Source organism: Thioalkalivibrio halophilus (genome assembly GCF_001995255.1).
GTDB lineage: Bacteria > Pseudomonadota > Gammaproteobacteria > Ectothiorhodospirales > Ectothiorhodospiraceae > Thioalkalivibrio > Thioalkalivibrio halophilus.
In genome coordinates this window covers 1-49,128 of the sequence record NZ_MUZR01000028.1, presented here as the reverse complement: position 1 = coordinate 49,128, position 49,128 = coordinate 1, and the positions used below count along the sequence as shown (strand labels likewise).

The following is a 49,128-nucleotide window of genomic DNA, read 5'->3' as shown; positions in this document are numbered from 1 at the left end:
CAGCGAGATAGCCCGCGCGGGGTGGTGCGCTGTCCGCCGCGCCCAGGCTGCCGTGCACGGCCATCGCCTGGGCGCCGTATTCCAGTGCCGCCAGGGCGTGCAGGCCGGGTTCGCCGCGCAGCGGGTTGTCCGGATCACGGTGCGAGCGGGCGCGACAGTGGATGCGGTCGGCATCGTGGGCCACGACCTCGTCGAGCAGGCTCATCGCGCCGGCATGCGGCAGGCGCTCACGGATGGCGGCGGCGTCCAGAATCATGGCGTGGCTTCCTCCACGTGCAGCCCGAGTACCCGCCCGGCGGGGGCTTCCAGGACCACTGCGTCGTGGTGGGCGCCGGCCAGACGTTCCAGCAGGGGCAGGGCCCGGGCCGCGGGATTGGTGGCGCGCAGGGCTTCCAGCGCCGGCGCCCGGCACGGGGTCTCGGGACCGTTCCCCCCGGGGTCCAGGCGCAGCTGCCACTGCGCGCCCGCGACCGGTCCCAGGCGCAGGCCAAAGGCAAAATTCTCGGTGACCGGGCGGACCTCGCGGAACAGCTCCATGGACGGGACGTCGTAGCAGACCAGCAGGACCTCGCCGCCTTCGGACAGCTGCAGGGTGACCGCCTCCAGCAGCCCGGCGGCCACCGTACCGGTAAAGCCGGACAGGGCGGTGGCCGGTGCCGGGTTGCGGGTGGCAATGGACCAGTTGCCGGCCGCGGCGTTGTGCACCGAGTTGTGAAACTGCATGGGCGAGACCGCCGGGTCCGGGTGGGTCAGCGCCTCGCAGATGCGGTCGATGATGTCCATGTCGCCGCTGGAGGAGGCGAACACGCTGCGCATCGACGTGCGGTCACCGCCCTCGCTGGCCTCCTCTGCCGCACGCAGGGCCAGACGGATGGTCTGTGTGGTGCGACGGCGTTCGTTGGCCGGAAGCAGGCTGGTGGGCGGGATCTGCACCGGTGCGTACAGGTGCTCCTCGCGCCCGGCGAGGATCTCCCGCGCCGACGGGAAATCCGCCAGCCCGGGCCCGATCAGCCCGACCGCGTGGATGCCGACGGGATTCAGCACGGGGCCTCCAGCAGCAGCGAGCAGTTGTTGCCCCCGAAACCGAAGGCGTTGAGCAGCACCCGGCGCACCGGGCGTTCTTCGCTGGCCGCGCGCGCATCCAGACCCAGTTCGGGGTCCGGGTCGGTCAGTCCGGCGGTGCCGGGCACGAAGCCGCCGGCCAGACTGGCCAGGGCCTGGGCCGCGCCCACCGCCCCGGCCGCGCCCAGGGTGTGGCCGGTGAGGCCCTTGGTGCCGGCGCAGCGTGCCCGCGGGCCCAGGACATCGGCCAGCGCACGCGCCTCCGAGCGGTCGTTGGCGGGGGTGGCGGTGGCATGCATCAGCACGTAGTCCAGTTCGTGTCCTTCGCGCCCGGCGCGCTGCAGGGCCTCGCGCATGGCCCGTGCGGCGCCCGCACCCTCGGGGTGGGGCGCGGACATGTGATGGGCGTCGCTGGACTCGCCGTGACCGGTCAGGCGCGGGGCGTCCGCCGGGGCGTCCTCGGCGCGTTCCAGCAGGAAGAAGCCGGCGGCCTCGCCGATGGAGATGCCGCGACGCTGACGATCCAGCGGGGTGCAGGGCTCCGGCGCCACCAGCTGCAGCGCATTGAAGCCGTACAGGGTCATGCCGCACAGGGAATCGACCCCGCCGACGATGGCCGCGTCGCAGATGCCCGCGTGAATATGGCGCCAGGCATCGGCAAACACCTTGGCGCTGGAGGAGCATGCGGTGGAGACCACCATGGCCGGCCCGCTCAGGCCCAGGCGCGTGGCCACGTAGTCCGCCAGCGAATACATGTTCTGGGTGTGACGGTAGTCGTAGTCGGGGGGCAGGGCGCCGGTCGCCGGATCGCGTCGCCGGTAGGCCTCCTCCGTGGCCGCGATCCCGGAGGTGCTGGTGCCCAGCAGCACCGCGATCCGGTCGGCGCCGTGGCGACGTATCGCGGCATCCACCGCGGCGAGGAAGCCGTCCTGCTGCAGGGCGAGTTCGGCCAGCCGGTTGTTGCGGCAGTCGAACGCCGCCAGCTCGCCTTCCAGCGGGTGATCTTCCAGGCCTTCGACGCGGCCGATGAAGGTCTCCAGATCCACGTCGGGCAGGTCGCAGCGCCGCAGGCCACTGCGGCCCGCGCGCAGCGCGGCCGCGCCCGCGGCGTTGCCGGTGCCGGCGGCGCTGGTCTGGGTGTGGGCGGTAATGGCCAGGGCATTCATGGAGTCGGGTTCTTCCTCGAGCGCAACAACCCCGGCCCGGGGCCGGGGGCCTCGGGCGTCGGGGACGGGTTCACGGGACGGGCCAGCAACAGGGCCGCCACGTAGGAAAATACCACGCCCAGGGCCACGGTGAGACCCAGGGCGCGCAGCACCGGCAGGCTGGACAGGGCCAGGAGAGCAAAAACCAGACCGGTGGACAGGGCGCACAGGGTCACCGAGCGGCGGGTGCGCCGGGCCTCGTCCGGTTCCATGGCGCCCGGGCGGCCGAGGAATACCGCGTAGTCCAGCCCCAGCCCGATCACCAGCATCAATGCGATCAGGTGGAACAGGGTCAGCTCGATCCCGAGCAGCAGCAGGCTGGCGGTAGTCAGCAGCAAGCCGGCCGCGACTGCAGTCACGATGCGCAGGCTGCGCCCGGGATCGCGCGTCAGCAGCCACAGCAGGGCGGTGACCGCCAGCGCGGCCAGGGCCAGGCGGGTCAGGGCCGCCGTGCGGAAATCCGCGACCATGGCCTCGGTGGTGGCGCGCAGGTCGACCAGCCCGATTTCCGCCCCGCCGGCCGGGGCGCGGGCGTCGAGGCGCTGGCTCACGGCGCCGGCGTCGCTCAGCCCGCGCAGCAGTACCTGTCCGATCCAGGCCTGTTCATGGCCCGCCGCCGAATGTTCGCCCGGGGCCAGCAACAGCGGTTCCAGCGCCTGGCGCAGCGGCCCGTCGGGCAGGCTGTCAGGGGTCACCGGGTCCATCTCGCGACTGCGTTCCACGTCATCGAGAAACGGCGTGAAGGCCTCGGCCTGAAAGCCGTGGTCCCGCACGGCCCGTTCCACGTGTTCGGCCAGGGTGTCGCGCTCGGGCAAGGCCGCCTGGCGTTCGCGCTGGGTCACGATATCCGGGAGGATCCGCGCGGGATGGTCGAAACCGGTGATTGCCCCCGCGTCGCGCAGCGCCTCCAGCGGTTCGTCCAGCGCGTGCGCGGCCTGCAGCACGGCGTCGGCGGATTCCCCCCGGATCAGCACCAGATGGCGCACGTCCGGCAGCCCCAGCGCGTCGCGCAGTTCGCGGTCCAGGGCGATGGCCTCCTCGGGGACCGGATTGAGCGCGGTGAGCTGGTCGTTCCACGGGAAGGGGTCGCGGCTCAGCAGCACGGCCAGCGCCGCGATCACCGCCACCAGCAGCAGCCCGAGGCCCGCTCGCTGTCCGCGCGGCCGCAGCGAGGGCAGGGGCAGCCGCGGTTCCGGCAGGCCCCGTTCGCGTGCGCCGCGTGGCAGCAGGGCCGGCAGGACCCAGCGGGTCACCGCGGCGGCGACCAGGATCCCGGTCAGCACGAAGAGACCCAGCTGGGCCATGCCGGGGAACGAGGTCGCGGCCATCAGCGCGTAGACCAGCGCGGTGGAGCCGGCGCCCAGCACCAGCGCCGGCCACAGTTCCCCGGCGACCCGTGCGGCAGCCCGGCGGCCGGCGTGTGCGAACAGATGCAGGGGGTAGTCCAGTGCGACCCCCAGCACGGTGATGCCGAAGGCCAGCGCGATCCCGTGCAGATGGCCGAAGACCAGCGTGACCACGGCCGCGCCGGCGAGGATCCCGCTGCCCAGCGGGATCGCCGCCAGCCACACCGGATGGGGGTGGCGGAAAACCACCAGCAGCAGCACCGCCAGCGCCAGCGAGGCGGCCAGGCTGAAGGCGGTGACCTCGGCGCGGATGCGCTCGCGCGATTCCACGGCGATGGCGGGTGGCCCGGCCTGCAGCAGATTCAGGTCATCGGCGGCCAGGGCCGTGAACTCGCGGTCGACGCGCTGCAGCAGTTCCGTCTGTTCCTCCAGGCCCGCGGCCTCGGGCGCGATGCGTACGACCAGCAGGGCCCGCTCGCCGGCCGGGTCGGTCCATACGCCGTGCTGCCCGCGGGTTGCGTCGCCGAACGGGTCGCGCAGGCGCTCGCCCAGTTCCAGCAGTTCGCCGGTGGGGTCGCGCGGGATCAGCTCGCGCGGCATCGCGGGTACTGCGCTGGAGAGGTCGGCGCGGCGCTCGGCGAACGCGGTGTCCAGGTGGTCCCGGGAGAAGCGCTCGGGCGTGACCGCCGGGCTCAGCAGATAGCGCAGGTCGAGGATCGCTTCCAGCGCCTCGGGGTCGAAAGCACCGCGTCCGTTGTGGATGCCGGCGACCGCCGGGTCCCCGCGCAGGGCCTCGGCGAGTCGGTCGGAGGCCGCGGCGCGCCGTGCGGCATCGCCGCCCTCGATGGCCAGCAACAGCTGGCGGGCCCCCGGTCCGCCGTCGACGTCCAGCGGCAGTCCGGCCTCGGCGCCGGGGTCGGGCATGAAGCGTCCGAGATCGGTGGCCATCTCGCCGCGCAGGGCCAGGACCAGGGCCGCGATCAGCAGACCGGCCAGCCACAGCGTGACCGCGGCACGCGAGGGGAGGGACGACATGCGTGGTCAGTCGCGTTCGCTGGACGGGTCGCCGGATGCCGGTGCTTCGAAATGCATGCGGCTGGTGCGGTTGCCGGATTCCCAGGTGTCCATGCGCCGGATCTCGCCTTCGCGGCCGCGAATGGTGATCTCGATGATCGCCCGGCGCAGCGCGCGGTCGCGCGGGCGCAGCTCCAGTTCCCAGGCTTCGAGATCGCCGTCCAGCTCGACCTCGAAGCCGGCTTCCAGTGCCTCGCGGTCGCCCTGCAGCAGGCTGCGGAACAGCCCGGCGAAGGCCTCCAGCCCGGGTTGTTCGTCCAGACGGATCTCGCGCACCGAATCGCCCCGGGTCAGGGTCAGCTCCCGGCCCTCGATGCGCACGTGCTCGCCGCGCCGGCCGTCGGTCTCGCGGATCAGGGTATCCGGGGGCTCGAAGGCGATGCGGCCGCTCTGGCGGTCCTCCGACTGCAGCATGGGGTCCTGGCGGACTTCGCGAAAGGCCATCTCCGCGGGGGCGTCGAGGCTCAGGGCCGCCAGGATCGCATCCAGGGTGTCCGCGGCGGCCGGCAGCGGCAGCCACAGCCAGGGCAGCAGGGCCAGCCATGCGAGCCGGGCGGGCCCGCGGGTGCGGAGGTGGTCAGTCGTCATGCCAGAAATCATAGAAGTTGAACCAGTTCCACGGGGCGTCCCGCACATGGGCCTCCAGGCGCCGGGCATAGTGGCAGGTCCAGTCCTGCAGCACCGCGTCGCGTTGTGCCCGCGGCGCCTCGATCGCGTCGGCAAAGTGTTCGAAGACGATATCGTAGCGGTTGCCGCCGCGATAGAGTCCGAAACACAGGATCACCGGCACCTTCAGCACCGTCGCCAGCAGCATCGGCCCCATGGGGAAGACCGCGCGGTCGCCGAGAAATTCGCATTCCACGGTGCGGTCGTTTTCCACCACCCGATCGCCCAGCATGCCCACCATCTCGCCGCGTTCCACCGCCTCGCGGGCGCGGATCAGGGTGTCGGTGCGTCCCAGCGGGATCACGCTGTGCGCGACCTCGGGGTTGAGCGAATCCAGCAGGCGGGTGATCACCTGGTTGTGGTCGGCATCCATCAGCACCCGGACGGGGAAGTCGTGATGGCCGACGGCCAGTGCCCGCAGGGCCTCGAAACTGCCCAGATGGGCCCCCAGCAGGATCGCGCCGTCCCCGGAATCCAGTGCCTGGTGGAAGATCTCGGCGCCGTGCACCCGGATATCCAGGGCCTGCTCGCGCCCGGCGAGCAGGAACACCCGGTCGAGGATCACCGCGGCGAAGCTGTGCAGGTGGCGGGCGACATCGCGTACGCGCGGCGGATGCCCCAGCACCCGCCGCAGATACTGCCGGCTGTGCCGCCGTGCGCGCGGTGCCAGCAGCAGGAAATAGGCGGTGATGGGGTACAGCAGCAGGCGCCCGGCCGGGCGCCCCAGGCGCAGCGCGACCCACAGGATGATGCGCAGGGCGAGGGGACTGCCGCGTTCCTCCTGAGCGCGCCAGTCCCCGCTCATGACGGGTCGGCCGGCGGTTCGGGGTCCAGCTGTCCCGCGCACAGCAGGGTGGCGGACCCGTCATCGAGGACGCAGCGGAAGGCCCGAGAGCCGCGGCGCCCGGGCTCGTCGATCTCCACGCGGAACGGTGCTTCGGGGTGCAGCGGCGCCACGAACTTCACCTGCGGGAACCGGCCGGGGGCGGCCAGCCCCAGTTCTCCGGCTGCGTCCAGCACCTGTTCCAGGATGATCACGCCGGGCACCACGGGGTTCCCGGGGAAATGACCCGGAAGTGCCGGGTGGTCCTGCGGGACCCGGCGGGGCTGACTGGTCAGGGTGGGCATCTCAGACGGGCTCCCCGTGGCTGGCAAGCAGCTCCAGCAGTGCCTGACGCGGCAGCTTGCCGGTGGTCGAGCGCGGCAGGTTGTCCACCCGTACCAGCGGGCGCGGAAGGAACGCCGGGTCGAGGCGTTCGGCGAGCTGCTCCAGGATGTCGGTCTCGCTCAGCTCCGGGGCCACCACCAGCGCCGCCAGCCGGGCGATCCCGGCGGCATCCGAACTGTCTGCGGGCGGAATGAACACCCCGTCCTCGACTCCGGGGAGGGTCTGCAAGTGGCGATTCAGTTCGACCAGCGAGGCCCTCTTGCCGGCGATATTGAGCATGTCGGCCAGGCGTCCGGTCATGCGGAAGCGGCCGTCCTCGGCGACCTCGATGCAGTCCGGCAGCGGAACCGGCTCGCGATGCTGCGGACCATGCGCGAGGGCCAGACCGGAGGCATCGCCGTCGGCGCGGACATGCACACCCGGGTACGGGGTCCAGTGGTGTTCCCGGACCGTGCGGCGGGAAGCGATGGCACCGGCCTCGGTGCAGCCGTAGATCTCGTTGACCGGGGCGCCAAAGTGCGCCTCGAGCTCCTTCGCGGTGCTGGCTTCCAGCGGTGCGGTGGCGGAGAGGATGCGGCGCGGCGCGGACGGGGCCGACTGGCCGGAACGCAGGCAGGTCCCCAGGTGGAAAGGCGTGGAGATCAGCACCGGACGGGTCTCGCGCTCCAGTGCCGCGTGCACGTCGGCAGGGTAGAACGGACGTTCGGCGAGCAGGGTATTGGGGCCCAGCAGGGCCGGGAGCACCGTGGACTCCAGCCCGTACATGTGCTGCGGCGGCACGGTGGCGACCAGGGTATGCCCGGGGGTGCGGTCCAGCTTCAGGCGCTGCAGCGCCTGCTTGGTGACCGCGACCAGATCCCCCCAGCGTCGTGGATGGGCGGTGGGCGTCCCGGTGGAGCCGGATGAAAAACCGAGGATCGCGGTGCGATCCCGGGGGATCATCGGGATGTCCGCGGGACGGTCTTCGTTCCCGCCCCCGGCGTCGCCACGCGCGCTGACCGCCAGGGTGTGCAGGGGGAAGTCCTCCTCGCAGGAGTCCACCAGTGCGACCGCTTCGGGATAGCCACGGGCGATCTCGCCCAGCACCGTGCGCCCGCGCGCCGGCGGCAGCAGGTTCATCTGTCCGCGCAGCAGGATGGCGCCGAACGCGACCGAGAACCGGTAACGGTCCTCGCACAGGTTGAAGGCCGCCGGCGCCTCGGGCAGGCGGGCGGCCAGTTCGCGGACGTCGGCCAGCCAGGCGGCGCGCGACACCGGGCGTCCGCCGACCCGGGCCAGAGGCGTGTCGGCGTCCGTCAGCAGCGGGCAGGCGAGGGCAGCGGCTTCGCTCATGGCTGCCTCAGGAGACGTCGATGATCGGCCCGCGCCAGTTCCATCAGATAGGCGAGAAACCCGTCACGGGGTTCATCCGGCAGGAAGCGGGCACGCAGCGGATATTCCAGCATGAACAGGACTCCCAGCAGAAGATAGTTCAGGCCGTTGGCCACGACCGCCCATACGGTCGTCGGCGCGAACAGCGACAGTCCGGCGGACACTAGCGCCAGCAGGGCGCAGGTACTCGCCCAGATGGCGGTGATGACCCGGGTATAGCGATGGACCGCGGGGCTGTCCGAGGCCCCCATTTCCAGGGCATACCGCGTGATCAGTGGCGTGGAGCCGGACCGCAGCGAGCGCGCGAACAGCGCCGCGATCAGGCCCGGGACCAGCACCGGCACCGCGTGGATCAGCCACTCGCCGGCCGGGGTCAGACCGAACAGGGCCAGCGCCGCCAGCAGCCCCGTGCCCAGCAGCATGCGTGCCCGCGGGCGCAGCGACGTGGCCACGGCGAGAAACACCAGCAGCGTCAGCAGGACCAGCGGCAGCGGCTGCAGCTCGACCCATTGCCCGGCGATCACTGACACCGGGTAGGCCAGCGCGACCGCAGCGGCCGGCCGTGCCGTCACGAGGACGTCCGGTTCGCCTCGATATGTTCGCTCAGCGCACGCAGGGATGCGAAGATCCGCAGGTTGTCCTCGTCGTCCGAACGGATCTGCACGCCATACGCGCGACCGATCGCCAGAGCCAGCTCGAGGGCATCGATAGAATCCAGCCCCAGACCCTCGCGGAACAGCGGGGCCTCCGGCTCGATGTCCTCCGGCGCCGTTTCCTCGAGGTTCAGGCTGTCCACGATCAATCGGGCGACTTCCTGCTCGAATGCCGTCTGCGCCCCCATAACTTCCCCCTGATGTCCCTAGTCGGGGGCGATGATACCGGTAAGACCCCGGGCTTGGTACCCTTCAAACGAAGGTGTTACTCCGGCGTCGGGTTGTGTCAGCCTTCGGCAAGGCTCGGATGCCGATCATTCTCATCCTGATCATGGAGGTCACATTGGCGCAGCATCGCCGGGTAACCCTGGAACGCGTGGGTACGGACGGGCTGGCGATGTTCGCGCTGTCGCAGGTCGTGATCCTGGCGACCCTGGGGATCAGCCTGCTGCTGGCGTGGCACGGCGTGCGCTGCACCGCGCATGCAGCCTGCCGGCCGCGGGAGGTGGGTACCGTGCTGGTGGCGGGGATGCAGCTGGAAGAGGGGCATCCGACCCCCGGATATCGCCTGCGGCTGCTGCGGGCGCTGCGGCTGCTGCGCCGGCATCCGCAAGCCCGGGTGCTGCTGCTGGGCGGTCAGACCGCGGCACAGGGGCCCAGCGAGGCGGCGGCCGGGGCGGCGTTCCTGCGTGAACGGGGCGTCGCGAACGCGCGCATCCGCATCGAGGACCGCTCCACGCATACCCTGGAGAACCTGCGCCATGCGCGCGATTTGATGCGCGAGGAGAGCGCCGGCTCGGACGATCCGCCGGCGGTGCTGGTGACCAGCCGCTATCACCTGGCCCGGGCGCTGGCGATCGCGCGCGGGCTGGGTCTGCACCTGCAGCCGTGCCCCGCCGAGCCCGGCCGTCATGCTGCCCGGGGACCGGTATTGTGGCGCGAGGCCTGGCTGCTGCACTGGTACCACACCGGGCGGGTATTCGCCCGGGTGTTCCGCCGGCGCGGCATGCTCCGGCGGATCACCTGACCACGGACGCGGGTCCGGGTCAGCCGCGGGCGGCGAGGGCCTCCTCGTTGTAGGCGGCATCGATGGTGGTGATGGTCTTCTCCACCAGGCGGAAACCCTCCACCGGGGCATCGTCGGCCATGTACTTCAGGCGCACCGGGCCGATCGACTTGACCGCCTCGGCACGCTCCAGCGTGGTGTCGGGGCCGTCGGCACCGGCCCCGTCCATCAGCGCGGTGAGGATTTCGGCCACGATCGGGTCCTTGTGTTCGCCGTTGCGGGCCTTTGCCAGGGTGCCGGCGGCATCGCCGTCCAGGAATTCCGTGTCCATGTGCCGGTCCAGGTAGTTCAGCAGTTCGCTCAGGGTCATCAAAGCCTCCTCGGGTCGTTTGTTCAGCCGGTGCTGCCGGTGGCATCCATGCGGGCATAGGCCGCACGCGCCGCCGCCATCGCCCGGCCGGGTTCCACCACACCACGATCCGCCAGTACCGCCTCCAGAGCGGACAGGCAGGTCAGCACGTTGCGTTCGTTCGCGCCATAGCCCATCAGGCCGATGCGCCACACCTTGCCGGCGTACGGCCCCAGGCCGGCACCGATCTCCAGGCCGTAGCGTTCCAGCAGCTCGCCGCGCACCGCCGCCTCGTCCACGCCCTCGGGGACATATACGGAATTGAGCTGCGGCAGACGGTGTTCCTCGGCCACCAGGAATTCGAGGCCCATGGCCTCGAGGCCGGCGCGCAGAGCGTCGTGGTGACGGCAGTGCCGCGCCCAGCTGTTTTCCAGGCCTTCTTCCTGCAGGATCACCAGTGACTCGTGCAGAGCGTACAGGGCGTTGATCGGGGCGGTGTGGTGATACGCGCGCTTGCTGCCGCCACCCCAGTAGCCCATGACCAGGTTCAGGTCGAGGAACCAGCTCTGCACCTTGTGGCTGCGCGCCTGGATGCGGTCCACCGCGCGCTGGCTGAAGCTGACCGGCGACAGGCCGGGGGTGCAGGACAGGCATTTCTGGGTGCCGGAATAGATCGCGTCCACGCCCCAGTCGTCGACGTACAGCGGGCTCCCGGCGAGGCCGGTCACCGAGTCTACGATGGTCAGGCAGTCGTGCTCACGGGCCAGCCGGCACAGGGTCTCGACGTCCGAGCGCGCGCCGGTGGAGGTTTCGGCGTGGACGAACGCGAGGATCTTTGCATCCGGATTGCCCTTGAGCGCGTCCGCGACCTTGTCCGGGGAGACCGGGTTGCCCCAGTCATCTTCCACCACCACGGCGGTGCCGCCACAGCGTTCGACGTTCTCCTTCATGCGTGTGCCGAACACGCCGTTGATGCAGACGATGACCTTGTCCCCCGGTTCGACGAGGTTCACGAAGCAGGTCTCCATGCCGGCCGAGCCGGGGGCGGAGACCGGCAGGGTCAGCGCGTTTTCGGTCTGGAAGGCATACTGCAGCAGGCCCTTCATCTCTTCCATCATGCCGACGAACACCGGGTCCAGGTGGCCGATGATCGGGCGACTCATCGCGCTCAGCACGCGCGGGTTCACGTCGGAGGGGCCGGGCCCCATCAGGGTGCGTTGCGGCGGAAGAAAGGAGGAGGTGGTCATGATTTAACCTTCTGCAGTACTCGGGAATCGGATGGCGCGAATGTAGGCCCCGCCCGGGGTGCGGGCAAGCGCCCCCACGGCGCGGCGGGAGTTCCCCGCGCCGGTTCATGGTCACCCTTCCCGGCGGTGGCGGTCCAGCAGGCTCAGCCAGTGTTCCACCCCGCGTTCGGTGCCCGACTGCAGGTGACTCAGGCAGCCGATGTTGGCCGACACGATGCGCGCCGGGGCCACGGCCTCCAGGTTTGCCAGCTTGCGGTCGCGCAGCTGCCGCGCCATGGCCGGCTGCGTGATGGAATAGGTCCCGGCCGAGCCGCAGCACAAATGCCCCTCGGCGACCGGCAGCACCTCGCAGCCGGCCGCCCGCAGCAGCGGTTCCACGCGTCCGGCCAGGCCCTGGCCGTGCTGCAGGGTGCAGGGGGCGTGCCAGGCGATCCGGCGGTCCTCGTCGGCGACCTCGATCCCCAGCGCGGTGACGGTATCGGCGTCGAACAGCTCGGCCGGGTCGCGCACCAGGGCGGTGAGTTCGCGCGCCCGCTCCTGGTATTCGTCGTCGCCCTCCAGCAGGTGGGCGTAGTCGCGTAGCATGGCCCCGCAGCCGCTGGCGGTGGAGACCACCGCGTCCACCCCGCGATCCAGTGCCGGTGCCCAGGCGTCGAGATTGGCGCGCAGCCGGGCATGGGTGCGCTCGGTGTCGCTCAGATGATGCTCCACCGCACCGCAGCAGCGCGCCGCGGAGACCTGCACGACCTCGATGCCGCGCGCGGCCATCAGGCGCTGGAAGGCCGCGTTGATGCGCGCGTCGATGGCGTCGTGCACGCAGCCGGCCAGCAGCAGTACGCGGCCGTGCTCGAAGGGTACGGCCCCGCCCTGCAGCACCGGCCCGCCGGCGGGTCGTCCGGGACGCGGCGGGGCCGGAAGGGCGGCCGGCACCTTGGCCCGCAGTTCGCCCCGCAGCAACGGGCGGGCCAGGCGCCCGGCGCCCAGGGCGAGGCGGAACGGCCACCCGGCGGGCAGGGCCCGCTTGAGGGCCGCGCGCAGCAGGCGTTCGCGCCAGCCGCGCGGGACATCGCGTTCCACAGCCTCGCGGCCGAATTCCACCAGATGCGCGTAGTTGACCCCGGAGGGACAGGTGGTCATGCAGTTGAGGCAGGTCAGGCAGCGATCCAGGTGGCGCCCGGTGGCCGCATCGGCCTCGCCCTGTTCCAGTACCTGCTTGATCAGGTAGATGCGCCCGCGCGGGCCGTCCAGCTCGTCGCCCAGTTCCTGGTAGGTGGGGCAGGTCGCGTTGCAGAAACCGCAGTGGACGCAGTTGCGCAGGGCCTGTGCGGCGATGCGGGCGGCCGGGTCGTCGGCGTAGCGTTCGTGGCTACGGGTGTCCATGGGAGTGCTCGCTTCAGGTACCGGTGGCGCGGGCCGGGGAGCCGGGCAGCAGCGGACTGTGGAACATGCCTTCGGGGTCCATGGACTGTCGCACCCGGGCCTCCAGCCCCTCCAGGGCGGTGCCGCGCGGATGCAGGCGCGGTGCACCGGCCGGGTCCCCGTGCCAGATGCGGGCATGTCCGCCGGCGGCCTCCACCGCCGTGCGCACCCGCGCCGGGTCGGCCTCGCTGCGCAGCCAGCGCTCCCCGCCGCCCCAGTTCAGCAGCCACTCGCCGGGCAGTTCCGGCGGGGGCGTGGCCGGGGGCACGACGATGCGCCACAGGCGCTCGCCGGGCGCGGGTTCGCGCGTGAAGGGTTCCGCGCGATGGTCGCGCAGACCGCTCCAGAAGCCTTCGCCATCCGCGGCCGGGGCATCCCCCAGGCGCTCGGCGGCTTCCGTGACCGCCTGTTCCCCGCCGCTCAGACGCAGGTACATGCGGCCGTCGTTCCACGCCAGCCCGGAAAGGGGCAGGGCCGTACGACCGAGCTCGCGACAGGCGTCGATGAAGCCGGCGGCGTCCAGGTTCCGCTGCAGGGTGAGCTCGTGAGCGGGGCGCGGCAGGAGCTTGAAGCTGACCTCCAGCAGGACCCCGAGGCCGCCCAGGCTGCCGGCCATCAGGCGCGAGACGTCGAAGCCGGCGACGTTCTTCATGACTTCGCCGCCGAAGCGCAGGATCTCGCCGGAGCCGTTGATCACGCGGGTGCCCAGTACGGCATCGCGCAGGCTGGCGGTCCACGGCCGGCGCGGACCCGACAGTCCGGTGGCCACCATGCCCCCCACGGTGGCGCCCGGCCCGGGATCCCCCGGCTCGAACGGCAGCATCATGCCCACCGCCGCCAGCTCGGTTTGCAGTTCGGCCAGCGGGGTGCCGGCCCGCACACTGACCACCAGCTCGCTGGGGGCGAGATGGGTGATGCCGCGGTGCGCGGTCACGTCGAGGGTCTCGACGTCCGCGGGCAGGGGGTCGGGGCGGGCGATCGCCGCCCGGGTCCCGCCCCCGGCGATCCACAGCCGGCGGCCGCCATCAGCGGCCTCGCGTACCGCGCGGGCGAGTTCCTGGCTGTGGTCGGCGGTCTCGGACATCGGTCTCCCGCGGGTTTCGGGTGGCGGCGCGCGGGTGCGTTCGGCATCCGGCCGGTCGGGGGCGGCCCCGCGCGGTTCAGGCCGGGAGCGTCGGCGCCGCCGTTGCCGGGCCGGGCCCCGCAGGCGGATCGCGCCGCCGCTGGTTCCACACCACCACCAGCCCCAGGGCCAGCGCCGGCAGATAGAACCAGTACGGGCTCGGCCGGTCGGTGGGCACCAGCACCGCGGTGATCTCCCAGCCACCTTCCAAGCCTACGCGGGCGGCGGGACTGCCGAAAGCAACCGTGCGGATGCGCGTTCTTTCCTCCGGATCCACGTCCAGACCGGCCTCCGACAGGCGCTCCAGCGGGTCGTCACGGCGCTCGCTCAGGGGGAACATCACCGTGCGGGTGACCTCGCGTCCCTCCAGATCCAGGCCGGTGGCCCGCAGGCGAAGGTTCGCCCCCTCCGGGGCTGCGTCCACTACCTCGGTCAGGGTCGCCGGGTCCTCGCTGACATGGGCCGGCGCGATGCGGTCCATCAGCACGGTGGGTGCGAGCAGGGTGAAGGCCACCACCAGCAGCAGGGCGGACTCCCAGTAGCGGCTGCGGGTCAGGAACCAGCCCTGGGTGGCCGCGGTGAACGCCAGGATCCCCGCCAGCGAGCCGAAGAACACCAGCGCCAGCTGGAACACGTTGTCCACCCCGATCAGCAGCAGCTGGCTGTTGAAGATGAAGAAGAACGGCAGGGCCACGGTACGCAGGCTGTAGGCGAAGGCCTGGAGGCCGGTGCGCACCGGGTCCGCCTTCGCGACGGCCGCGCCGGCGAACGAGGCGAGGCCGACCGGCGGGGTGACATCGGCCATGATGCCGAAGTAAAAGACGAACAGATGGGCGGCGATCAGCGGGATCAGGACGTCGTTCTGGGCCCCCAGCTCGACCACGATCGGGGCCATCAGCGTGGCCACCACGATGTAGTTGGCCGTGGTCGGCAGGCCCAGGCCCAGGATCAGGCTGATCACGGCCGTCAGCAGCAGGACCAGAAGCAGGTTGCCGCCTGACAGAGTGTCGACCACGTCGGTCAGCACCAGCCCGAGCCCGGTCATCGCCACCGTGCCGACGATGATTCCGGCCGCCGCCGTGGCCACCCCGATCCCGATCATGTTGCGCGCGCCGGTGGCGAACCCGTTGAACAGTTCCCAGATTCCGGCCCAGGTGGCCTGCAGCAGGCCGCCGCTGCGGCGGAACAGGGCCACCAGCGGCCGCTGGGTCAGTACGATGAAGATCATGAAGGCCACCGCCCAGAACGCGGCCAGGCCGGGGGACAGGCGCTCCACCACCAGAGCCCAGACCAGCACCACCAGCGGCAGGATGAAATGCATGCCCGCCAGCACTGTGGGGCCGATGCGTGGCAGCGGGCGGTCGGTGTCCAGCGGCTCGGGGTCCGGCTCGCGCGCGGCGATCCACAGCAGCACCAGATAGGCCGCGAACAGCAGTCCGGCGATGATCCAGGCGGCGCGCTCGTCCGCCACGTCCTTGATCCAGCCCAGACCCCAGTACACCGCGGCGGCGAGGATGATCAGGCTGCTCAGGGTCAGGCCGAAGGCGATCAGACGCCCGCGCAGGGTCCCGCCGACCGCGCGCTGCAGGCCTTCCATGCCACCCTTGCAGGCCTCCAGGTGCACGATGTAGAGCAGCGCGATGTAGGCGATCAGGGCCGGCAGGATGGCGTGCTTGAGGACCTCCACGTAGGTGATGCCCACGTACTCCACCATCAGGAACGCGGCTGCGCCCATCACCGGCGGCATCAGCTGGCCGTTGACCGAGCTGGCGACTTCGATGGCCCCCGCCTTGTGCGCGGGGAAGCCGACGCGTTTCATCAGCGGTATGGTGAAGGTGCCGGTGGTCACGGTATTGGCGATCGAGGAACCGGAGACCAGTCCGGTCATGCCCGAGGCGATCACCGCGGCCTTGGCCGGGCCACCGCGCATATGCCCCAGCAGGGCGAAGGCCACGCGGATGAAGTAGTCGCCGGCCCCGGCGCGTTCCAGCAGCGCGCCGAACAGCACGAACAGGAACACGAAGCTGGTGGAGACCCCCAGGGCGATCCCGAACACCCCCTCGTTGGACAGCCACTGCTGGGCCATGGCGCGCGGGTAGCTGGCGCCGCGATGGGCGATGATGTCCGGCATCAGCGGCCCGGCGAAGGTGTAGAACAGAAAGATTGCCGCGATGAGGGTCAGCGCCGGCCCCAGCACCCGCCGCGCGGCCTCCAGCAGCAGGATCAGGCCGACGCCGGCGAGGATCAGATCCACCTCCGTGGGGGCCCCGGCACGCTGGCCCAGGGCCTCGTGGAACAGGTACAGGTAAAGGGCGCTGAATGCCGCCACGCCGGCGTAGATCCAGTCGGTCAGCGGAACCCGGTCCAGCGGATCGCGCCCGCGCAGCAGCGGCCAGGCCACCGCCAGCAGGGCCACGCCCAGCGCGGCATACACCTCGCCCAGGCGCTCCAGCCCGGCGAACTGCCACGCGCCCAGTGCCAGCAGGGCGAGCCCGCCAAGGCCATAGGCGAAGCCGAAGGCGCGGGTCGGCAGGGCGCGCCGCGCGGTGGGCCGGAAGGCCGGGAACAGCAGAAAGGCGAGGAACACCGCGAACGCGAGATGCACCGCCCGGGCATCGGTGTCGGACACCGTGAACCAGTCCAGCGCATCCGGCAGCGGCGAGGCGATCCACAACTGGAACAGCGACCACGCGACCGCGACCACGAAGATCAGGCTGCGCGTCGCTGTTCCGGGATGGCGCGCACCGGTCTCGATCTCCTGCGGGGCGGCGGATTGCGGGGGTGTGCGTTCGGGCTCAGTCATGGATCCATCCTGCCTCGCGGAAATAGCGCCGCGCCCCCGGATGCAGCGGCGCGGACAGGCCTTCGTCGACCATCGCCTCGCGCTCCAGTCCCGCGAACGCCGGGTGCAGACCGCGGAAGGTGTCGAAGTTCTCGAACACCGCGCGGGTTAGGGCGTAGGCGGCCTCGTTGCTGGTGCGCTCCGAGGTGACCAGGGTCGCGCCCACGCCATAGGTACGGATGGTGTCTTCCTGTCCGGGATAGGTCCGGGCCGGGACCTCGGCGGCCATGTAATACGGGGTTTCGTTCACCAGCCGGTCGATGGCTGCGCCCTCCAGCGAGACCAGCCGGGCGTTGCAGGTGGCGATGGGTTCCTGGATCGCGGCCGACGGGTGCCCGACCGAGAACACGAAGGCATCCACGCGGTTGTCGCACAGCGCCTGGGCCTGTTCGCGCGAGGGCAGTTCGGCGACCCGGGCGAAGGTGTCGTGGTCCCAGCCGAGTTCGTCCAGCAGTTCTTCCATCATCGCGCGCTGACCCGAACCGGGGTTGCCGATATTCACCCGCTGGCCGCGCAGGTCATCCAGGCTTTCGATGCCGGAATCCGGGTGCACCACCAGGGTCAGCGGTTCGGGGTGCAGGCTGAACATCGCCCGCAGGTGACGCGCCGGGCCGAAGGCCTCGAAGCGTCCGCTGCCGTGGTAGGCGTGGTGCTGCAGGTCCGACTGGGCCACGCCGAAGTCCATGTCGCCCGAACGGATCATGTTCAGGTTGAACACCGAGCCGCCGGTGCTCTCGGCGGTGCAGCGCATGCCGTGTTCGTCGCGCGCCGCATTGAACAGCCGGCACAGGTGCTGGCCGGCGGGGTAGTAGACCCCGGTGACCCCGCCGGTGCCGATGTTCACGAAGGCCTGACCGGCCGCGGCCGGCAGGGCCAGCAGTACCCCCAGCAGGCCGAGCAGCAGGGCCGGGCCGTTGAATCCGCCGTACCGGTTCATTCGCATTTCCTCGTGGGGCCTGATCGACGGGAGTCCAGGTGTGATCTCTCAACAGGTTGTCCACGGGGCGACTCCGAAGGATGCTGAGTTGGCCGACCTGGCCATTCCAGGGAGGACGCCCCGTGAACCTTCATCAAAATGCCTTAATGAGACCCCGTGGTCGAGAGCGGATGGTTCGCCTGGTGGTGGATCATGGCCGGAGTCTTCGGGCCGCGGTCCGCACCCTGCGGCGAGCAGATCCTCGCGGGGCGGATTCGGGGGTGCACAGTGGTGCGAGCCAGGGAGGGGATGCGCGAAGGGGGCCGGTTTCAGTCGGATAGCGCCGGGTAGTCGGTGTAGCCGTGTTCGTCGCCGCCGTAGAAGGTGGCTTCGTTCCACTCGTTGAGCGGGGCGCCCTGGCGGAAGCGTTCGGGCAGGTCCGGGTTGGCGATGAACGGGCGGCCAAAGGTGACCAGGTCGCAGCGGCCGGCGTCGATGCGCTGGCGTGCCTCTTCGGCGGTGTAGGCGCCGTTGCCGATGTAGGTATGGCTGAAGCGCGCGCGGATCGCGTCGATGATGGATTCCGGGCGGCCGGATTCGTGGTTGCCCTGGAAGGAGTCCTCCACCACCTCGATGTAGGCGATGCCGGTGGCATCCAGGGCCTCGGCGAAGGCGCTGTAGGTCGCCAGCGGATCATCATCATGCATGCCGTTGAAACTGCCGGTCGGGCTCACGCGGATGCCCACGCGCTCCGGACCCCAGATCTCGATCACCGCGCGCACCACCTCCAGCGGCAGACGGATGCGGTTCTCCACCGAGCCCCCGTAGGCGTCGGTGCGGTGGTTGCTGCCACTGCGGATGAACTGGTCCAGCAGGTAGCCGTTGGCGGCGTGGATCTGCACGCCGTCGAAGCCGGCCGCCTTCGCGTTGCGCGCACCCTGGCGATACTGCTCTACGATGCCGGGCAACTCGTCGAGTTCCAGCGCGCGCGGCTCCAGTACTTCAACCATGCCGGACTCGGCACTGATGAAGGTATAGGCGCCCTCCGGCTGGATGGCGGAAGGGGCGACCGGCTTCTGACCGTCGGGTTGCAGCTCCGGGCGCGAGATGCGGCCGACGTGCCATAGCTGCGCCTGGATGCGTCCCCCGGCGCCATGCACGGCCTCGGTGACCTTGCGCCAGCCTTCCACCTGCTCCTGCGAGTGGATGCCCGGGGTGAACGCATACCCCTTGCCCTGCGGCGAGACCTGCGTCGCCTCGCTGATGATGAGGCCAGCATCGGCGCGCTGCGCGTAGTACTCGGCGTTCAGGTCAGTGGGTACGTCGCCTGGCTGCCCGGCGCGCGAGCGCGTCAGCGGGGACATCAGCACCCGGTTCGGCAACTCCAGCGGGCCGAGGACATAGGGGCGAAAAAGCGCGTCGTCGTGCTTGGTCATGGGGTCTTCCTTTGGGTTCGTATCGATCCGTGCTGCGAGTCGGACCCGGATCAACCGAACACGTTCCTTTCAGACGGGAGCATTCCGCTGATTCACGGTCGGATACCCGGCTCGGCCGCCTCGATCAGGGCACGGGTGCGCTCGGCGATGTAGTGTGCGGGGCGGGCCAGGGCCTGGTCCAGGGTGATGCTGCCGTCGCACAGGGCGCGGGCGCCGCTCAGGCCGAAGGCGCCGATCCCGGCCTCGTCGCAGGCGATGGAGCCGGCGATCGCCACCACCGGAACCCGCAGTTCTCGGGCGCGGCGCACGACTTCTGCTACCACCTTGCCGTGCGAGGTCTGGCCGTCCAGCTGGCCCTCGCCGGTGATGACCAGATCGGCCTCGCGGATCGCTGCGTCCAGCCCGATCAGTTCGGCCAGGTAGCCCGCGCCCATGCGCGCGCTACCGCCGAGGACGCAGTCCAGTGCGAACCCGAGCCCACCGGCGGCGCCGGCGCCCGGGGTGTCGGTGGGACGATGGAGGTGCCCGGCGGCATCAATGCAACGCGCCAGGTGCTCCATGTGCCCATCCATCGCCGGGATGTCGGCCGCCTTCAGGCCCTTTTGCGGGCCGAATACCGCCGCCGCGCCATGCGGCCCGGTCAGGGGGTTGTCCACATCGTTCAGCACGGTGATGTCGATGCGGCCCAGGCGCGGGTCCAGCGCGTCGAAAGCGACCCGTGCGAGACCGGCCAGGCCGGCGGGGTGGGGCGCAAGTGCGTGCCCCTCGGCATCCAGGAAGCGCACGCCCAGGGCCGCCAGCATGCCGGCGCCGCCATCCACCGTGCCGCTGCCGCCGAGGCCGATCATCAGGTGTTCGGCGCCGGCGTCCAGGGCCGCCCGCATCAGTTCGCCGACGCCGAAGCTGTGGAGCTGCCAGGGGTCGTGCCGGTCGTCGGGGATCCGGTCCAGCCCGCAGGCGGAGGCGACATCGATCACGGCCCGCTGTTCGCGGTGATCGCAGCCCCATCCGGCGCTCAAGTGGGCGCCGGTGGGGTCGGTCACATCCGACAGGTGCCAGGCCCAGCCAAGGGTGTGGCTGACCAGCCGCGCCGTGCCCTCGCCGCCATCCGCCATGGGCAGGGAGCGTACCCGGGCATCCGGTCGGGCGGCGTGCACTCCGCGGGCCATGGCGGCGGCCACGTCCTCGGCCTCCAGGCTGCCCTTGTAGCTGTCCGGGCAAACGACGACCCGGAGTCGTTCAGACAAAGATCAGGCCCTGGATGTAGATGGTGATCATGCCGGAGGCGGTGACCAGCGCCACGGTGGAGGATCCCCGGGCGGATTTCAGTGCGGCCACCGAGCCGAAATCAATTCGATAATCAGCATGTCGCGTCCTTTTGCCTTCTTATGAGTATCGATCCGGAGTCTAGGGAAACACTGATCAATGTACACGCTCGCGCTCGAGTCGCTTTTGCGTGCGAACAAGGCGCGGCGACCGCCGTGCAGTCATTCTGCACAAGGGAGCCGCAACGCCGTGCGCGCGCAAAAGCGGCCGAGCCCCTGCATTCAATCACTTGTGGGGGTTGGTACCCCGGGTTCCCCGATCCTGCGTTGCGGCCCTTGCCGGTAGAACCACTACCGGCTGCGCACCGCGCCTTGTCTCGGAAAACCCGGGGTGCCAACGCGAGCGTGTATATTGATCAGTGTTTCCCTAGGGAAACACTGATCGGTGTGCACGTTCGCGTTGACGCCCGTCACCCCGGGGGTTCCAATAAGCTTCCCGCGCGCTCGGCGCGAGGGCGATGCGAACCAGGTGACAGGGAGCAAGCGATGCCAGACGGAGGGCCCGCGGTACAGCGGCAACTGGTGGACGAATGGCAGTGGCGTCTCGAACGCTGCCCCGGGCCGGTGCGCGGCCGCGTGCGCGAGCTGGCGGAGCAGCACCGTGCCTCGCTTGCGGAACGGTTCTACGCCGAGATGCTGGCGGACCCGGATGCCTGCGTGTTCCTCGACCACGAGGACGTCAATTCGCGGCTGAACGCGTCGCTGCAGGAATGGATCCGCGGCATCTTCTCGGTGGAGAGCGGCAGCGGCGTGGAAGAACAGGCCGCGCGCCAGGCCCATGTGGGCGGCATCCACGCGCGCATCTCCATCCCCATCCATCTGGTCATGCGCGGCGCGCGCTGCGTGAAGGAGCAGTTCCTGACCCTGCTGGAGCTGGATTCCGCGATGGGGCACGAAATGCGGCTGCAGGCGGCGCGTCACGTCTCCGACAGCATCGACATGGCGATGGAGCTGATGAGCCACGCCTATTCACGCTCGCATGAGCGCAACGCCCGCGCCGAGGAGGCCTACCGTCTGTTCGCGGTGTCGGAGAACCTCGCCAGCGAGAAAGACCGCCAGCGGGCCTGCCTGCTGGACTGGGAGAACGGGCTGATGTTCGATCTGGCCATGGGGGCCTCGGGTGATCAGCTTCCGCGACTGTCGGCCTCCGAGTTCGGCCTGTGGTTCCGGCACAAGGGAGTGGACGCCTTTGGCGGGGCCGCGGAAACCGAGCGGGTGCTGGAGGCCGTCGCCCGCATCGACGAGGCCCTGCTGCCGTCGCTGGTCTGCGTCGAGGCCCGACAGCGGCAGGATTACCTGCGTGACGTGCGCGAGCAGGTCCGCAGCATCGACTACCATCTGGGTCAGCTGTTCGAGCGCAGCAACGAACTGGAGTCCGGGCGCGACGTCCTTACCCGGACCCTGAACCGCAAGTTCCTGCCCGTGGTGCTGGGGCGGCACATCGCCAGCGTACAGCAGACCCATGCCCCTTTCGCGGTACTGGCCCTGGATATCGACTATTTCAAGCGGGTCAATGACGAACATGGCCACGAGACCGGCGACCGCATCCTGCAGCAGTTCGCCACGCTGCTGGTCAGCAACTCGCGGGCCGGCGATTACCTCTTTCGCCTGGGCGGCGAGGAATTCCTGATGATGCTGGTGGACGTGGTCCCGCGCGATGCCGAACGCATCGCCGAGAAACTGCGCACCGCGGTCCGTGCCGAGCCGTTCCAGGGTGCCCATGGCCAGCAGCTCGGGCTGACCGTGAGCATCGGACTGGCCAGTCACGACGGCCACCCGGACTACCAGCGCCTGGTGCGCCGGGCCGACGACGCCCTCTACGCCGCCAAGAACAGCGGCCGCGATCAGGTGGCCGTCGCGGACTGAAACCGCTTCCCGACCGGCAGCGGCCGGCCGGCGGTCAGTACATCGCGGCCATCATCTTGCGGCGGTACTGGCTGACCAGCGGATTGTCGTTGCCGAGGGCGTTGAAGGCCGCCAGCAGCCCCTTCTTGCCGGCGTTGTCGCCCTCGTTGTCCTTGTAGTCCGGATGCTGTTTCATCAGTTCCAGGTACAGGCCCAGGGCCTCCTCGTAGCGGCCGTGCAGCATGGAATACGCGGCCAGGGTTTCCAGGGTCTCCGGCGCCGGATCGCCCTGCTGCATCTCCTGTGTCAGCGCCTGCGGGTCGGCGCCGGCGGCTCGGCGGGAGAACCGCAGGTGGGCGCGCAGGGTCTTCACCGCGTCGTCCTCCGCGCGGTTCAGCGGCAACTGGTTGAGCTGCGCCTCGGCGGTATCGGGGTCGCCCGCCTGGGACAGCGCGCGCGCCAGCTCGATGCGCAGATCCGGGTCCTCGGGGAAGGCCTCCAGCGCGGTTTCCAGGGTGGTGCGGGCGGCCGCGGTGTCACCGGCGCGGATCTGCGCGCGGGCCAGTTCGGAGCGCAGGTCCTTGTTGCCCGGATCGACCGCCACGGCCTCTTCCAGCGCGCGCACGGCACCTGCCGCATCCCCGGCCTGCAGGGCGGCCAGGGCCTGCTGGCGGTGGGCGTCGGAGGGGCGCTCGACGTGGCGATCGATCATCTCGCGGATGGTGGACTCCGGCTGTACCCCCATCTGCTGATCCACCACCTCGCCGTGACGAAAGCACATGATGGTGGGCAGGCTGCGCACCCCGTACTGCCCGGCCAGCTCCTGGTTCTCGTCGCTGTTGACCTTGGCCAGCCGGAACGCGCCGCCATAATCTTCGGCGATCTTCTGCAGCAGGGGCATCAGCTGTTTGCAGGGTCCGCACCAGGCGGCCCAGAAGTCGACCAGCACCGGACGCCGGTGCGATTCGTCCAGCACCGCCTGCTGGAAGCTGTCGCGGGTGACGTCGAGAATGGCATCGCCGGTGGCGTTTTCGGCTTCGGTCATCGGAAACCTCCTGGAAGATCGGAATACGGGATATGCGGTGCATTGTTGGGATCGTCCCGGCGATTGCAAGCAGCCCCGCCCCCGCGAGCTCTGGTACGCTGCGCACTGTGCGGCGCGCGGGGCCGCGGGTTTCGTCCGGGGAGTGCTGTTCAGCAGGCCGGGGCCGGCAAAGGGCACGATCAACAAAGGGGTTCCTGAGTGAGCTATTCCGCATCCGACATCGAAGTCCTCGAGGGGCTGGACCCGGTGCGCAAGCGCCCGGGGATGTACACCGACACCGCGCGTCCCAATCATCTCGCCCAGGAGGTCATCGACAACTCGGTGGACGAGGCGGTCAGCGGCTACGCCAGCCGTATCGACGTGGTCCTGCACAAGGACGACTCGGTGTCCGTCACCGATGACGGGCGCGGCATGCCGGTGGACCTGCACCCGCGCGAGAACCGCCCGGGGGTCGAGGTGATCCTGTCCACGCTGCATGCCGGCGGGAAGTTTTCCGACAAGAGCTATCAGTTCTCCGGCGGGCTGCACGGGGTCGGGGTATCGGTGGTCAACGCGCTGTCCGAACGCCTGGACGTGGACATCCGGCGCGACGGCCGGCGCTGGCAGATGGCCTTCGCCGGCGGTCACAAGCTGCAGGACCTCGAAGCGGTCGGCGAGGTCGGCAAGCGCAATACCGGCACCACGCTGCATTTCTGGCCCGATGCGCAGTACTTCGACTCGTCGAAGTTCTCGGTGCCGCGGCTCAAGCACATCCTGCGCGCCAAGGCGGTGCTGTGCCCGGGCCTGACCGTCACCTTCCGCGACGAGACCTCCGGCGAGGCCTGCGAGTGGTGCTACCAGGCCGGCCTGCGCGACTACCTGGTGGAGGCCCTGGAGGGGCTGGAACGCCTGCCGGAAGAACCGTTCATGGGTTCGGTCTCCGGCCACAGCGAGGCGGTGGACTGGGCGGTGACCTGGCTGCCGGACGGCGGCGAGGTGGTGTCCGAGAGCTACGTGAACCTGATCCCCACGACCCAGGGCGGCACCCACGTGAACGGCCTGCGCACCGGGCTGACCGATGCGGTGCGCGAGTTCTGCGAGTTCCGCAATCTCATCCCGCGCGGGATCAAGCTGGCGCCGGAGGACGTGTGGGAGCGGGTCTCCAGCGTGCTGTCGTTCAAGATGCAGGACCCGCAGTTCGCCGGGCAGACCAAGGAACGGCTGTCCTCGCGTCAGGCCGCGCCGTTCATCTCCGGGGTGGTCAAGGATGCCTTCAGCCTGTGGCTCAACCAGCACCCGCAGCAGGGCGAGCGCATCGCCGAACTGGCGATCCACAACGCGCAGAAGCGCAGCCGCGCGGGGCGCAAGGTGGTGCGCAAGAAGGTGACCCAGGGCCCGACCCTGCCGGGCAAGCTGGCCGACTGCGCCAGCCAGGAGCTGGCGCGCACCGAACTGTTCCTGGTCGAGGGCGACTCCGCCGGTGGCTCCGCCAAGCAGGCGCGCGACCGCGATTTTCAGGCGATCATGCCGCTGCGCGGCAAGATCCTGAACGCCTGGGAAGTGGAGCCCGATCAGGTGCTGGCCTCGCAGGAGATCCACGACATCGCCGTGGCGCTGGGCGTGGATCCGGGGACGCAGAGCCTGGAGGGGCTGCGCTACGGCAAGATCTGCATCCTCGCGGACGCCGATTCCGACGGCGCCCATATCGCCACGCTGCTGTGTGCGCTGTTCCTGAAGCATTTCCGCCCGCTGGTGGAGCAGGGCCACGTGTTCATGGCCATGCCACCGCTGTACCGCATCGATGTCGGCAAGCAGACCTTCTATGCCCTGGACGAGGACGAAAAGGCCGGAGTGCTGGAGCGCATCGAGGCGGAAAAGCTGAAGGGCAAGGTCGCGGTGACCCGCTTCAAGGGGCTGGGCGAGATGAACCCGATGCAGCTGCGCGAGACCACCATGAATCCCGACACCCGCCGGCTGGTGCAACTGACCCTGGATTCGGCCGAGGAGACCGGCAGCCTGATGGACATGCTGCTGGGCAAGAAGCGCGCCTCCGAACGCCGCGCCTGGCTGGAAGGCAAGGGGCACCTGGCCGACGTGGACGTGTGAACGGAGGTCCGCATGTCCCGGCTTTCCATCGACCTGCACGAATGTTTCCGTGATGGTCGGCGCATCGATCAGGCGCTCAACGGGGCAATCGACGAGGCCTGCGAGAAACGCATCAAGACCGTGGAGATTATCCACGGCAAGGGTAGCGGCCAGTTGAAGAAGCGCGTGTTGCGGTTTTTGCAGCAGCCGGAGGTTAAGGCGCGTTACCACCGGGTGGAGAAGGACTCGAAGAACCACGGGCGGCTGTTCGTGCATTTTCGCCACTGAATCCGCGCCTCCGTGTCGGGGCATGCGGCGTCGCGGTTCGTATGCGATAGGATGCGCGCCATGCCGACCGCCCTGCGCCTGTTCGACCGCCTGCCGCTGTGGCTGTTCGCCCTGATCGTGGCGACCGTGGGTCTGTGGCCCTGGCAGCCCGAGCCGGCGATCGCCGGACTGGTGCGTGACCTGCTGGCCGGTGAACTCGCCGGGGTGGCAGGCTGGGGCGGTCTGCTGCTGCACGGGCTGCCGTGGCTGCTGATGGCGCTGCGTCTGGCCCGCCAGAGCCGGAACGGTGCCTGATCGGGTACGCTGCGGACTGCTGCAACAACAACGGGCCCGTCGGGTCCGCCAACCGGCCGCAAGGCCGACACGCGATGACACAGGAGAATCGACCATGCGCTTTATCGTTGCCGTTACCGCCGGAACCGATGACCCCACCCGCGCCACGCTGGGCATGATCGCAGCCAAGGTGGCGAAGGATCAGGGCCACGACGTGACCGTATGGCTGCAGGGCGAGGCGGCGAACATCGCCAACCGCAACGTCTACGACAAGATCGTCGGCCACAACATGCCGGCGATGAAGGACATCGTCGAGGATCTGGTCGACGCCGGCGTGCCGCTGTGGGTCTGCGAGGCCTGCGGCCGTGGTCGTGACGTGACCCCGGACAACTTCCTGGCCACTGCCGAATACGCCGGCATGGGCCACTACGTGCAGGCGGTGGCCGAGTTTGATCGCTCGATGAGCTTCTGATGCCGGCGGGTTGAGCCTTTCGCCCGAACAGTCCGGCCGGCGCCTGCGCGCCGTCCCCGGCGGGGTCCGCGTCCTGCTGACCCTGCTGCTTCTGAACGGGTTGTTCCTGGCCCTGGACATCCCGCGCCACGCGGGTCCGGGTCCGGGGTGGCTGGCATGGGAGGCCGTGGTCCTGGCCGGACTGTTTGCCGTCCTTCCTCCGATCACGGCCCGCGTGCTGGAGCGGGTCGTGGCCGCTGCCCTGCTCGCGCTGGCGGTGCTGGCGCTGTTCGATGCGCTGGCCCGGGTCAGTCTCGCCCGTCCGCTGAATGTCTACGTGGACATCGGCCTGCTGGATGCCGTCTTCCGGCTGCTGACCGGCAACCTCCCCACTGTCGGCGTGATCCTGGCCGTCGCGGCGCTGCTGGCCGTGATCGGACTGGCGGTGTGGGCGCTGGCGCGCCCGGTCGTGCCCCGGGGCGCGGGTTTCGTGCTGCTGGGCGCGGGCCTCGCCGGGCTCGCGGGCCACGCGGTGGGTGTGGAGCCGCCGCGCACGGCGGCGCCGGCGGTGGCGCTGGTAACGGAGCAGGTCGACGGCATGCGCGAGGCGCGGCGCGAGGATCGCGCGCTGGCGCACCGGCTGGAAGAGGATCCGCGGCTGGCCGAACCCCGGCCGCTGGAGGGTCTGGCCGGTGTTGACGTGGTGGTGGGCCTGATCGAGTCCTACGGGGTCTCGGCGCTGGAGATCCCGCGCTATGCCGAGGTCATCGAGCCGACGCTGGAGGATCTGCAGCAGGATCTCGCTGCGCAGGATCTGCACGTGGTAACCGGGGTGATGAAGGCCCCCGTCGCCGGCGGTCAGTCGTGGCTGGCGCACGCCACCCTGCTGTCGGGCGTGGCCGTGCGGCACGCCGGCCAGTATCGCCGGCTGCAGGAGCGCGAGCGGGCGACCCTGGTGCAGGACTTCGCGGCCACCGGCCATCACACGGCCATGCTGGCCCCGGCCATCACCCTCGACTGGCCACAGGGGCGCTGGTTCGGCTGGGACCGTATCCTGGACCGCGACGGCATGGACTACCGCGGGCCCCCGTTCTTCTGGGTCACCATGCCCGACGAATTCAGCTGGTGGCGCTTCGAACAGGATGTGCGACCGGACCCGCAGGGCGGGGAGGCGCCGGTGTTCGCGATGCTCGCGCTGGTCAGCAGCCACGCCCCGTGGACCCCGGTGCTGGACGTGCTGGACGACCCGGATGCGATGGACGACGGGCGGGTGTTCCACGAACAGGCCGGCGCCGGGCCCGCCCCCGAGGTGCTGTGGCGGGACTTCGACCGCGTGCGCGACCATTACGCCGAGGCGGTGCGCTACTCGCTGGAGGTCAGCGGCCACTGGGCGCGCGATCACGTGGACGAGGACACCCTGTTCCTGATGCCGGGCGACCACCAGCCGGCGGCCCTGATCACCGGCCCGGACCCCTCGTGGGCGGTGCCGGTGCACGTGATCTCCGGGGACCCGGACCTGCTGGAGCCGTTCCGGGCCCGCGGCTTCCACGACGGCTTCGAGCTGCCACCGGCCACCGGGGACAAGGACATCCCCGGGTTCGAGGACCTGCGCGACTGGCTGCACGAGGATTACACCGAGCGCCCCTGATCAACCGGTGGCTGCGTAATCGTTTTGTCGCGCTTTCTCTTTTTTGTAACAAAAATGTTTCGCCTGAATCGATTTTGTTGCAATCTGGGGCCATTGAATATCCAGGATTCGGCGTATGAGCCCATTGGGTTATCGGTGGCTGATTCGTGCGTTCGGACTGCCGTCCGCGTCCCTGCCCGTGTCTTCGAGTCTGGGCACGCGCCTGCGTGAGACATGGCAGGAGGACGGGACGGTCCAGTATGAGTACCCGCCGCAGTACGCAGCCGGTGACGCGCTCGCGAACCAGCTTGAATTCGCGCTGAAGCACGAGGGCGTGAATCTGGCGGTTCTGGCGGACCTGTTCCGTGCCTGTGGCCCCGCACCGATCGAGGCGGCGGTAAGCGAAAAACCCACCGGGCGTTATCGGCGGCTGATGGGGTTCTTCTACGAACGCCTGACCGGGGAGCGCCTCGCGGTCTCGCGGACAGCGGGCGGCAACTACGTGGACGCACTGAACCCCGACCATTACCTGACCGCAGCGGAGCCGGAATTTGACCGGCGCTGGCGGGTCCGGGACAACCTTCTTGGCAATGGTGATTTCTGTCCGGTCATTCGTCGGACGCAGCGGCTGGAAGACGCCCTGGCCCAGCCGCTGACCGAGGAGCTGTCCGGATTGATCGGGGCATTTCCATCGGAACTGTTTGCCCGGGCCAACGACTATCTCTACCTCAAGGAAACGCGTTCGACCTACGGGATCGAACATGAGCCGGAACCGGTCTCCGGGCGTCTCGAGCGCTTCGTGGCATTGCTGCGTGAAGCAGGGCGGGTCCCGCTCGCGGAGCTGCTGGACGAGGCCGGCCTGACACGGCGCCAGAATCTGGTGGTGGATCCGCGCTATGCGGAAAGCGGTTTTCGTTCTGTCCAGAATTACGTGGGCGAGCAGCGGCCGGATTTCACGCAGCGTGTGCACTACGTATGTCCCCCGCCCGGATGGCTGGCCTCGATGATGGAAGGCTTGGCGACGGTGGCTACGCGGAGTCACGGACTTTCGCCGCTGGTTCGCGCCGCGGCCGTGGGGTTCGGCTTTGTCTTCATTCACCCGTTCGAAGATGGTAACGGGCGGCTCCATCGCTTCCTGATCCACGATCTGCTGCATCGCGACGGATTCGTGGAAGGCGATCTCATGCTTCCGGTATCAGCCACCATGCTGCGTCGGATTACCGAATACGACGCGGTGCTGGAGCGTTACTCGCGGCCGCTGATGGAGGAGCGGATCGACTACCGTCTGGATCCCGAAGGACGGCTGGAGCTGCGGAATCCGGAAGAAGTGGCCAGTTACTATCGCTACCCCGATCTGACGGCCCAGACCGAATACCTCGCGGAAACGGTGGCCCGCACCGTCCGGGAAGATCTGGTGGAAGAACTGCGTTTCCTTCGTGGTCATGACGCTGCACGCCGCGCGGTGCGCGAGATCGTGGATCTCCCGGATCGGCGCCTGGATCTGTTGCTGCGTTTGCTCCACCAGAACGAGGGCCGGCTGTCACGGAACAAGCGCGGTCAGTTCGGCGAGATCGAGGATCATGAACTCGAACGGATCGAGCAGGTCTGGCAGCAGGCATTCATGCTCACGGACGGCTGACGGGAGGTAGAGGCATGCGCATCGTGGTCGCTCTGGGAGGCAACGCCCTGCTGCAGCGGGGCGAGACGCCCTCGGCCGCGAATCAGCGGCACAACGCGCGGCGCGCGGCCGCGACCATCGCCGGCCTGGCGGCGGAGCACGAGGTGATCGTGACCCACGGCAACGGCCCGCAGGTGGGGTTGCTGGCGAACCAGGCGGAATGCGACCGCATCGCCTGGCCGCTGGACGTGGTGGGTGCGGAGAGCCACGGGATGATCGGCTATATCCTCGCGCAGGAGCTGCACAACGCACTGGGACATGATCGCGTGGCAAGCCTGCTGACGCAGACCGAGGTCGACCCGCGGGACCCGGCCTTCGACGAGCCGAGCAAGTTCATCGGACCGACCTACGCCGAGGAGGCCGCGCGGCGTCTGGCGCAGGAGCGTGGCTGGCGCATCGCCCGCGACGGCAAGGCCTGGCGGCGGGTGGTGGGCTCGCCCGAGCCGCGCGCGTTGCTGGGGGTGCCCGCGATCCGGACCCTGGCGGCCAGCGGGACGCTGGTGGTGTGTGCCGGCGGCGGCGGGGTGCCGGTGGCGCGCGATGCCGACGGCCGGCTCTCGGGTGTGGAGGCGGTGGTGGACAAGGATCTTGCTGCGGCCCTGCTGACCGCCGAGGTGGAGGCCGATGCCCTGCTGATGCTCACCGATGTCGATGCGGTCTATGCCGACTGGGGCACGGACCGGGCCCGGCGGCTGGACCGCCTGAAGGCCAGCGACATTGATCCGGCCGAATGGCCGCCGGGGTCCATGGGGCCCAAGCTGGATGCGGCGCGGCGGGTGGCCGCGGGCGGCCGCATGGCGGGCATCGGGGCGCTGGGGTCGGCCGCGGCCATCCTCGCCGGTACCGCCGGGACCCGGGTGACCCCGTAACGGACGTGCCCCCGGTTGCGACCCGAGTTCTTGGCGCCGCGCCCTTGCGCCGGCACGCTGATGGCGAAGCCTTCGGAGGAGATTGGAAAGACATGAACATCCGGAAGATAAGTCCGGCCCTGCTGCTGGCCGCCGGCCTGTGGCTGGCCGGTTGCGACGGCGAACCGCAGGCGGAGGACGGTCCGCCTCAGGCCCTCGGCGAGCGCCAGATGGAGCCGCAGCCAACGGATAACGAGGGCGTGCGGCGCCCGCAGCAGCGGGGCATGCCGGCCGCCGACGTCAAGCGCACCGACGACGACTGACGCGACGGAGTCTCACCACATCAGGTCGTCGGGCACCACGTAATCCGCATACGGGTCGTCGGCGGCCGGTTCGCTGTCCGCGGCCTCCTCGGCGGGGATGACCAGCGGCCACTGCGGGTCGCGCTCGCGGATGCGATCCGCGGTCTCGCGGGGCACCAGGCGAAAACCGGCCTCCGGTCGGTGGTCCAGGCCGGCGATCGCGGCGCGTCCGTCGGCCAGCTGGCGACGCAGGGCCGGCGTGACCGGCAGGCTGCGGATCCGCCCGCCCTGCTGGAAGTGATAATCCTCGGCGTCGTTGCCGCTGGGCACCGGGTACAGGTTGGAGTTGACCAGCTCGCGCAGTTGAGCCGTCAGGGCCTTGCGCGCGGCGCGCGCCTGGCGTTCCTCGTTCTTGCGTCGTGAACGCTCGGCCTGCTCCGCCTGACGCTGTTCGGCGGCCGTGGGCTCGGCCGCGGGTGGCGCCGCCTTCTTCGGCTTTTTGGTCTTTTTTTTGCCCTTGTGCTGTTCGCTGCGGGCCTTCTTGACCTGCTTTTCGTCGACCAGGCCGGTCTTGAGGAGCTGGTCGCGCATTGCGTCGGACATGTTCGGTTGCCGTCTGGCTGAGTGGAACCTGTCAGGATAGCCGGAACCGCGGGCCGCGTGCAGGGGGCGGCCCGGGCGTGGGGTGTTTTACCGGCGCGGCCGGTCAGTCCGGATCCGGGATCGCCGCGAGTTCGGCCGCCCCGCGGGTGCGTTCGTCCGGCGGGAGTCCGGGTTCGAGGCGGGCGAGGCGCTCCCCGATGGTGTCCGCGCGCGGGCGCCGGTTCGGGGCTGCGGCGGCGGCCGGAGGCGGGCATTCCTGCAGCAGGTGCAGCGCCCCCAGGTGCTCCGCGCGCAATTCCAGTTCCAGCAGGGCGCGGTACAGGGCATGTCGTTCGGGGGTGTGCAGGCGTCGGCGCAGGGCCCGGATCCGGAGGGTGGCGCGGGTACTCCAGTCGCGTGCCCGGGCGTGCAGCCGATCGAGATCGTCGGCGGCCAGTGGACCGGGGTGCCAGGCGGCGAACAGCACCCGAATCACGTCAGCCCCATGGTGATCCTGCCAGGCCATCAGCCGCTCGCGCAGCGCCGGATCGTTCCAGGCGGTCTCGGCGAACGACCAGAAATCCCCGGTCGCCCGGGTGTCAGGCACTGCTGGCGGCGGAGGTGCTGACGCCGGCCGTGGTGCGCAGGGCATCCAGGTCGGGGATGTAGAGGTCGCGGGTGTGCAGCTCGATCAGTCCCTGGCGCCGCATCTGCGTGAACAGCCGGCTGATGGTTTCCTGGGTCAGGCCCAGGTGGTTGGCGATGTCCGCGCGCGACATCGGCAGGATGAAGCGGTCGGCCGCAAGCCCGCGTGCGTGGTGGCGCTGGGACAGCGAGAGCAGAAAGGTGGCCAGGCGCTGTTCCGCGCTGCGCTGGCCGAGCAGGGCGTGCAGGTTTTCCTCGCTGGCCAGGCCGCGGCTCATTACCCCCATCAGGTGCTGCCGGAACGTGGGCAGGCGGCCGGAGAGGTCTTCCACCAGCGACCAGGGCACCGCGCATACGCTGGTGGACTCCAGGGCGATGGCGGTGACCGGATGGGAACCCTGATGAATGGCGTCCAGCCCCAGGAGCTCGCCGGCCAGTGCAAAGCCGGTGATCTGTTCGGTCCCGTCGTCTCCCATCAGTACCGTCTTCATCGTGCCGGTGCGCACGGCGTACAGATATTCAAACGGCGACCCCATGGAGAACAGCGTGCTGCCCTTCTCGATCGGCCGGCGCTGCTGCACGATCTCGTCGAGCTGCCATAGCTCGGTGTCGGGCAACCCCATGGGCAGGCACAACTGGCGCAGGGTGCACTGATCGCAGGCTTGAGTCGGGCGCAAGGTCATGGCCGGAGGGTAGCCCTTTTGCCGCAATGTGGGAAGACGCTGCGGGTTTTTACGCCGGCGCTCGCGGTGGCGGTGTTCCCCGGATGCACTACGCTTGATGCGTTGGTACAACGGATGGTGTGCGGACCGGCTCCACTGGACGGGCTCGGAGGTGAGAGTTAGACTCAGTATAAAAATAGCCGGACACGGAATCGTGCCGGATTTCAGGGAATCGAGGGCACTCAGTAATGATTGAACGGATGCTGGAACAGCATGTTCGCCACGGGACGCTGACCCTGCGTCGCCCGGATGGCACCGAGCAGCGTTTTGGCAGCGGCGAGCCGGAAGTGGTCATGCGGCTGCATGATGCCAGCGCCCTGAAGCGCATCGCGCGGGATCCCGGCTTCGAGCTGGGCGAGACCTACATGGACGGGCTGTGGTCGCCTGGGCCGGAGGGGCTGCGGGCCTTTCTTGATATGACCATGCGCAATTTTGCGCCGATGTTCCAGAAACGGGTCGGCTTTCTCACACGCACGCTGCGCGGCCTGATGGAGCAGGGCAATCGTGTGGCGCGCAGCTACAAGAATATCTCTCACCATTACGACGTGGACGAATGGTTGTTCCGGCGCTTCCTCGACGAGGGGATGTTCTACAGCTGCGCCTATTTCGCCGAGCCGGGGATGAGCCTGGAGGAGGCGCAGCAGGCCAAGTGCGAGGTCCTGCGCCGGAAACTGTGCCTGGAGCCGGGCATGCGCGTGCTGGACATCGGCTGCGGCTGGGGCGGGCTGGCGATGTATCTGGCCGAGCACGCGGATGTCCGGGTCGACGGCATCACCCTGTCGCGCGAGCAGCTGCGGGTAGCGCAGGACGAGGCGAAGCGCCGGGGTCTGGAGCATAAAGTGCGGTTTCTCTATCAGGATTACCGCGAGCACGAGGATCAGTACGACCGGATCGTCAGTGTCGGCATGTTCGAACACGTGGGGCAGCCGAACTACGGCACCTTTTTCCACCGGGTCAACGAGCTGCTCAAGCCAGAGGGGATCGCGGTGCTGCACACCATCGGTCGCCAGGAGCCGCCGGCCACGGCCAACCCCTGGCTGAAGAAATACATCTTCCCCGGCGGTTACACCCCCGCCCTGTCCGAGGTGATGGAAGCGCTGGAGCCCACGCCGCTGTACACCACCGACATCGAATTCTGGCGGCTGCACTATGCCGAAACCCTGGCCGAATGGTACCGGCGCTTTCAGGCAGTCCGTGAAGACGCGGCGGCCAGTTTCGACGAACGCTTCTGCCGCATGTGGGAGTTCTATCTGGCGAGCTGCGAGGGCACCTTCCGCTGGTGGAAGCAGGTGGTGTTCCATATCCAGATGGCGCGCCGGCAGGATGCCGTTCCGCTCACCCGCGACTATCTCTGCGGGCGGGAAGACCCCGGGATGCGTTCGGTGCCGCCGGCGGACGAGCTGATTTCTTCCGCGCGGTGAACCCCGGGCTCCGGCACGGGTCCAGTGTGGATTCCCGTCGTCGCTGACGGCGACGCGCGGGGCTTGCGCGCTTTACACTGACCGGGGTTTCCGGTGTTCGGGGAGTAGGGGTGTTCCGCCTTTTTCGTCAACGCAAATCCGAGGCCCCGGGCGCCCCGGAACCGCAGGAGTCGACTCAGGACCAGGTCCTGATCGAGGCTGCGGGACGCAGCCGCATCACCGAGGTGGCGACCAGTGCCCGCAAGGTCCCGTGGTCGCTGAACCTGCTGCAGCTTTTGTGGGCGGCCGGCCCCGTGACCTTCCTCGCGATGCAGGGCGGCTACTTCCTCGGGTTCGGCCATGCGGCTCCCACCCAGAATTTCGTCTTCTTCGCGGTCTATACCCTGCTGTTCGGGGTGATCGGCCTGATCGCCCGCTTCGTCGCCGATGCCACGCGGGGAAGGCGGCAGGAGCGCTCGCAGGTCCAGCTGCGCAACACGATCGATTTGCTGCCGGATCTGCTGTTCGCGACCCGCGACCTGGCCATGGGCGAGATGACGCCGGACATGCGGCGGCGGCAGTCGGCGGCGGTGCTGCTGCACGAGGTCGAGGTATCGCCGGAAGCGGTGGCGGTCGCGGTGCGCGAGATGACTGGCGACCCGACGCTGGCCTCCACCGCCGAGCAGATCGAGATCTACCGGCGCCTGGGGCTGCATGCGCGGGTAGCGGACCTGGTGGAGGCCACCGCCGATGCCCGCATGGCCGCGCTGGAGCGCCTGCATGCGGAGGATTCGGAGCTGGCGGAATTGCTGCGCGACCGGCTGCAGGGGGTTGCGCCCACCCGCGAGGAGGGAGTGCGTCGCATCGACCAGTTCCTCGAGCGCCTGTTCTCGGCGGCGGATGCCGACGATCTGTCCCGCTGCAGCCTGGACGACGTGCAGGCGATCTTTGTGCTGGCCTTCGAGTTGATGAACGGGCGTCAGATCAAGCGCCTGACCTTCGGATGGTCCGGGTCGTGGCAGTTGGGTCGGGCCCTGGATCGACTGGAATACCAGGGCAATCGCTTCCGCGTGGCTCAGGCCGGGGTCATCAGTCGTCTGCGTTCGCTGGCCATGTTGCTGGCACACAGCGAGACCAGCGGCATCACCCAGCAGCATCTGCGCGAACCGCTGCCGGTGCTGGGCCAGCAGGTGCTGGCAGGCCTGCATGCCATGCTGGCGGCCGAACCGGACGTCCGCACCGCGGACGGCCGTATCCTGGGGGTCGCGATGGCGCAGGTGGACGAGCTGCGCGAGGCGCGCAACCGGTTGATGCAGGCGCAGAGCCGCTATGGCGACGCGGCGGAGCGCTGGGGAGCCCTGCGCCGCCGCGAACGCGACCGCAAGGGGGGGCGGCGCTGGGAAATGCGTTCGGCGCGGCGCATCCGCGTGTCCGAGGAGCTGATCGAGCTGGATGACAACCAGAAGATCAAGCTGGCCGACGGGCTGTGCGAATACCTCGAGGAGCTGCAGATCCGGCGCGAGGGTGATTTCATCTATTTCGGCAAGAAACCGCTCGACAACGAGACCGCCAAGCGCATCGGGATCCAGCTGGCGCTGTTGCTGGACCCGCTGGTGGATCTGACCAACCCGAGTATCCAGCGTGCGATCTATTCCAGTCCGGCGGCCTATCTTGGCGGCCTGTATGTGGGCATGAGTGCCGACGCCAAGGCCGGGCTGGGATCGGCCATGGTGCGCATGGTGCGCCAGGACCTCGGCCGGACGGCCGAGTGGCTGGCCCTGCGCCTGACCCGGGTCTATCACCTCCCGCTGACCGAGGGCCTGCGCGAATTCCTCCAGCGTCAGTACGGGGCCAACCCGGAGCGACTGGCGATGCTGGCGCAGAACACCGGAGATGAATCCCACCATCCCGTGGCCCTGCGGGCCGAGCGCTCGCCCGAGTTCGACGCCATGCTCCAGGACAAGGAATGGGGCCGCCTTCTGCGTCGTGGCGCCCGCTATCGCCAGGCCGAGGAGGCGCGGCAGAACTGAACGCCGCGCGGTCGGCCGGAGAGCACGGGTGGAAAATCAGGGGGGGCTCATGTACCCTGCGCCCCGTTCCTCGGTGCCCTGGCGGTTTCGCCGCCGGGTTAAACGGGAAGTCCGGTGAGCGCTCACGCGCGAGTCCGGCGCTGCCCCCGCAACGGTGATCGAGCGCGGATCCATTCCGGAGTCCTTCGGCAGTGGATCCTCGAGGCTGGCGGCCGAATGCCACTGTGTCATGGACACGGGAAGGCGCCGCCCGCCGGGAATGTCCCGCTCGTCAGCCCGGAGACCGGCCGGGGAATGGTCGTGCGGCACGCGGAGGGCGTGCGAGACGGATGACCGTTCCCGCCACGGGTCCCCGTACCCGTTTCCCGCCGGGAATGCGTTCCTCGTCTTCATCCCTCGCGCCGGCGCGATCCCCGTGAACCAGCGGCGTGCGGGCGGCTCGCCGGGAGATCCGAAGACATGAAACGCAGCATCCTTTCCGCAGCCATCGTTGCAGCCGTGTCCCCGGCCGTGGCCGACGAAGCGCCGGGCACCGACTCCGATGCCGCGACCCTGGAACCCGTTCAGGTCACCGCGACCCGCCTCAGCCGGACCGTCGACGAGGCCCTGGCCTCGGTGACCGTGATCGACCGCGAAGAGATCGAACGCCTGCAGCCGCGCCAGTTCACCGATCTGGTGGAGGGACGCGCCGGGGTCTCGGTCTCCAGCGCCGGTCCGTTCGGCAAGCAGTCCAGCGTGCGCCTGCGTGGCACCGAATCCGATCACCACCTGATGCTGATCGACGGCGTGCGCATGGGGTCGGCCACCACCGGCGGTGCCAGCTGGCAGTTCCTGCCGCCCGAGGAGATCGAACGCGTGGAGATCGTGCGCGGGCCGCGCACCTCCATCTACGGCTCCGATGCCATCGGCGGGGTGACCCAGGTCTTCAGCCGCGCGGGCCGCGAAGGTCCGCCGCGGGTCAATGCCTTCCTCGGCGCCGGCAGCTTCAGTACCTGGGAGGCCGGGCTCGGCGTGGCCGGCGGCACCGGGCGCACCGATTACAGCCTGTCCGTGAGCATGTACGACACCGAAGGCATCAATGTCCAGGATGACATGGGTGATGACGATCCCGACGGCTATGACAACACCTCGCTGGCCGGCAAGGTTGCTCACCGCCTCGACAACGGGATCGAACTCTTCGGCAATGTCTTGTATTCCGAAGGTAACACTGAAGTCGACACTTTCAGTACGGATGAGACGGATTTTGTTCACGGGGCAGTGCAGGCCGGAGTCCGTTTCCCGGTCCTGGAGCAATGGGATACGGAGCTTGCCTATGCTCAAAGCCGTGACGAAAACGAAAATTTCGAAAACGGGGTTGCCGACTCCCGTTTCGACACCCGGCGGGATCAGCTGACCTGGCGTAACGATGTCCGCCTGGGTGAACGCACCGACCTGATCGCCGGGGTGGATGCCTACGAAGATCGGGTCGATAGTAACGAAGATTTTGATGAGGATTCGCGCTACAACGTAGGCGTCTATTCGGTCGTGCGCACCGAGCTCGGCAACCATGATCTGGAAGGCTCGCTGCGCTACGACGACAACGAGCAGTTCGGTGACAAGACCACCGGTCAGGTCGCCTGGGGCATGCAGGCTACCGACGCTCTGCGGCTGCGCGCCAGCTATGGCACCGCCTTCAAGGCGCCGACCTTCAATGACCTTTACTGGCCCGATCAGGGGTGGTTCCGAGGTAATCCGGACCTTGCCCCGGAAGAATCGCAAACATTTGAACTGGGCGGGAGGTATTCAGCCAGCCTTGCCTATGTGGATGTGGCGGTGTTCGAAACCAGGGTTGATGACCTTATTGTGAACCGCTGTGTGGCTAATTGTGATGACGGCAATCCTTTTAGTGATGTCTATGAGCCGCGCAATGTCGAAAACGCGCGGATTCGCGGACTGGAAATTGAGGGTGGGCACGATCTTGGTCCGTGGAATTCGCGGGTGTCGTTGACCCTGCTGGACGCCGAGGACCGTGACACGGGGAATGAGCTGGAGCGCCGGGCGCCAGTCTCGGCCCGCTTCGATCTGGATCGCCGGATCGGCGATTTGTCCGTGGGCGGTACGGTCCTTGCCCGGGGTCGCACTTACGACGACGCCAGTAACGACGAGCGGCTTTCGGGCTACGGCACCATGAACCTGCGCGCGGCGTATGCCCTCGACCCCGAATGGACGGTCGAAGGCTCCCTGACCAATCTTTTCGACCGGGATTACGAGACCCAGGGTGGTTTCAATAACCCCGGCCGCGCAGCGTTCGTGAAACTGCGTTATCAGCAGCAGAGGTAAGGCATGGGCAATCGACTGTCGAGGATCGTGACGCGCACCGGCGACGAGGGCCGCACCGGCCTCGGTGACGGCTCGCGCGTGGACAAGGACAGCCACCGGGTCGAGGCCTTCGGCGACGTAGACGAGCTGAACAGCGTGGTCGGCCGGGTGCTGGTCCACGACCTGCCCGAGGACGTGCGGCGTTCGCTGTCGCTGATCCAGCATGAGCTGTTTGATCTGGGCGCGGAGCTGGCGGTGCCGGGGCATCAGGCGCTGCCGGAGGCCTCCGTGGAGCGCCTCGACGTCGAGCTCGAGAGCTTCAACGCCGATCTGCCGCCGCTGGAGGAGTTCATCCTCCCGGGCGGCGGCCCGGCCACCGCGGATTGCCATATTGCCCGCACCGTCTGCCGCCGCGCCGAGCGGCGGCTGGTCGCGGTCAATCACCACGAGGCGCTGCGGCCGAGCTCGCTGGCCTACCTCAATCGCCTGTCGGATCTGCTGTTCGTGCTGTGCCGGTTGCTGGCGCGGCACGAGAACGGTTCCGAGGTCCTGTGGCAGCCCGCCGCGCGGCGCGAGGCCTCCGGCGGCTGAACCGGCCGGGCTTGCCTCAGCGGCGAGTCGCCTCCCCGATCCATGCCGGTGCCGCAGCGATGCTGCAAGACGCGGCCGGTATCCCCTTTCTCCCACACCCCGCCGGATGCCTCGAGGCTTCGGGCGGGGCGTGTCTGCACGTATTCAGGTGTTGAAGATGAGTACATGGAAAAAACGCTCCCCCCTGTTGCTGGCGCTGCTGCTGCCGGGGGTGCCGGCGGCGGACACGAACCCTTCGCCGCATATCCTCGGCATCGTCTCCGATCGCTCCGCCGCCGAGGTCACGGCCGGGGCGCATCGTTTCCTCGAGGCCTTCCCCGAATCCGACGTGCGCCTGCGTACGCCGGAGCAGCTGGCCGACAAGGATGACTCCGAAGTCATCGCGTTGTGGCAGGACGCGGATGCCGTGCTGGTGGCGGCGGTGCTGGGCGACGAGGTCGGCCGGCTGACGCGGCTGCTGCGCGAGCGCGGCCCGGATGCCGAAGTGCCGTTGCTGGCGATCAACAGCGACCGGGAGCTGACGTCCCTGTCGCGCCTGGACGGCGAGCAGCCGCTGGCCGGTCTGGAAGACGACGAACGGACCGAGCTCGCGGCCAATCCGGATGCCGACGAGGATCCGCACGAACACCTGCGGGAGCAGCGGCAGGCGTTCCCCGAACAGGCCGGCTGGCTCACCGGCCGGGCGTATTACCAGGGGCGTACGCCGGAGAGCATGGAGGGCCTGATGCGCTGGCTGGCCGCCGAGGCCGGCCACGACATCGACGTGCCGCGGCCGGATCCGCGCGAGACCATCCGTTTCTACCACGACGGCCGCGCGGTAAATGACGCCGCCGCAATGGAGCTGGATGAACGCCCGGCGGTCGCCCTGCTGGACCTGGACACCGGCGACCGGCCGGGGGACCGTGCGCTGCTGGACGCCGCCTGCGACGCGCTGGAATCGCGCGATCTGCAGTGCTTCGGCGTGCTGGCGCGCTGGGGCGGCGCCAGCCGTCAGGCGGTGGAGGACCTGGCGCAGTCGGCCGCACCCGCCGATCTCGCCGGTATCGTTTCCCTGCAGGACTTCGTGATCGGGGGCGGCGGTAACCGCGAGGCGGTTGCCGGGGCGCTGGGCGAGCTGGACGTGCCCGTGGTCAAGGGGCTGCGCCTGGCCTCGCGCAGCGAGGATGAATGGCGGGTCGCGCATGACGGCATCCCCCGGGACAGCGTCCACTATCAGGTGGCCATGCCCGAACTGCAGGGCGTGAGCCAGCCCACGGTGCTGGCCGCCGCCGGCGAACCCGAGATCGACGACCGCACCGGCGTGCGCCTGATGCTCTCCGAGCCGATCAGGGAACGGGTCGACGCGGTGGCCGAACGCATGGCCCGCTGGCAGCGCCTGCGCGAGCGCTCCAATGCCGACAAGCGCGTGGCCATCGTCTACTACAACCATCCGCCGGGGCGCCACAACATCGGCGCCGACAAGCTGGACGTCCCCGAATCGCTGCTGGAGACCCTGGATCTGCTGCGCGACGCGGGCTACGACACCGGGGATCACCCGGAAGATGCCGAGGCCCTGCTGGATGATATCCAGGACCGCGGCGTCAACCTGCCCGAGCATGCCGACGCGGCCGCCGACATCGCCGGCCGCGTGGCCAGCCTGGATGCGGAGACCTATCGGTCTTACTTCGAGACCCTGCCGGAGACCGTACAGGCCGAACTGGTGCACGGTCCGGTGGGCTATCTGCACGAGCGGCTGCTCAAGGCCCGCGAACTGGGCGCGACCGACGCCGCCGAGCGCGCGCTGGAGAACGGCATCGGCGACCTGCGCCACATGGTGCAGAACCACTCGCACGACGCACAGGAGCGTGCGCAGTCACTGATCGACCAGCTGGAGCGCGAGTGGGAGGCGCTGCTGGACGGCGGTGGCGATCTGGCCCGGGCGGAATCCCTGCGCGACGCCCTCACGCGCACCGGCATCCCGGGCCTGAGCGGCTGGGGCGAACCCCCGGGCGAGGCCATGATCCACGACGGGGCGATGCATTTCCCCGGGATCGCATACGGCAACGTGTTCATCGGCCCGCAGCCGCCGCGGGGCTGGGAGGTCAGCGAGCGTCTGCTGCACGCCAACACCACGTTCCCGCCCACCCATCAGTACGTGGGCTTCTACCACTGGCTGCGCGACCATTTCGAGGCGGATGCGCTGGTCTACATGGGGCGCCACTCCACCCGTGAATTCCTGCCGCGGCGCCGCGCCGGGCTGGCCCCGGACGACTATCCGGAACTCCTCGGCGGCCCGTTGCCGGTGCTGTATCCCTACATCGTCGATGGCGTGGGCGAGGGCATCCAGGCCAAGCGTCGCGCCCAGGGCGTGATCATCAGCCATCTGACGCCGGCGCTGGCGACCACCGAGCTCTACGACGACCTGCTGGAACTGCGCCAGCTGGTCGAAAGCTATGAGGCGAGCACCGACCCGAATTCGCCGACTCAGGCCCGGGCCGCGGAGACGCTGCTGGCCCGAATCGAGGAGCTTGGTCTGAGCGAGACCATCGAGGAGGCGATGGACGCCCATGACCACGACCACGGTCATGACGAGGAACATGCTCACGAGGGTGATGACCACCACAACCATGACCACTCGGGTGAAAGGGGCAAGGAACACGATCGGGAGCACGAGCACGAGCACGAGCACGATCGGCACGAGGATCATGCCGAGGGATATGACGGGAAACACGCGCACGAGCATGAGCACGCGCACGAACACGGGGCCGGGAATGGTCATGAAGAGGACCACGAGGCCGGTCTGGCCGATCTCGACGAAGAGCTTCTGGTCCACGACGTGGGCCACTGGGTGACCGACATGCAGGAGGAGCACATGCCCCTCGGGCTGCATGTGCTGGCCCGCGACTGGGATGGCGAGGCCGTGGACACCATGCTCGACTCGATGGCCGGCGACGCGGAGCCGGACGCGGCGATGCGCGAGGCCCTGGAGGGTTCGCCCGCCAATGAGGGAGCGAACCTGCTGGCGGGGCTTGAGGGCCGTTTCGTGCCGCCGAGCCGCGGCAACGATCCGGTGCGCACCCCGGATGTCCTGCCCACCGGGCGCAATTTCCACGCCCTGTCCTCCGATCTGGTGCCCACTCGCATCGCCTGGAGCCTGGGCCAGGACCTGGCCGCGGATGCCCGCGAGCAGGGCGACCCCGAGGCCGAAGGCAGCGAGGCCGTGGTGCTGTGGGCCTCCGACACCGTGCGCGACGAAGGCGTGATGGTGGCGTTCGGACTCGACATGCTGGGGGTCAAGCCCGAGTGGAACAGCCGCGGGATCGTCGAGGGCCTGAAGCTGATGGATCTCGACGAGGCCGATCGTGAGCGTCGGCGGGATGCCCTGTTCACCACCTCGGGCCTGTTCCGCGACCTGTACGAGGATCAGCTGGTCTGGCTGGACCAGGCCGCGCGCCTGGCGCTGGACGGCTCGTCGAAGACCATCCGCGCCGAATACCCCCATCTGGACGAGGCGCTGGACGAGGCCCTGAAGCCCCTGGGCGAGGACCTGAGGGATCCGGGCCGGGAGCCGCTGGAGAGCAACGACGTGGCGAGCCAGTGGGTAGCCGATACCCGGGCGCTGAAATCCGATGGCGTGGAGGCGGTCGAGGCCGGCCGCCAGGCGGCGCTGCGGGTGTTCGGCACCGCGCCGGGGGCCTATGGCGCCGGGGTGAACCGTCTGGCCGACCGCTCCGGGGCCTGGGAGGATCGTGCCGAGCTGGCCGACGCCTATGCCCGGCGCATGGGGCATGCGTATGGCGCCGGGACCCGCGGCGAGCCCGCTCACGAGGCCTTCGATGCGCGCCTGGAAGGCGTGGGCCGCACCTATCTGGGACGCGCCAGCCATCTCTACGGCCTGCTGGACAACGACGACGGCTTCGACTTCCAGGGCGGTCTGTCGGCCGCGGTGGAACACGCCCGCGGAACCCCGCCGGACAATCGCATCCTGCAGCATGCCGACCCCGACAACCCGCGCGTGGAGAGCCTGCAGCGTGCGCTGATGACCGAGCTGCACGGGCAGAACCTGAACCCGCAGTGGATCGAGCCGCTGATGGACCACGGCTATGCGGGGGCGCGGACCTTCACCGCCGATTTCGTCAACAACCTGTGGGGCTGGCAGGTGACCAGTCCCCACGTGATCGGCTCCGAAGCCTGGGACCACGTGCACGACGTCTACCTGCAGGACCGGCACGACCTGGGGCTCGACGAGTTCCTGGAAGACGGCCACAAGGTGCACGTGAAGACGCACATGCAGGCCACGCTGCTGGTGGCCGCGAGCCGCGAGTTCTGGGACGCCGATCCCGAGGTCCTGCAGGCGCTGTCCGAGGACTTCGCCGAACTGGTGGCCGAGCACGGTCTGCCCGGCAGCGGCCACACGCGGCCGGATCACCCCGTGCTCGATGAAGTCGCTGAACGCCTGGACGACGCGGAACTGGCCGAGGCCTTCGACGCCGTGCGCGAGGCCGCGCAGATCGAACGCGAGCCCGCCGAGACCGACCCGGCGCGCATGGCCGAGATCCAGCCGCTGGAACAGCCGGATGCCCGCGAGATGCAGGAGGCCCCGGAGCCGGCCGAGGTCGAGGCGGCGGAGGTCGAGGACGGCCGCGAATCGGGTGAGGCGCGCGCCATGCCGTGGATCCCCTGGCTGGTCTCCGGGGCCCTGTTCGTGCTGCTGCTCGGGGGCATCGTCGCCGGCCGGCGCCGTTAAGAAAGCGCTGAACAAAAATTGATGAGGTAACGCGAATGTCGTTCTCGATCACGATGCAAATGATGGACACGGTGGTGAGCTGGCTGCTGGAGCCGGTGATCATCGGCCTGCTGGTGCTGGTCGCGGTGGCCGTCTGGGAGCTGGGACAGGCCGTGGGCGAGCGCACCGGCGGGGTGCGGCGCCTGGAGGTCAGCGGCAATGCCGAGCGGCTGGCGTTCCTGGCGCGGCGGCGCATCGACCGTGCCGACCTGCTGGCACGCATCGGCCCGATGCTGGGGCTGATGGGGACGCTGATCCCGCTGGGACCGGGGCTGGCGGCCATGGGCCGGGGCGAACTCGACGTACTGGCGCAGGCGGTGACCGTGGCCTTCAACACCACGGTCCTGGGGCTGCTGATCGGTATCCTCGGTTTCCTGCTCGGCCGCCTGCGCCGGCGCTGGTATGACGGCGCGATGGAACGCATGGAGGCGGCATGAGGGTCCCGCACTACCGTGCCAGCCGGTTCGACGCCCCGGACGAGGAACCCATGGGGCCGCTGGCCAACCTTGCGGACATCATGCTGGTGTTCGCGGTCGGCCTGATCGTGGCCCTGGTGGCCGCCGACGACGGGCTGGAACAGCAGGAAGCCGGTGGCGTGGAGGTCGAGGCCGGCGAGGAGGTTCCCGAACTGCCCGACGGCGCCGGCGAGGCCGGCTCCGGTTTCGAATCCATGGGCCAGGTCTACCGTGACCCGGAGACCGGCCGCATGCTGCTGATCGAGGGTGGCGACTGAGCACACCCGAGCCGGCCGCCCGATGGCCGCAAACCGAATCGAGGAACAGGACCATGAGTGAACAGGACGAACGCGCGCGCCGCCACGCCGAGCGCATGGCGCGCAAGAAGGAAGTGGTGGACCGCAAGATCGCCGAGGCGCAGGAGGAACGCGGTGTGTTCCTGGTGCTGACCGGCAACGGCAAGGGCAAGAGCTCCTCCGGCTTCGGCATGGCGGCGCGCGCGCTGGGCCACGACATGCAGGTGGGCATCGTGCAGTTCATCAAGGGCCGTTTTGCCACCGGCGAGGAGGCCTTCTTCAAGCGCCAGGACAACGTGCAGTACCACGTGATGGGCGAGGGCTATACCTGGGAGACCCAGGACCGCGACAAGGATGGCGAGGCCGCGCGCGAGGCCTGGGCCCACGCCCGCGACATGCTGACCGATCCGGCCATCGACCTGGTGCTGCTGGACGAGCTGCACATCGCGCTGAAGTACGGCTATCTGGATGTCGACGAGGTGGTGCGGGACCTTACCGCGCGCCCCGAGATGCAGCACGTGATCACCACTGGCCGCGCGGCCCCGCAGGCCCTGATCGACGCCGCCGACACGGTGACCGAACTGCAGGTCGTCAAGCACGCCTTCCAGGCCGGCATCAAGGCGCAGAAGGGCATCGAGCTGTGACACGGCGGACGCTGCGGGCAGCCATGGCGCTGCGCTACTATCAGGGGGACGACGGCCCGAACCGGAGACTCCAGCATGGGCAACCCGCAACCCGCACATATGGATGCCGACGCCTTTCTGGCGTGGGAGGCCGAACAGCCGGAGAAGCACGAGTTCGTGGCCGGCGAGGTCTTTGCGATGGGCGGGGCCTCGGATCGGCACGTGACGATCTCGCTCAATGTGGCTTCAGCCCTGCGCGAACACCTGCGCGGCGGACCCTGCCGGACCTTCATCGCGGACATGAGGCTGCGGGTGGAAGCGGCCGATGCCTTCTTCTATCCGGACGTGATGGTCACCTGCGATCCTCAGGACCGGGGGCGCGAGCAGTACAAGCAGGCCCCGCTGCTGGTGGTGGAGGTCCTGTCGCCGTCGACCGAGGCCTTCGACCGCGGGGCGAAGTTCGCCGCCTACCGTTCCCTGGCCTCGCTGCAGGAATACCTGATGATCGACCCGGCCAGCGGCGCGGTGGAGCTCTACCGGCGCGACCCGGAGGGGCACTGGGTGCTGTACACCCACGAAGCGTGCGATGCCACGGGGCGCGATGCCACGGGGGATGCCGTGGAGCTGCGCAGCGTCGGCCTGACACTGGAAGGCGGGCGCATCTTCGAGGACGCACCGCCGGAGTCCCCCGCGGGCGAGGCCTGACCGCGCGCGGTCTTTGGCCGGACGGGCACCGGGGTCGGCAGGCGGCCGGCCTGCAGTTGGAGGTGTCGGCATGAGTGCCCCGGTGAGCTGTCCGGCGGCGTTCGTGGCGGCGCCGGCCTCGGGGCAGGGCAAGACCACGGTTACCGCCGCGATCGCGCGTTACCATCGCAACCAGGGGCGCCGGGTGCGGGTGTTCAAGACCGGCCCGGATTTCCTCGATCCGATGATCCTGGAGCAGGCCTCCGGGCATCCGGTGGATCCGCTGCATCTGTGGATGGTGGGCGAGGCGGCCTGCCGGGCGAAGCTGCATGCCGCCGCACAGGATGCGGACCTGATCCTGGTCGAGGGCTCCATGGGCCTGTTCGACGGCGACCCTTCGGGTGCCGATCTGGCGGTGGCCTTCGGCCTGCCGGTGCTGGCGCTGGTGGATGCCGGCGGCATGGCCCAGACCTTCGGCGCCATCGTGCACGGGCTGGCGACCTGGCGCCCGGAGATGCCACTGGCCGGGGTGATCGCCAACCGCACCGGCAGCCCGGGACACGGGCGCATGCTGCGCGATGCGACCCCGGACGGCGTGCATTTCTTTGGCGCGATCCAGCGCAACGAGGCCCTGAGCGTGCCCGACCGCCACCTCGGGCTGGTGCAGGCCGGCGAGGTCGCGGACCTGGACGCCCGTCTGGAGGCCGCCGCGCAGGCGATCGCCGAGGCCGGGGTGACCGAGCTGCCGGCGCCGGTGGCGTTCGCCCCCGAAGCGGACGCGGGTGCGGAGCCCGACTCGCAACCCGGGGCCGAACGGGCCCCGCGGCTGGACGGGCTGCGCATCGGCATCGCCCGCGACGCGGCGTTCGCCTTCACCTATCCGGGCAACCTCGAGTTCCTGCGCGCACAGGGCGCGCGGCTGGAGTTCTTCTCCCCGGTGGCCGGCGATCGCCTGCCCGAGGTGGATGCGGTGTGGCTGCCGGGCGGCTATCCCGAACTGCACCTGGAGGCACTGGCGGCCAACACCGGCCTGAAGGCGGACCTGGCCGCGCATCACGGGGCCGGCCGGCCGATCCTGGCCGAGTGCGGCGGCTTCCTCTACCTGCTGGAAGAGCTGGCGGACCGCGACGGCCATGCCGCGCCCATGGCCGGTCTGCTGCCGGGGCATGCGCGTCTGGAGGACAAGCTGCAGGGCCTCGGGCTGCAGGCGGCGCCGCTGTCGGAGGGCGAGCTGCGCGGCCACACCTTCCACCACACCCGGGCCGAGGTCGGGGTGGAACCTCTCGCGCACTGCACCCGTGCCCGCGGCGCCGGTTCCACCGGCGAGGCGGTCTACCGCGATGGCCGGCTGACCGCAACCTATCTGCACGCCTGGTTCCCCTCCAATCCGGAGGCGGCCGTGGCCCTGTTCGCGTCATGAGTCGGGCGTTCACGGGCAGCACGCCGGCCGCCGGCCGCGTGGATCTGGTCGGCGCCGGGCCGGGTGATCCCGGGCTGCTGACGCTGGACGCGGCCGCGGCGCTGCGCGATGCCGAGGTATTGCTGCACGACCGCCTGATCCCCGAGGCGATCCTCGCGATGGCCAGTCCGCAGGCCGAACGCTGCTACGTGGGCAAGGCGCGCTCCAACCACAGCCTGCGCCAGGAGGAGCTGAACGCGCTGATGATCGAACGCGCCCGCGAGGGGCGTTACGTGGTGCGGCTGAAGGGCGGGGATCCGTATGTCTTCGGCCGTGGTGGCGAGGAGGCGGCGGCGCTGGCGGCGGCCGGTATCCCGGTGCGGGTCATCCCCGGCATCAGCGCGGCCGGCGGCTGCGCGGCGTTCGCCGGCATCCCGCTGACCCACCGCGATCATGCCCATCGCTGCCAGTTCGTGACCGCGCACCGGCGCAACGGCAGTACCGAGCTGGACTGGGAGGCGCTGGCCGCCCCGCGACAGACAGTGGTGATCTACATGGGGCTGAACCCGCTGGCGGAGATCTGTGCCGGGCTGGTCGCCGCCGGCGCCCCGGCCACGCGGCCCGCTGCCATCATCGAGCACGGGACCCGGCCGGGGCAGCGCGTGGTCGCCGGCACCCTGGGGGACCTGCCCGGGCGCACCGCGGCGCTGGCGCTGGAGTCGCCCAGTCTGCTGATCGTGGGCGACGTGGTGGGCGAACGTGCCCGGCTGACCGGCGATGCTTCCGGGGCGCCCGCGATGGACCTCGGCGCGGTTGACGGGATCCATGGTTGAACCCGTACCCGAGCCGGGCGCGCAACCCGGAGCGATGCGCGCGGAGAGCCGTGACGGCACCGCACCGCTGCGCACCGGCCTGACCACCGGCACCAGCGCAACCGCGGCGGCCCTGGGCGCGGCGCGGCTGGCGCTGGCCGGCGAGCGGAGTGCGGCGGCCGAGGTGGTGCTGCCGCGCGGCCAGGTGGTCAGCCTGGCGCTGGCGTCGCTGGAGCGGGTTCCGGGCGGTGCCGAGGCGGCGGTCATCAAGGACGCCGGCGACGATCCCGATGCCACCCACGGCGCCCGGATCCGCGCGCGGGTGGAGCCGCGGCCGGCCGCGGGGGTGACCTTCGTCGCCGGGCCCGGCGTGGGCACGGTGACCCGCACCGGGCTGGTGCTGTCGCCGGGGGAACCGGCGATCAACCCGGTGCCGCGGCGGATGATCAGCGACCACCTCGAACGCCTGGCCCGCGAGCTGGGCCATGCGGGCGGCTTCCGGGTCACGCTCGGCGTGGATGGCGGCGAACGCATCGCCCGGCGCACCATGAATCCGCGCCTCGGCATCCTCGGCGGCATCTCCATCCTCGGCACCACCGGCATCGTGCGGCCCTTCTCCTGTTCCGCCTACATCGCCTCCATCCACCAGGCCATCGACGTGGCGCGGGCCAACGGCCTGCCGCAGGTCGCCTGCTGCACCGGCGGCACCAGCGAACGCACCGCGAGCGAGCGCTACGGGCTGGACGAGATGGGCCTGGTGGAGATGGGCGATTTCTTCGGCGCGGCGCTCAAATACCTGCGGCGCCAGCCGCTGCCGCGCGTCGCGCTGGTGGCGGGCTTCGCCAAGCTGGGCAAGTTCGCCGCCGGGCACCCGGATACCCACAGCCGCAGCAGCGCGATCGATCTGGATTTCATCGCCGCCACCGCCGAGGCCGCCGGGGCGGATGCCGCGCTGGCGCGGCGGATCCGCGGCTGCAACACCAGCATCGAGGCCCTCGCCGTCTGTCAGGAGGCCGGCGTGGCACTGGGGGACCGCATCGCGGCGCTGGCCCTGGAGCAGGCGCGCAGCTATCAGCTGCCCGATACCACGCTGGAGGTGGTCGCGGTGGATCGCCAGGGCCGAGTGGTGGGGACGGCCGGTGACAGCGCGGATGCCCCGGGGGTGACGCGATGAGCCCCCCGGCCATCGCCATCGAC

General features: G+C 69.7%; 44 protein-coding genes and 1 riboswitch. Of the genes, 22 read left to right on the top strand and 22 right to left on the bottom strand.

The window, feature by feature from the left end:
* The 10 genes from B1A74_RS08375 to B1A74_RS08330 all read right to left on the bottom strand — a co-directional run.
* Nucleotides 1-256, bottom strand: a 256-nt coding sequence (locus B1A74_RS08375; RefSeq protein WP_483028312.1) for a hotdog family protein, incomplete at its 3' end; no start/stop codon positions are given.
* Nucleotides 253-1,041: a beta-ketoacyl synthase chain length factor gene (locus B1A74_RS08370; RefSeq protein ID WP_167769407.1), complete on the bottom strand. Its 789-nt coding sequence runs from the start codon at nt 1,039-1,041 to the stop codon at nt 253-255. The genes B1A74_RS08370 and B1A74_RS08375, both read right to left, overlap by 4 nt.
* The gene (locus tag B1A74_RS08365; RefSeq protein ID WP_077244358.1) at nt 1,038-2,228 is read right to left on the bottom strand and encodes a beta-ketoacyl-[acyl-carrier-protein] synthase family protein; all 1,191 of its coding nucleotides are present in this window, start codon (nt 2,226-2,228) and stop codon (nt 1,038-1,040) included. Before B1A74_RS08365 ends, B1A74_RS08370 begins: the two co-directional genes overlap by 4 nt.
* Entirely contained in the window at nt 2,225-4,648 is a 2,424-nt protein-coding gene (locus tag B1A74_RS08360) for an MMPL family transporter (protein ID WP_077244357.1), read from the bottom strand. The genes B1A74_RS08365 and B1A74_RS08360 overlap by 4 nt, the downstream gene beginning before the upstream one ends.
* A 6-nt stretch (nt 4,649-4,654) precedes the next feature.
* Entirely contained in the window at nt 4,655-5,275 is a 621-nt protein-coding gene (locus B1A74_RS08355) for a LolA-related protein (protein WP_077244356.1), read from the bottom strand.
* Nucleotides 5,265-6,158, bottom strand: coding sequence for an LpxL/LpxP family acyltransferase (locus tag B1A74_RS08350; protein ID WP_077244355.1), 894 nt, complete (start codon nt 6,156-6,158; stop codon nt 5,265-5,267). The genes B1A74_RS08355 and B1A74_RS08350 overlap by 11 nt, the downstream gene beginning before the upstream one ends.
* Nucleotides 6,155-6,481: an ApeI family dehydratase gene (locus B1A74_RS08345; protein WP_018946934.1), complete on the bottom strand. Its 327-nt coding sequence runs from the start codon at nt 6,479-6,481 to the stop codon at nt 6,155-6,157. Before B1A74_RS08345 ends, B1A74_RS08350 begins: the two co-directional genes overlap by 4 nt.
* Before the next feature lies 1 nt (nt 6,482).
* Nucleotides 6,483-7,853, bottom strand: a complete 1,371-nt coding sequence (locus B1A74_RS08340) for an AMP-binding protein (RefSeq protein WP_077244354.1) — start codon at nt 7,851-7,853, stop codon at nt 6,483-6,485.
* Nucleotides 7,850-8,464 (bottom strand): COG4648 family protein, encoded by a 615-nt coding sequence (locus B1A74_RS08335; RefSeq protein ID WP_024328781.1) that lies wholly within the window; start codon nt 8,462-8,464, stop codon nt 7,850-7,852. The genes B1A74_RS08340 and B1A74_RS08335 overlap by 4 nt, the downstream gene beginning before the upstream one ends.
* Nucleotides 8,461-8,733, bottom strand: a complete 273-nt coding sequence (locus B1A74_RS08330) for a phosphopantetheine-binding protein (protein WP_018870250.1) — start codon at nt 8,731-8,733, stop codon at nt 8,461-8,463. Before B1A74_RS08330 ends, B1A74_RS08335 begins: the two co-directional genes overlap by 4 nt.
* A gap of 119 nt (nt 8,734-8,852) precedes the next feature.
* Here B1A74_RS08330 and B1A74_RS08325 point away from each other — a divergent pair, with 119 nt between their 5' ends.
* A complete protein-coding gene (locus tag B1A74_RS08325; protein WP_077244353.1) occupies nt 8,853-9,572 on the top strand; it encodes a YdcF family protein in 720 nt (239 codons plus the stop codon).
* A gap of 19 nt (nt 9,573-9,591) precedes the next feature.
* Here the strand turns inward: B1A74_RS08325 and B1A74_RS08320 are convergent, their stop codons facing one another.
* The 8 genes from B1A74_RS08320 to B1A74_RS08285 form a co-directional block, all read right to left on the bottom strand.
* On the bottom strand, nt 9,592-9,921 hold the full coding sequence (locus B1A74_RS08320; RefSeq protein ID WP_018946938.1) for a hypothetical protein: 330 nt from the start codon (nt 9,919-9,921) through the stop codon (nt 9,592-9,594).
* Nucleotides 9,922-9,944: 23 nt separating this feature from the next.
* Nucleotides 9,945-11,147 carry a pyridoxal-phosphate-dependent aminotransferase family protein gene (locus B1A74_RS08315; RefSeq protein WP_077244352.1) on the bottom strand — a complete coding sequence of 401 codons (1,203 nt, stop codon included), beginning with the start codon at nt 11,145-11,147 and terminating at the stop codon, nt 9,945-9,947.
* Between the two features lie 111 nt (nt 11,148-11,258).
* Nucleotides 11,259-12,527 (bottom strand): glycolate oxidase subunit GlcF, encoded by a 1,269-nt coding sequence (gene glcF, locus B1A74_RS08310; RefSeq protein ID WP_077244351.1) that lies wholly within the window; start codon nt 12,525-12,527, stop codon nt 11,259-11,261.
* A gap of 13 nt (nt 12,528-12,540) precedes the next feature.
* Complete coding sequence (glcE, locus tag B1A74_RS08305; RefSeq protein ID WP_077244350.1) at nt 12,541-13,650, bottom strand: glycolate oxidase subunit GlcE; 1,110 nt, start codon at nt 13,648-13,650, stop codon at nt 12,541-12,543.
* 76 nt (nt 13,651-13,726) lie between these two features.
* Complete coding sequence (locus B1A74_RS08300; RefSeq protein ID WP_018946942.1) at nt 13,727-16,492, bottom strand: TRAP transporter permease; 2,766 nt, start codon at nt 16,490-16,492, stop codon at nt 13,727-13,729.
* Complete coding sequence (locus tag B1A74_RS08295) at nt 16,485-17,468, bottom strand: TAXI family TRAP transporter solute-binding subunit (RefSeq protein WP_077244349.1); 984 nt, start codon at nt 17,466-17,468, stop codon at nt 16,485-16,487. The genes B1A74_RS08300 and B1A74_RS08295 overlap by 8 nt, the downstream gene beginning before the upstream one ends.
* A 308-nt stretch (nt 17,469-17,776) precedes the next feature.
* Nucleotides 17,777-18,883, bottom strand: a complete 1,107-nt coding sequence (locus B1A74_RS08290; RefSeq protein WP_077244348.1) for an alkene reductase — start codon at nt 18,881-18,883, stop codon at nt 17,777-17,779.
* Nucleotides 18,884-18,975: 92 nt separating this feature from the next.
* Nucleotides 18,976-20,130 (bottom strand): glycerate kinase, encoded by a 1,155-nt coding sequence (locus B1A74_RS08285; protein WP_029681201.1) that lies wholly within the window; start codon nt 20,128-20,130, stop codon nt 18,976-18,978.
* A 564-nt stretch (nt 20,131-20,694) separates the two neighbouring features.
* Between B1A74_RS08285 and B1A74_RS08280 the strand changes: the two genes are divergently transcribed.
* Nucleotides 20,695-22,074: a diguanylate cyclase gene (locus B1A74_RS08280; protein ID WP_077244347.1), complete on the top strand. Its 1,380-nt coding sequence runs from the start codon at nt 20,695-20,697 to the stop codon at nt 22,072-22,074.
* Between the two features lie 34 nt (nt 22,075-22,108).
* On the opposite strand, the gene trxA is transcribed toward B1A74_RS08280, so the two are convergent.
* Nucleotides 22,109-23,098: a thioredoxin gene (gene trxA, locus B1A74_RS08275; protein WP_018946945.1), complete on the bottom strand. Its 990-nt coding sequence runs from the start codon at nt 23,096-23,098 to the stop codon at nt 22,109-22,111.
* Between the two features lie 198 nt (nt 23,099-23,296).
* Between trxA and parE the strand changes: the two genes are divergently transcribed.
* From parE to B1A74_RS08235, 8 genes are all read left to right on the top strand, one after another.
* Nucleotides 23,297-25,183 carry a DNA topoisomerase IV subunit B gene (gene parE, locus B1A74_RS08270; protein ID WP_077244346.1) on the top strand — a complete coding sequence of 629 codons (1,887 nt, stop codon included), beginning with the start codon at nt 23,297-23,299 and terminating at the stop codon, nt 25,181-25,183.
* A 12-nt stretch (nt 25,184-25,195) separates the two neighbouring features.
* Complete coding sequence (locus B1A74_RS08265; RefSeq protein ID WP_018870239.1) at nt 25,196-25,450, top strand: Smr/MutS family protein; 255 nt, start codon at nt 25,196-25,198, stop codon at nt 25,448-25,450.
* Nucleotides 25,451-25,510: 60 nt separating this feature from the next.
* Complete coding sequence (locus B1A74_RS08260) at nt 25,511-25,744, top strand: hypothetical protein (protein WP_018946947.1); 234 nt, start codon at nt 25,511-25,513, stop codon at nt 25,742-25,744.
* A 94-nt stretch (nt 25,745-25,838) separates the two neighbouring features.
* Complete coding sequence (locus B1A74_RS08255) at nt 25,839-26,195, top strand: DsrE family protein (RefSeq protein ID WP_018870237.1); 357 nt, start codon at nt 25,839-25,841, stop codon at nt 26,193-26,195.
* A gap of 10 nt (nt 26,196-26,205) precedes the next feature.
* Nucleotides 26,206-27,822: an alkaline phosphatase family protein gene (locus tag B1A74_RS08250; RefSeq protein WP_077244345.1), complete on the top strand. Its 1,617-nt coding sequence runs from the start codon at nt 26,206-26,208 to the stop codon at nt 27,820-27,822.
* A 115-nt stretch (nt 27,823-27,937) separates the two neighbouring features.
* The gene (locus B1A74_RS08245; RefSeq protein WP_244269199.1) at nt 27,938-29,440 is read left to right on the top strand and encodes a Fic family protein; all 1,503 of its coding nucleotides are present in this window, start codon (nt 27,938-27,940) and stop codon (nt 29,438-29,440) included.
* 14 nt (nt 29,441-29,454) lie between these two features.
* Nucleotides 29,455-30,348 (top strand): carbamate kinase, encoded by an 894-nt coding sequence (locus B1A74_RS08240; RefSeq protein WP_077244344.1) that lies wholly within the window; start codon nt 29,455-29,457, stop codon nt 30,346-30,348.
* Nucleotides 30,349-30,440: 92 nt separating this feature from the next.
* The gene (locus B1A74_RS08235) at nt 30,441-30,650 is read left to right on the top strand and encodes a hypothetical protein (protein WP_077244343.1); all 210 of its coding nucleotides are present in this window, start codon (nt 30,441-30,443) and stop codon (nt 30,648-30,650) included.
* Nucleotides 30,651-30,662: 12 nt separating this feature from the next.
* Here the strand turns inward: B1A74_RS08235 and B1A74_RS08230 are convergent, their stop codons facing one another.
* The 3 genes from B1A74_RS08230 to fnr all read right to left on the bottom strand — a co-directional run bounded on the left by B1A74_RS08230 (nt 30,663) and on the right by fnr (nt 32,539).
* The gene (locus B1A74_RS08230) at nt 30,663-31,232 is read right to left on the bottom strand and encodes a DUF2058 domain-containing protein (protein ID WP_167769406.1); all 570 of its coding nucleotides are present in this window, start codon (nt 31,230-31,232) and stop codon (nt 30,663-30,665) included.
* A gap of 103 nt (nt 31,233-31,335) precedes the next feature.
* Nucleotides 31,336-31,818: a DUF2390 domain-containing protein gene (locus tag B1A74_RS08225; protein WP_077244341.1), complete on the bottom strand. Its 483-nt coding sequence runs from the start codon at nt 31,816-31,818 to the stop codon at nt 31,336-31,338.
* Nucleotides 31,811-32,539: a fumarate/nitrate reduction transcriptional regulator Fnr gene (gene fnr, locus B1A74_RS08220; protein WP_077244340.1), complete on the bottom strand. Its 729-nt coding sequence runs from the start codon at nt 32,537-32,539 to the stop codon at nt 31,811-31,813. The genes B1A74_RS08225 and fnr overlap by 8 nt, the downstream gene beginning before the upstream one ends.
* A 227-nt stretch (nt 32,540-32,766) precedes the next feature.
* Here fnr and B1A74_RS08215 point away from each other — a divergent pair, with 227 nt between their 5' ends.
* The 12 genes from B1A74_RS08215 (at nt 32,767) to B1A74_RS08160 (ending at nt 49,105) form a co-directional block, all read left to right on the top strand.
* Complete coding sequence (locus tag B1A74_RS08215) at nt 32,767-33,999, top strand: SAM-dependent methyltransferase (RefSeq protein ID WP_077244339.1); 1,233 nt, start codon at nt 32,767-32,769, stop codon at nt 33,997-33,999.
* Nucleotides 34,000-34,109: 110 nt separating this feature from the next.
* A complete protein-coding gene (locus B1A74_RS08210) occupies nt 34,110-36,008 on the top strand; it encodes a hypothetical protein (protein ID WP_077244338.1) in 1,899 nt (632 codons plus the stop codon).
* Between the two features lie 54 nt (nt 36,009-36,062).
* A riboswitch (cobalamin riboswitch) is annotated at nt 36,063-36,314 on the top strand.
* Between the two features lie 153 nt (nt 36,315-36,467).
* Nucleotides 36,468-38,327, top strand: a complete 1,860-nt coding sequence (locus tag B1A74_RS08205) for a TonB-dependent receptor domain-containing protein (RefSeq protein WP_077244337.1) — start codon at nt 36,468-36,470, stop codon at nt 38,325-38,327.
* Between the two features lie 3 nt (nt 38,328-38,330).
* Nucleotides 38,331-38,897, top strand: coding sequence for a cob(I)yrinic acid a,c-diamide adenosyltransferase (locus B1A74_RS08200; RefSeq protein WP_077244336.1), 567 nt, complete (start codon nt 38,331-38,333; stop codon nt 38,895-38,897).
* 187 nt (nt 38,898-39,084) lie between these two features.
* The gene (locus tag B1A74_RS08195) at nt 39,085-43,623 is read left to right on the top strand and encodes a cobaltochelatase subunit CobN (protein WP_077244335.1); all 4,539 of its coding nucleotides are present in this window, start codon (nt 39,085-39,087) and stop codon (nt 43,621-43,623) included.
* Nucleotides 43,624-43,658: 35 nt separating this feature from the next.
* Entirely contained in the window at nt 43,659-44,099 is a 441-nt protein-coding gene (locus B1A74_RS08190; protein ID WP_018946960.1) for a MotA/TolQ/ExbB proton channel family protein, read from the top strand.
* Nucleotides 44,096-44,395, top strand: a complete 300-nt coding sequence (locus B1A74_RS08185; protein ID WP_018946961.1) for a DUF2149 domain-containing protein — start codon at nt 44,096-44,098, stop codon at nt 44,393-44,395. The genes B1A74_RS08190 and B1A74_RS08185 overlap by 4 nt, the downstream gene beginning before the upstream one ends.
* Nucleotides 44,396-44,448: 53 nt before the next feature.
* Nucleotides 44,449-45,057 carry a cob(I)yrinic acid a,c-diamide adenosyltransferase gene (gene cobO, locus B1A74_RS08180; protein WP_024329024.1) on the top strand — a complete coding sequence of 203 codons (609 nt, stop codon included), beginning with the start codon at nt 44,449-44,451 and terminating at the stop codon, nt 45,055-45,057.
* Between the two features lie 75 nt (nt 45,058-45,132).
* Nucleotides 45,133-45,741, top strand: coding sequence for a Uma2 family endonuclease (locus B1A74_RS08175; RefSeq protein WP_077244334.1), 609 nt, complete (start codon nt 45,133-45,135; stop codon nt 45,739-45,741).
* Nucleotides 45,742-45,811: 70 nt separating this feature from the next.
* On the top strand, nt 45,812-47,140 hold the full coding sequence (locus B1A74_RS08170) for a cobyrinic acid a,c-diamide synthase CobB (protein ID WP_077244333.1): 1,329 nt from the start codon (nt 45,812-45,814) through the stop codon (nt 47,138-47,140).
* Entirely contained in the window at nt 47,137-47,952 is an 816-nt protein-coding gene (cobA, locus tag B1A74_RS08165; protein WP_077244332.1) for a uroporphyrinogen-III C-methyltransferase, read from the top strand. The genes B1A74_RS08170 and cobA overlap by 4 nt, the downstream gene beginning before the upstream one ends.
* A 34-nt stretch (nt 47,953-47,986) precedes the next feature.
* Complete coding sequence (locus tag B1A74_RS08160; protein WP_077244331.1) at nt 47,987-49,105, top strand: cobalt-precorrin-5B (C(1))-methyltransferase; 1,119 nt, start codon at nt 47,987-47,989, stop codon at nt 49,103-49,105.
* Nucleotides 49,106-49,128 lie beyond the last annotated feature (23 nt).

Excerpts from the sequence above, each read along its gene's own strand:
- B1A74_RS08365 (WP_077244358.1), bottom strand. The coding sequence starts at position 2,228 with ATGAATGCCCTGGCCATTACCGCCCACACCCAGACCAGCGCCGCCGGC.
- B1A74_RS08360 (WP_077244357.1), bottom strand. The coding sequence starts at position 4,648 with ATGTCGTCCCTCCCCTCGCGTGCCGCGGTCACGCTGTGGCTGGCCGGT.
- B1A74_RS08355 (WP_077244356.1), bottom strand. The coding sequence starts at position 5,275 with ATGACGACTGACCACCTCCGCACCCGCGGGCCCGCCCGGCTCGCATGG.
- B1A74_RS08350 (WP_077244355.1), bottom strand. The coding sequence starts at position 6,158 with ATGAGCGGGGACTGGCGCGCTCAGGAGGAACGCGGCAGTCCCCTCGCC.
- B1A74_RS08345 (WP_018946934.1), bottom strand. The coding sequence starts at position 6,481 with ATGCCCACCCTGACCAGTCAGCCCCGCCGGGTCCCGCAGGACCACCCG.
- B1A74_RS08340 (WP_077244354.1), bottom strand. The coding sequence starts at position 7,853 with ATGAGCGAAGCCGCTGCCCTCGCCTGCCCGCTGCTGACGGACGCCGAC.
- B1A74_RS08330 (WP_018870250.1), bottom strand. The coding sequence starts at position 8,733 with ATGGGGGCGCAGACGGCATTCGAGCAGGAAGTCGCCCGATTGATCGTG.
- B1A74_RS08325 (WP_077244353.1), top strand. The coding sequence starts at position 8,853 with ATGCCGATCATTCTCATCCTGATCATGGAGGTCACATTGGCGCAGCAT.
- B1A74_RS08320 (WP_018946938.1), bottom strand. The coding sequence starts at position 9,921 with ATGACCCTGAGCGAACTGCTGAACTACCTGGACCGGCACATGGACACG.
- B1A74_RS08315 (WP_077244352.1), bottom strand. The coding sequence starts at position 11,147 with ATGACCACCTCCTCCTTTCTTCCGCCGCAACGCACCCTGATGGGGCCC.
- glcF (WP_077244351.1), bottom strand. The coding sequence starts at position 12,527 with ATGGACACCCGTAGCCACGAACGCTACGCCGACGACCCGGCCGCCCGC.
- glcE (WP_077244350.1), bottom strand. The coding sequence starts at position 13,650 with ATGTCCGAGACCGCCGACCACAGCCAGGAACTCGCCCGCGCGGTACGC.
- B1A74_RS08300 (WP_018946942.1), bottom strand. The coding sequence starts at position 16,492 with ATGACTGAGCCCGAACGCACACCCCCGCAATCCGCCGCCCCGCAGGAG.
- B1A74_RS08295 (WP_077244349.1), bottom strand. The coding sequence starts at position 17,468 with ATGAACCGGTACGGCGGATTCAACGGCCCGGCCCTGCTGCTCGGCCTG.
- B1A74_RS08290 (WP_077244348.1), bottom strand. The coding sequence starts at position 18,883 with ATGACCAAGCACGACGACGCGCTTTTTCGCCCCTATGTCCTCGGCCCG.
- B1A74_RS08280 (WP_077244347.1), top strand. The coding sequence starts at position 20,695 with ATGCCAGACGGAGGGCCCGCGGTACAGCGGCAACTGGTGGACGAATGG.
- trxA (WP_018946945.1), bottom strand. The coding sequence starts at position 23,098 with ATGACCGAAGCCGAAAACGCCACCGGCGATGCCATTCTCGACGTCACC.
- B1A74_RS08265 (WP_018870239.1), top strand. The coding sequence starts at position 25,196 with ATGTCCCGGCTTTCCATCGACCTGCACGAATGTTTCCGTGATGGTCGG.
- B1A74_RS08260 (WP_018946947.1), top strand. The coding sequence starts at position 25,511 with ATGCCGACCGCCCTGCGCCTGTTCGACCGCCTGCCGCTGTGGCTGTTC.
- B1A74_RS08255 (WP_018870237.1), top strand. The coding sequence starts at position 25,839 with ATGCGCTTTATCGTTGCCGTTACCGCCGGAACCGATGACCCCACCCGC.
- B1A74_RS08245 (WP_244269199.1), top strand. The coding sequence starts at position 27,938 with ATGAGCCCATTGGGTTATCGGTGGCTGATTCGTGCGTTCGGACTGCCG.
- B1A74_RS08240 (WP_077244344.1), top strand. The coding sequence starts at position 29,455 with ATGCGCATCGTGGTCGCTCTGGGAGGCAACGCCCTGCTGCAGCGGGGC.
- B1A74_RS08235 (WP_077244343.1), top strand. The coding sequence starts at position 30,441 with ATGAACATCCGGAAGATAAGTCCGGCCCTGCTGCTGGCCGCCGGCCTG.
- B1A74_RS08230 (WP_167769406.1), bottom strand. The coding sequence starts at position 31,232 with ATGTCCGACGCAATGCGCGACCAGCTCCTCAAGACCGGCCTGGTCGAC.
- fnr (WP_077244340.1), bottom strand. The coding sequence starts at position 32,539 with ATGACCTTGCGCCCGACTCAAGCCTGCGATCAGTGCACCCTGCGCCAG.
- B1A74_RS08215 (WP_077244339.1), top strand. The coding sequence starts at position 32,767 with ATGATTGAACGGATGCTGGAACAGCATGTTCGCCACGGGACGCTGACC.
- B1A74_RS08205 (WP_077244337.1), top strand. The coding sequence starts at position 36,468 with ATGAAACGCAGCATCCTTTCCGCAGCCATCGTTGCAGCCGTGTCCCCG.
- B1A74_RS08200 (WP_077244336.1), top strand. The coding sequence starts at position 38,331 with ATGGGCAATCGACTGTCGAGGATCGTGACGCGCACCGGCGACGAGGGC.
- B1A74_RS08190 (WP_018946960.1), top strand. The coding sequence starts at position 43,659 with ATGTCGTTCTCGATCACGATGCAAATGATGGACACGGTGGTGAGCTGG.
- B1A74_RS08185 (WP_018946961.1), top strand. The coding sequence starts at position 44,096 with ATGAGGGTCCCGCACTACCGTGCCAGCCGGTTCGACGCCCCGGACGAG.
- cobO (WP_024329024.1), top strand. The coding sequence starts at position 44,449 with ATGAGTGAACAGGACGAACGCGCGCGCCGCCACGCCGAGCGCATGGCG.
- B1A74_RS08175 (WP_077244334.1), top strand. The coding sequence starts at position 45,133 with ATGGGCAACCCGCAACCCGCACATATGGATGCCGACGCCTTTCTGGCG.
- B1A74_RS08170 (WP_077244333.1), top strand. The coding sequence starts at position 45,812 with ATGAGTGCCCCGGTGAGCTGTCCGGCGGCGTTCGTGGCGGCGCCGGCC.
- cobA (WP_077244332.1), top strand. The coding sequence starts at position 47,137 with ATGAGTCGGGCGTTCACGGGCAGCACGCCGGCCGCCGGCCGCGTGGAT.
- B1A74_RS08160 (WP_077244331.1), top strand. The coding sequence starts at position 47,987 with ATGCGCGCGGAGAGCCGTGACGGCACCGCACCGCTGCGCACCGGCCTG.